Source organism: Brevibacillus sp. SYP-B805, from assembly GCF_011059135.1.
Classification (GTDB): Bacteria; Bacillota; Bacilli; order Brevibacillales; family Brevibacillaceae; genus Brevibacillus_F.
This window is the reverse complement of record NZ_JAALGD010000009.1, coordinates 1-57,226: the sequence shown is the minus strand read 5'-3', so window position 1 is coordinate 57,226 and position 57,226 is coordinate 1. Positions and strand designations below refer to the sequence as shown.

Below are 57,226 nucleotides of genomic sequence, written 5' to 3'. Positions count from 1 at the left end.
AGCGTGGAACCCAGCGCCACGATGAAGCTGTTGACGATGAAATCCATGAACGCATACTGCGTAAACACGTTGACGTAGTTGTCAAAGTTCGGCGTGAAGCTGAGCAGGGCGGACGTATTCAGAATCTGCTCCTGCGTCTTGAAAGAGGCCAGAATCATCCACAGAAACGGCATGACAAACAGAAAGAGCGACAGATAGACAAGAAGATGGGTAAAAATCGAAGCTTTTTTTTCCTCATTCACATCGATACACCTGCCTTTTTGCGAACCGCGATCACCAGCACGCTCAAGCCGAGCACGATCGCGAAGAAAATCATCAGCAGGGCGGATGCCTGCCCGATTTTGAAGTACTGGAAGCCCAGCACATAGCCGTAGATGTTGAGCGTTTGCGACGAGGTTCCCGGGCCGCCCTGGGTGGTCGCGTAAATGATGTCAAAGGTTTTCAGCGCATCGATCAGGCGCAGCAGAACGGCGGAGTAGATCGTCGGCTTCAAGAGCGGCAGGGTGATGTTCCAGAAGGTTTGCAGCCTGTTGGCCCCGTCCACGATCGCCGCCTCATACGGATCTTTCGGCAGGGAAACCAGACCTGCCAGCACGATCAGGGCGATCATCGGCGTCCACTCCCAGACATCGATGACAATCAGGGAAGGCATCACCATCTCCGGCGAAGCCAGCCATTCCTGGGGCGCGATCCCGATCGCCTGCAAAAAGATGTTGGCAATCCCGATATTCGGCTCATAGATCAAGATCCAGACAAGGCCCACCGCTACCGGGGTGGCCACCATCGGCAGCAGGAACAGCGTCTTCACCAACCCCTTGCCGACAATGTGCTGATTCATCAGCAGGGCAAGCAGGATGCCGAGCACGGTCTCGATCACGACCGCAACGATGGTAAAGTAAAAGGTAAGCCATAACGCCTGGGTAAACACCTCGTCCTGAAAAAGCGTGAGATAGTTGTCGAGTCCTACCCACAGGGGCGGCGACACGTTGGACATATCCCAATCATGAAAGCTCAGCCACAAGGTGTATCCCACCGGGAAAACCATCATGATGCCGACAAACAGCACTGCCGGCATGGTGTAAATCCACTTGATGTTGCGCTCGATCCAGTTTGTCATGATACCCTCCCTACATCAAAAACTTGGCCGGCGCGGCGACCGTAAAAGAGGAAAGACGGACTCGCCCGCTTTCTGTAGAAGAAATCGCTGCGCGAAAACCGTCTTTACCCCGTTTGTTTGTTATTCTTTGTCCAGGACCGCCTGGAAGTCCTGATTGGATTTCTCCGCCGCCGCCTTGATGTCTTGGCCTTGGATGCCGGCGATGATGGTGTCGCCGATCGCGTCGCGCGCTTTCCCTACGTTGACGATCAGCGGACGGTCATACGGCACGCCGACTGCCCCGTTGGCCTTGATCGCGTCCGCCAGGTCTTTCGGGAACTTGGCGACGCCTTCCGGAGAATCCCAAACCGACTTGAGGGCGCCAGGGATACCGTTCGCCTGCAGCTTGCCCACGATCTCCTTGCTGGTTACCCATTTGATGAACTGCCAAGCCGCATCTTTTTTCTCGGAGTTGGCCCCTACCCCAATCGCCCAGGAGGTGATGTTGTACGGCTTGGAACCGGCCGGACCTGCCGGGAACGGCGCGAACCCTACCTTGTCGGCCACGGACGATTTCGCCGGGTCGGTGGCGTTGGTGAAGAGGGAGGAAGCATCGGTCAGGAAGACGGCTTTTCCTTGCGTAAAGACCCCGAATGCTTCCGGCCAGCTCATGTTCAAGGTTCCCGGCGGGCCGTAATCTTTCAGCATGGTGCTGTAGAATTCAAACGCTTTCAACGCTTCCGGCGTGTTCAGGGTAGCCTTGCCGTCCTTCATGAAGTCGCCGCCGAAGCTGTACAGATAGCTGGAGAATTGGGTGACGGCCGGCGAACGTTTGCCGCGGGAAACGAACCCGTACAACCCTGCGTTCACATCCTGCAGCTTGGCTGCCATCTCCTTCAGCTCATCCAGGGTTTTGGGCGGCTGCAGGCCCGCTTTCTCCAGGATGTCCTTGCGGTAGTAAAGCACTTCCGTTTCGGTAACGAGCGGGATTCCGTACAGGTTGTCCCCATCTTTCACGCTGCCGAGCGCGGACGGGATGATGTCATCGGTCAATCCCTGCTCCTTGCTGACGAAATCATTGAGGCTCGCGAAGTAGCCGTTTTTCTGGAACTGCTTACCGTCCTGCAGCGGACGGAACATCACCACGTCGATGCTTTTGGAGTTGGCCGCAAACTCGACAGAGGTTTTTTGCGTCAGCTGGTCTTCAAAATAGCTGTCCACCTTTACTTTAATCCCTGTGGCCTTCTCAAAATCAGGGAGCAGCGTTTTGACCGCTTCCGTCCACGGATGGTTGGCCGCAACCAGGCGGATGGTTTGTTCCGTTTTGCCTGCCGGCTGTTGAGCGGGAGTCGGAGCCGCCTGATTGCCTCCGCCACAGCCTGCCAGCACAGCGCCGAGTCCGACGATCAGCGAGAGTGCACCGGCTGCCATCTTAAGACGACTGAAACTTTTTTTCATGACAAGGAACCCCCCTTTAAACATCTGCGTTCATCGTTTTTCATGGGTTTGTTGAGAAAATGAGAGCGTTAACAATTTCATTTTATTGCAAGTTTTTTTCAATTACAACTATTTTTGAAGAAAAATTTTTTACATGCGGGTTTGCCCGTTTGTCAGCCGCTGAAAAGAGGCCAGCGCGGCCATTTCCTGAACGGTATGCCGATAGATGAGCTGGTAAATGGCAAACAGTTCCTCGTAGACCGCCTTATGGGCCGCGACCGGCTCCTGCCTGCCGGCAAGCGTGATCAGCCGCCTTCCCTCATCCAGATCGGCAATGGCGCCCACCGCCCAGAGGGCCATGAGGGCGGCGCCGAAGCTGGAGCTCTCATGCGTTTGCGGCACCAGCACGGGGATGCCGAACATGTCGGCCATCATCTGCCGCCACTCGGCGGAACGGGCAAATCCGCCCGAGGCCCGGATCTCCACGGCTTCTCCCGCCAGCTCGCGCAGCACGGCGGCCACATCGTAGACGCCGAACAGAATCCCTTCCAGCACCGCCCGGATAAAATGCTCCCGTCGGTGATGCAGGCCGATGCCGAAAAAGCTGCCGCGCGCGTCGGCATTCCAGTGCGGCGCCCGCTCGCCTGCCAGGAAGGGAAGAAACAGCAATCCTTCCGCTCCCGCCGGCACGGCGGCCGCCTTCTGCACCATCACCTCATACGGATCGATCCCCAGGCTCTGCGCCTGCTCTCTTTCCTCCGCGCTGAATTGGTCGCGGAACCAGCGCAGCATCAAGCCCCCGTTATTCGTGGGACCGCCGATCACCCAGCGGTTATCGGTCAGCACGTAGCAGAACGTGCGTCCCTCCCTGTCGGTCAGCGGCCGGTCGACGACGGCGCGGACGGCACCGCTTGTCCCGATCGTCACGGCGATCTGGCCGGGCTCCACCGCGCCGACGCCAAGATTGGCGAGTACGCCGTCGCTTGCCCCGACGACAAACGGCGTATCGGGAGAAAGCCCGGTGCTGTCCGCCGCTTCCCTGGAGAATCCCCGCAGGATATGCGTGGTCGGCACCGGCTCGCTCAGCTGCCCGCGCCGGATGCCTGCCGTCCGCAGCGCCTCCTCCTCCCAGGCGAGACGGCGGATGTCAAACAGCCCGGTGGCAGAAGCGATGGAATAATCCACCACATAGACGCCAAACATCCGGTGCAGCACATACTCCTTGATCGAGATGAACTTGGCGGCCCGCCGGAAGATATCGGGCGCTTCCTCCCGCATCCAGATCAGCTTGGCGAGCGGGGACATCGGATGGATGGGGGTGCCTGTGCGCAGATAGATCTCTCTGCCGATGCCTTCCCGCTTCAAACGCTCCGCCTGGGCGGAGCTGCGGTTATCCGCCCAGATGATGCTGTTGGTAAGCGGCCTGCCCTCCGCATCGACGGCGATCAGGCTGTGCATCGCCGTGCTGAAGCCGATCGCCGCGATCTCCTCCCGGCGGATTCCCGCTGCTGCAACGGCGTCGCGCAGCGCCTGCAGCACGGCCGCATAGATCACCTCCGGATCCTGCTCCGCCCAGCCGGGGTGCGGTACGGTTATGGGGTAATCTACGCTCCCGCTGCCCTTTACTTCTCCCTGCACGGTGTAAACGACGGCTTTGGTGCTGGTTGTTCCAATATCAAGCCCAATGGCATACGACTGGTTCATCGTCTCTTCATTCCCTTATCCCGTTTCCATATTATGTAAATGTCTACAAACGCTTCAATGAAATCGCTTCCCGGATTTTCCTGATGTTGTTCACCGTCTCTTCCTGACGGCGGAACGACACGGCCACATACAAGAGGTCGATCAGGCTGAGCTGGGCCAGGCGGGAGGACAGCGCCTCCGTACGAAACGCGGTCTCGCGCGAGGTGGTGAACAAACAGTAGTCAGCCAGCTTGACCAGCGGGGATTTGCCGTACCCGGTGATGCCGATGACCGTTGCCCCCGCTTCCTTTGCCACTTTCAACGCTTCCAGGATATCCTTGCTCGAACCGGAATGGGAGAAAGCCACCACCACATCACCCGGCCCCAGCAGCGAGGCGGACATCACCTGGTAGTGCGAATCCGCATGGTGGACAGCGGGGATGCCGATGCGCATGAATTTGTGGTAGGCGTCCTGGGCGATGAGGGCCGATCCGCCCATCCCGTAGAACTCGATCCGCCTTGCTCCGACCAACAGATCGATGATGCGGGCAAGCGTTTCATGATTGGCCTTGGTGATTTGCAGCGTATCCTGCAGGGTCTCGATATCGGTGGTGAAAATTTTTTCCGCCAGCATCGCCATATCATCCTGCGGCTGCACTTCCTGATGGATATTTTGCAGCGGTGCCACCACTTCGCTGGCCAGCGCGATCTTTAACGCCTGATACCCTCGAAAGTTCAGCCTGCGGCAGAGCCGGAAGATGGTGGCCTCCGCGCAATCGCAGAGATCAGACAGCGCCGTGATGGACAGGTGAATGATCTCGCCGGGATGTTCCAGGATGTAATCGGCCACCTGCTGCTCTTTCGCGCTCAGCTGCGGGTACGTTGCACGGATGCGGGCAAATACGCTGATGGGTTTGTGCGATGATCGCTTGCTCATAAGGGAAACACCTGCTTTGTCTGGATACGTTATCTTCATTATAGGAAAGATTTTTACGCTAGTCACCTTAATTAGAGAAAATTTTTTTCGTATCGTCTTCATAGAAAAACTGCCCAATTTGTATGTTGGGCAGTTAGCGCTCCTAACATGGAACCCCTTAAGGGTTTAGAGAATCGAGATTCGTTTTTATTTTTTTGTCTAGTTTCTTTTCAAAATCTTCTAATGGAACAGGAGACAAGTTCGACTCTTCGTTAGACTCATTCAGATGGACGAGTTGGGGTATTACGTTGGTTCCGTTAACATTGTATCGACCGTAACCTTCGCCAGTCATGATCAAAACCTTGCCATATTTTGATCCACCATCCCGTTCTTTCAAAAATAGAATATAGGATTTATTCTCTTCAAGTAGAGGATTGTCAACTACGTCAACATCTGGACTACCTAATTGGTAGAGATATATTTCTTCGGCATCATTGTTATCCGTGTTATTTTTGTAATACTTTTTTACCTTTGCCTGAAATTTTGATATCTGTTCTCCTTCGTCTTCAAAAACATCTACTAATTTAAGTATTTTGACGTGGGCTATAATATTTGATTCAGCCACCAAATCATCAAGAGATCGTGCCTTAGTCGTACCATAAATAATTTCTTTATCTTTTTTTGCTTGTGTGAACTCCACATTAGAATTGTATACCATTGTAAGAACCAGAACGAGAATGCCTATAATTAGTAACCCTTTTTTTATTGGAATCCTCCTCCTTTATAGTGGGTACTTGTACAACAATAATGTGTTCCTAGATATTTCCAATAAGTTCCAGATGTTGTGGAAACAGTATGAGCTTTTGCCACATTTACCATGAAAACCATAAAAACAATATTTAGCAATAGACTACGGAATACTTTCATTTCTTCATCATACGCATGCAAATGACACTTTGTACCAAAACGCCGTTTTTTTTCCACTTCGTTCAACTTTCAAACACACTGTAAAAGAGCAGCAAAAAGCAGCCCCCCTGCCATCAACAGTTGGGCTGCTCCTGCCATTGTGCCGCGCCTTACAGTTTGAACTGCTTCACCAGTTCCTGCAGCTCCCTTGCCATCTCGCGCAGCGATTGGACGGATGAGGAAATCTCGCTGATGAAGCCAAGCTGTTCCTGTGAGGAAGCGACCACGCTCTGGGAGTTTTCCGAGGAGTCGCGGGCGATGCGGGCCATCTCCTCGACGGAGGCCGTCACTTCTTCCGTACCTGCCGACATCTCCTCCGACGCCGCCGATACTTCCTGGATCTGGTCGGCGACCTGCCGGACCGAGCGCATAATCTTCTGGAAAGCTTCCCCCGCTTCCCGCACGACGACGATGCCGGATTCGACGTCCGCATTTCCTTTTTCGATGGCCGATACAACCCGTTCCGTATCCGCCTGAATTTCCTGAATCAGATTGGCGATCTGGTCGGCAGACTGCCTCGACTGTTCGGCCAGCTTGCGCACTTCATCCGCCACAACCGCAAATCCCCTACCGTGCTCGCCGGCTCGTGCCGCTTCAATGGCGGCGTTCAGCGCCAGCAGGTTGGTTTGGGCCGCAATGTCGGAGATGACGCCGACGATCTGCCCGATCTCTTCGGAGCGCGCGCCCAGCTCCTTTACGGCATGGGACGTATGGCTGACCGATGTGCGGATGGAATCCATCTGCTGCACCACTTTTTGCACGATCTCATTCCCTTGGGCCGCCTGCTGGGCCGCTTCTGCCGAGGTTTCGGATACGGCAGACGACGATTCGGCTATGCGCTCGATGCCGACCGCCATCTCGCTCATCGCTTTGACGCTCTCCGCCGCCCCTACCGCCTGTGCCTCGGCGCCGGTGGCCACCTCCTGGATGGATGCGGCGATCTGGTTGGCCACGTGGACGGTTTGTTCCGCACTGGTGGCCAGTTCGCCGGCACGCGCCGACAGATTGTTAGCGCTGTCATTTACTTTCTCTACGACTTCCCGCAGACCGGTCACCATTTTGTTGAAGTCAGCCGTCAGCATGCCGATTTCGTCTTGCGACTGATAGGTGCCTTTCACCCTCAAATCTCCGGTTCCCGCACAGGTCATCTGCTCCTGGATCTCTTTCAGCGGCCTGGTGATCATGCGGGTGATCATGGTTCCGACCAGGACGGAGAAGACGACCGCCAAGAGCGTAATCCCGATCATGATCAGATTGGCGGTGTCGGAAAGGCGCGTGCTTTCCTGATTCAGCTGTTTGGAAGCTTCGATGTTATAGGCAACCAGTTCGTTTAACAGCGTCGTGACACGGGTGCGCATGGCGTACAGATAGCTGACATACTCCTCGTACGCGTCCTTCTGATGGTTTAAATCGGCTTCCTGCTCCACAATCAGCAGTTCGTCGCGATACGCTTTCAAAGCGTTTTTATATTCCGCAAATTTCCGCTGTTCCAACTCATCCAACTGGGACGCTTCGTACTGTTTGATCAGATCGTCCGTTTTCTTTGACATCTCGGTGATGCCCTTTTTGAGCGTTTCTTTCTGTGCGCTGTCTTCGGTAACGATCAGTTCCAGTACGTATGATTCGATCTCGCCGCGGTAAGAACGGATATCATTAAGCCACTGGATGGAGAGCAGCTTGTCTTGATACATCTCTTCCGAATTGGCCCTGATCTTGCTCAAGTTCACATAACCTGTGATACCCACCGCCAGCATGAATGCGACTACAACAATCTGCAACACCATGATTTTGGTTGATATCTTGCAGTTGCGCAGAAATTGCATAAACGCCCCCCCTTGGATAAGTTGCCTGCATGGATGTCTGTCTACCAATGATAAACATGCCTGTCCAAGTTCTGTCAATATCCTCCTCATTCAAGCAATTTTCGCTATTGACTGTTCGCAAAAACTCCGCCGACTTTAGCGAACGCTCCACTCACTCGGCGATAGCTATCGCTCTACCCACTCGGCGATAGCTATCGCTGTGCCGAGTGGGGTCCCTCTCTGTGCCGGGTGGGGTCCCTTGCTGGTGTCGGCGGGGGCCCCCAACCTTTCTTAGTCACTTAAGCGCTATTAAAGAGCTTTCCTAAATACCGTGGCAAAACCCGCTGCTGCCGGGTCGGCAGGAGCGGGCCGGATTTATCGCGGACCTTTACAGCGTCAATGATTCAAAAGGTTTCAGCACAACCGGCGTGATGCCGCGCAGGCGGGCTCCCTCCTCCAGGCGTCCCAGCGCATCCGGGGTCTCCATGTACTGCGGGGGAGCGTGAAAAGCGCCGAAATGAATGGGTATCAACCGTTGGGCCCCAAGCACGGCGGCGGCGGAGACGGCCTGTTCGGGGGTGAGGCAGATGGGCTGGCCGCTCGGGGTGAGGTCAGGATCGGCGATGACCGCCCCATTGATCGGCAGACAGGCGGCATCGAACGGCCCGAACGCCTTGGCGATCTGCCACCAGTAGCCATGCCACAGCGTATCTCCGCAGTGGATCATCGTTTTCCCGTTCCCCTGTACAACCCACGCGACCTGCGGATCCCCCAGGCCATCCACCGAATGGGTGGCGGTGATGGCAAAGGGACCGACGGTAAAGGTCTGATGAAGCGCAGCACCGATCAGCCGGGGCAATTGCGACTGCTCCTTCGCTGTGGGCAGCGCTTCGAGCGGCACGTAGACCGGAACGTCCTTCCCCCAAAACGCAGCGATCGCCCGATGATCAAAATGATCGCTGTGCGTATGGGTAACCAGCACAGCGTCAACCGTTCCCAGCCTCCCCAGCGGCACGAACGACTCGTGCGCCTTGCCGAAAAACGCTTCATTGTAGTAATAGAGCGGATCGATCAGCAGCTTGTGCCCATCCGCTTCCACCATGATCCCTGCCCAGGGCAAGCGGTGAATAATCATATCCTCATTTCTCCCGTTATAACCTTTTATTATTTTTTAATGGTTATATCTTACAAAGTCGCCAGGAAGTTGTAAATAAAACATCGTCATTCCAGCCAAACCGCCTGCCCGGACAGTTCCCGCCATGAGACGAAGGCAGCGCTGGCAGGAAATGATTCGACATCCTGTGAAATTGGTGTATAGTGAAAGGAAAATTGATGCAACGGAGGTATCCATGAACGAGGTATCAAACAGACGGCAGGTGACGATCATCGCCTTGATCACCGCCGTCTGTCTCCTGGGCGACTCTTTTCTCTACATCGCCCTTCCCACGCACTGGCGGGAGCTTGGCCTGCAGTCTCCGCTCCAGGTCGGCATCCTGCTGTCGGCCAATCGCTTTGTCCGCCTGCCGCTGAACCCGCTGATCGGCTGGCTGTACCAAAAAATCAGCCGGCGGAGCGGCATTGTCATGGCGGTGGTCCTTGCCATCGCCACAACCGCATCCTATGGGCTGCTGCAGGGCTTTTGGCCGCTGCTTGCGATGCGCTGCCTGTGGGGGGCGGCCTGGACGTTTTTGCGCCTGGGCGCATTTTTTACCATTCTGGATGTGACCCATGATCAGAACCGGGGGGTTTACCTGGGCAGATACAACGGGCTGTATCGATTGGGCAGTCTGGTCGGCATGCTGGCCGGGGGATTGTTGGCCGATCAGGTCGGGTTTTCCGCTGCTGCCGTCCTGTTCGCGGCGATGGCTGTTCCGGCGCTTCCCGTCGTGCTGCGCATCGTGCCGGCCAACAAGACGGAGAAGACAATAGGGTCAGCGGCGGACACCCCCGCTGTCTGGAGAGAGCCGAGCGTGCTGTGGTCCCTTTTGGCCGGTCTGCTTGTCGCCATGCTGTACCAGGGGGTTTTTACATCGACGCTCAGTTATGTGATCGACAGCCGGGAGATCGTGCTTACTGCGGCAGGTACGGCGATCGGGGCGGCGACGCTGGCGGGCATCCTGCAGGCGATCCGGTGGGGCTGGGAACCGTGGCTTGCTCCCCTGTTCGGCAAGCTGTCGGACGGCAGGCACGGGCGCCGTTCGATCTTCGTCCTGTCGCTTCTGCTCGCCTGCTGCCTGTTCGCCCTGATCCCGATGCCGCTTCCGACCGGGGTCTGGCTGGCGGTCCTGCTTGCCGTCCAGGTCACCTCCACCGCCCTGACCACCGTGACGGATGCCCTGGCATCCGATGCCGCCGTCCGCTCCTCCAAGGCCAAGGTGATGACCGCTTACTCGGTCGCCACGGACCTGGGGGCAGCCCTCGGTCCGCTATTGGCGTATTTCATCGCCGGCAAGTGGGGGCTGGCCGACCTGTACTGGGGCAGCGCCTTCCTGCTGCTGCTTCTGGCGCTGCGGTGGGGAATGGTGAAGATGGAAAAGGCGGAATGTCCCAGCGTTCAGCGGGACGCCGGCGGAAGCTCCGGATTGTAGCCCACGCGGCCAAAATTGCGCAGCGCCAGGTGATAGCCCAGGTTGCGGATGATATTCCACCACAGGCCTGTGCGCGACTTCCACATCCGCTCCACAATCGAGGGGATGGCATAAAATTGCCGGGCCGCCCACTCCATTCCCATCAGCAGCTCCTCCGGGGACATCAGGGCGGGTTGAAAAACGACATCCTTCTTGCCGTTATACTTGGACCAATCGCGTGTCAGGATGCGCCCCTCCGCATCCAGCTTGCGAAACAGCGGCGTATTGGGAAACGGGATCAAGACGCTGATGGTGGCCGAATCCAGGCCGATCTCCCGATAAAACTCCACCGTCCGCCGAAAAATGGAGCGGTCGTCATGGTCAAAGCCGAAGACCGTTCCGGCTTGCACCGCGATGCCGTAATAATGGAAGCGGCGGATGATCTCTCGATACTGCTCCGTCTGATTGTGCTGCTTGTTGGCGGCGTTCAGGCTGTTTTGCGAAATCGTTTCCAATCCCAGAAACAAGGCTTTGCAACCGCTGCGGGCGGCCAGTTCCATAAACTCGTCGTCAAAGGCCACGTCAGCGGTGGCCTGGCTGGTCCACCACCGTTTGAAGGGGGCGATGGCCCGAAACAGCTCCTTGGCGTACGCCCGGTTCGCTCCGATGTTGTCGTCCCAGAAGATCAGCGCTTTACCCGGCATATGGCGCAGCTCCTCCACGATCTGCGGGATGGGCCGATAGCGCATCCGCCGCTGGTACATCTGGGGGATCGTACAGTACTCACAGGCAAACGGACAGCCGCGCGTGGCGATCGTCACCCCTTTGCCGTATACTCTCCCCTTGATCAGATCCCAGCGCGGATGCGGCATGTTCTGCAGGTCGGGCAGCTCGCAGGAACGGTAAACCGGCTGCAGTTCTCCCGCCTCAAAATCGGCGAGAAGCTTGGGCCAAACCAACTCTCCCTCCCCTACCACGACGGCGTCGGCATGCTGCCGCACTTCTTCGGGGAGCAGGGTGGCATGCGGGCCGCCGATGACGACTTTGACGCCCCGTTTCCGGAATTCGGCTGCCAGTTGATAGGCATGTGGCGCTGCCGGGGTGTTGGCGGTAATCCCCACCAGGTCCACTTTCTTGTTGAAATCAACCTTCTGCACGATCTCGTCGGTATGGGACACCTCCCAATGAGCGGGGGTATACGCAGCCAGAAGCGGCATGGTCAGCTGCGGGAAACGGATGATGCGCCGGTAGCGCACGTAGCGGGAAGCGGCCGATTCTGCCGTGATCAATTCGACTTTGTACCTTTTCTCCACGGTATCCTCCATCATCCAAATCAGAAAAAAGTTAGCATCCCTATTATTGCATGTTCCCTCCGAAAAATTCTATAATTCACTTGATTCCAACTGTTTTGTACGCAACCGACACCTTTTCTTTTTTTCATTCGGACAAGGAGGAGATCGTATGACAATCACCAAGGAGAACACGGTCATCGGCTTTATCGGCACGGGTGTCATGGGGAAAAGCATGGCCGGCCATCTGTTGAAGGCGGGGTATCCCGTGCTGGTGTATAACCGGACGAAATCCCGGGCCGACGAACTCATACGGGACGGGGCCGTCTGGAAAGAGACCGTGGCCGAGCTGGCCGCCGGGGCCCATGTGATCATCACCATGGTCGGCTATCCGCATGATGTGGAGGAAGTGTATCTGGGGCCGCAGGGAATCCTGGCTCATGCCCAGGCCGGCAGCTATGTGATCGACATGACCACGTCCACTCCGTCCTTGGCCCGACGCATCCACGAAACCGCTCGCGCAAAAGGAATCCATGCGCTCGACGCGCCCGTCTCCGGCGGCGACATCGGCGCAAGGGAGGCCCGCCTGGCGATCATGGTCGGCGGGGATCAGGAAGCTTTTGAAGCGGTCAAACCGATTCTGGAAATCATGGGCAAAAATATCGTCCTGCAGGGAGGCCCGGGGGCCGGCCAGCATACCAAGATGTGCAACCAGATCGCCATCGCCTCCAATATGATCGGGGTATGCGAAGCGATGGTGTATGCCAAGCACGCGGGGCTTGATCCCGCAACGGTCCTGAAAAGCATCGAAACGGGAGCGGCAGGCAGCTGGTCGCTGAGCAATCTGGCTCCGCGCATGATCGCGGGCAACTTCGAGCCGGGTTTCTATGTCAAACACTTTATCAAAGACATGGGCATCGCACTGGAAGCGGCCGAAGAGATGGGCTTGATGACCCCCGGCCTGAAACTGGCGAAATCCCTGTACGACGAGCTGGCGGCCATGGGGGAAGAAAACAGCGGCACGCATGTGCTCTACAAGCTGTTGGACGGAAAAGTGCGCGCATAGACGGCGCTCACGATCACGCCTGCCATCTTTCACCCCGGTCCCGCCCCATCCACAGGAACGCGGCGATCAGGAGGAACGCGATCAAGGCCAACAGCGGGATGGTGACAAAGCCCAGCCAGTTGAGGTAATCCTGGCTGCAGGGCACACCTGCGGTGCACGGCAGCAGGCTGGCGAATCCCGGAATCTTCTGCTCCGCATAATGATAGAGTGAGATGCTCCCTCCGACGATGTTGATCGGCAGCAGATAGGGAATGATGCCCCTGTCGTTACGATAGCTTGCGATGCCGAGGAGAATGGCCTGCGGATACATGAAGATCCGCTGAAACCAGCAGAGCTTGCAGGGGATGAAGCCCAGAACTTCGCTGAAATAGAGGCTGCCCGCAACGGCCGCGAGCGACACCACCCAGGCGAAATACAGGGCATACTGATTGCAAAATGCGAGGAACCGCCTGCCCGCCATGGCTACTGTTCACCCTTCCGCGCGGCTTCAATCGCTTCTTTCAGCGCCTCGTAATCAAAGACATTTTCAAACTTGCTGCCGTTGATAAACAGCGCGGGCGTCCCCGCCACACCGTTGTTCTCGGCGGATGCATACTGCCCTTTTACCTCGTCTTGATAGGTTTTTGCCACGATATCCTGATGCAATTTGTCGAGATCCACCGGCAGTTGTATCTTCCGGGCCAGCTCTGTCAGGAATTCGGGAGTGGCCCACTCCTCATTTTCGTTTCCCTGATGCTGATAGAGGGCGTCATAAAACTGCCAAAACGCTTCATTGCTTTGATGGAAGACGGCTTGGCCCGCCAATGCGGCCGTCACCGAGTCAGGCCCGATAATGGTGTAATTCATGTAGTAGAAAGAGACGATGCCTTTGTCGATGTACTCTTTCATCAGCCGCGGTTTGATTTCCTGGCTGAAATATTGGCAGGAAGGACATTTAAAATCGCCGAACTCCACGATTTTCACGGGAGCCTTCGGATCTCCGAGTACCGGGAGCTTGTCGTAGGCGAATGGGGCCGGAGACGATGATGGCTGAAGCAGCAGCACGAGTGCAATCAGCACGACAAGAGCGGCTGCCGTGATCCACACCAGCCGCTGCATCTGTTTCTGCTGCCTTTCCTGCTTGGTTTTGCCCTGGTTCTTCCCTTTGGTTTTTGGCGCGTTTTTCCCCACCGCTTCTTCCCCTCTCTCCATTCAACTTTCTTGCAGTGTACAGCCAAACTGCCCGAAGATCAACTCTCCCGCTTCCGCATCCGCCTTGTCCACTCCCGGTAGACATAGAAAACGAGCGCCAGAAAGAGCAGGTAGATCACAATCACCACAGGGAGGCTGCCCCGATCGACAAACAGCTTCTCCCCGATGATGGCGAAAACGATCATCACCGGAATTTTGCCCAAAATCGTCGCCATGATGTAGGGAAACGCCCTGATCCGGCTGAAGGCGGAGTAGAGGTTGAGCGCCACGGCCGGAATGATGGGGATCAACCGGCCGATCAGCACGGAAAAAAACGGGTGGCGTTCAAACAGCCGGGTAAATTGATCGAGGCGCCGATAGCGGCTGAGGTAGGCCCTCCCCTGCTCGGCAAACACATACCGCACCAGGAAAAAGACGAGGATGGAGGCCACGGCGGAACCGGTGACATTAATCAATCCCCCGATCAGGGGACCGTACTTGGACCCCATCGCCCCGGCCACCACCCCGTAGGGAACAACGGGAAACAGCGCCAGAAAGACCGCCAGCAGCATCATCACGGGGATTTGAGAAGTCTCGCCGCGCTGCAGCCATGCCAGCAGAGGCTCTTTGTAAAGTATGGCAAGGATCGTGACGATCACGTACGCGACGAGCAGCGCCCACTTCCGCATGCTTATCCTTTTCCTTCCTTTCCTTCCAATTGAAGAAAAACTCCCCGCGTTCCTCTACGGGGAGTTCTCTGCCAGTCAGCCTCTCACCACATCCAGGAAATGATTCAGAATCCGCGCCGTCAACCCCCAGATCACCCGCCCGTCAATCTCATAAAAGTATTGCGGGAGCGTCCCGATCCGCCAGGCATATTCCCGGCCGTTCGGAATGAGATGAAAAGGGAAATCCGGGAGCGGCTCCACTTTCACCAGCGTCTCGTAACAGTCCGGATCAATGGCCAGGAGCCGTTCCAGCTCGATGCAGAAATACTCCTCCACCTCATCCGGATTGGGGTGAATCCGCTCGGGCATCGCCAGCTGGCCGACGAACGGATAGACGATCATCTGGGACGGCGCCACCAGAATGTCCAGATCGCCCAGATAGCGGATCGACTCCGGCGGCACCTGCAGTTCTTCCGTGGTTTCACGCAGGGCCGTGTGCCATTCCGTCTCGTCCGAGGTCTCCCAGTGGCCGCCGGGAAAACAGATTTCCCCCGCCTGCCTACGCAGGACGGCTGCCCGTTTGGTAAACAGGACAGCCGTATGGCCCTGGGGGGTCTCGACGAGAGGAACCAGCACCGCATGTTTCTTCAAGCGCTGTTCTCCCAGCAGCCCGCGCTTGTACGCTTTCATCTTTTCGCCGATCTGAGGGAGCGTCCGGCTCTCTCCTGGTTTTCGTCTTTCCGCCATAGAAGCAACATCACGTCCCTTGCGTCCGCCGGTTTACAGCGTAATGGTCTCTCCCGGTTTCATCACGATGCCGCCGATGCCTTTCTCCGCCAGCTTGGCCGCAAAGGCTTCCCCGTCCTGTTTGATCGGCGGGAATGTATTGTAGTGGATCGGCACCACCTGCTTGGCTCCCAGCCACTCGGCCGCCACCAGCGCATCCTCCGGACCCATGGTGAAGTGATCGCCAATCGGCAGGAAAGCAAGGTCGATCCGGTTGCGTTCGCCGATCAACTTCATATCGCCGAAAAGGCCCGTGTCTCCGGCATGGTAAAGGGTTTTGCCCCCCGTCTCGATCAGAAAACCGCCCGGCATGCCCAGATAGACGATTTTCTGTTGATCGCTGAAATCAATGGAAGAGCTGTGAAACGCATGGGTCATCTTGACCCGTCCGAATTCCAGGGCAACGGAGCCGCCCAGATTGATGCCCACGGCCTTGGCCCCCTGCCACTCCATATACGTGGCCAGTTCGTACGTCGCGATGATGGTCGCGTCATTGCGCTTGGCAATCTCCGCGGCATCGGCGATATGGTCACCGTGACCATGCGTCAACAGCACGTATTGGACGCGGACATCCTCCGCCTTCGTGACCGCGACGGGATTGCCGCTGAGAAACGGATCGATAATGAACGAGATGCCATTGTTGGTAATCTGCACGCAGGAGTGACCATGATAAAGAATTTCCATACGCCAAGCTCCTTTCCGTTTGGGATCGCTATCTTCTCTATCCATTATAGGTGGAAAATCCCCCCATGTCATCTCGGGGAGCCCATTGGGGCGAGCGTTGTCGGGAGAGCGTTCGATTGTCAGCAAGGGAGGCGCACATTTTCTTGTTCCAGCAGCGAAACAGCCCGTTCGATCACCTGCGGAAAATGGTTGCTCAGCCATAAAGCGGGTTGCGCCTGTCTGACATATGCTGTACAGGAAACGGAATACATCCAGAAAGGCGTGATGACAAATGACCCAGACCTCGACCCTTGGCTACTTACACCCGACCGCTTACAACCTGCGCAATCATGTCTGCGTACTTCCCTGCGGCGGTTTTACGGATGGCGCTCCTTCCGTATGGTCGATGCGGGATTTGCGCCCCTATGTCTCCTATCTTCTCGACGGCAGGGAAACCGATTCGCTGTTCAACGGGTTCGTTTTTACCTGTATCAGCACCACACAGCATCAGTACCTCTATCCGTATTACGAGCATTTTGGCCAACCTGCCACGAGCCTGGCTTGGCTCCAATGGATCGACGATTTGTTTACCCCCAACTGCAACCTGGCCGCCTTGTACTGGCTGACGAATTGGAATCAGCCGGTGGATGTCTGGGTGTCGCTCCCCTATCCCAACCCGTCCCAGAGCGATTTTGGCCTCGTCAACGGCATGGCGCTGACATTCAAGAGGGATGAGGATCGGTACCAGGCGGTGGCCTGGTGGATCGACCGGTTCGTGGAGCGGTGGGAAAAAGAGAAATGGCTGGCAGGCCGGCTCACGTTCCGGGGGTTTCTATGGCAGCCGGAAGGAATAAAAGGTGACGATACAGAGCTTGTGAAACGGATCACCCGCCATATCAGGGAGAAAGGCTTTCTCAGCATCTGGCTCCCCAACTACGGAGCAAACGGCGTGCCGGATTATCAAGCGTTGGGCTTCGACGTCACGGCGATCAATCCCAACTATTACGGCAACACCCCCTATGGCGTTGATTGGATCCAACACGCTTCCACCTTTGCAAAGGTGGTGCATACGGGCATGCAGATTATTTTTGGCAAAGGGATGATTTACAACGACACCCACCATCTGGATTATTTCAATTTCGGCCTGCCGGAGCGATGCGGCTATATGACGGAATCGTTTCTCGTCTACCAGTTTCCCAACCAGTCGCTGCACACCATCTATGAAACAAGGCCGTTGGAGTATCAGCGCCTCTATACCTTTACCAAGGGGCTCCATACGATGGTCGCCTATGCGGGAATGTCATACTGACCGAGGGGAACGGCATGACGCGTTTTGGGCCGGCATGAGAAAAAGGAGGGAACCTCCTTTTTTTCGTTATTGGCCCTGCAGCATCTGCTGCATCAATTCCTGAAACGCATCCAGGCCAAAGTCGGTTGACGCCGGCTCGATCATGCTGCGCATCCGAAACCCATACGTGATCAGGACAAAGAGTTCGGCAGCACGGCGCGCATCCAGCCCGGCGGAAATGACGCCTTCCCGCTGCCCGGTGCGGATCCAGTTGACCGCCATCTCGACCGCTTGGGCATACAGGTCCTGCAGCATCTGTTTGATCGCAGGCAGTTCTTGCTGACTTAACAAATAAACGAAAATCTGGTTGCTGACGTCTTTCTTGTCCAGTATACGCACGAGCCCGTCGGAAATGGTTTGCAAGGGGGGCAGCAGCGCTTTGCCCCCTGCCTCGGCCGCTTGAAAAAAGCGGCGGTTAGCTTCTTCCATCTTCGTTTTCAAGATGAGGCCATACAATTCATCCTTGCTTTTCACATAATGATAAATGGCTCCCTTGGAGAGGCCGGTACGGTCCATGATGTCCTGCAGGGTCGTACGGCGGCAGCCTTTCTCACGCACCAATTCTTCGGTAGCGGCTATCATCGCCTGAAAAGTGGGGGAATGCTCTTGCGGCATCGTCTACTCACCTCATCCAGCACCGACTGATGGTCGATTTTCTTTTTTCATCATACAGACCGCCAGTCGGTTTGTCAACAAAACAGAGGCGAAGCATGGACGCTTCGTTCTGCCGGTTATCTTTTTATCTGCTTTTGACAAGAAGCTCGACCGCTTCCTTGATGACCTGCTCCGGATTATTTCCTTTGGAGAGCTCTTCCCGGATGCAGTTTTCCAGATTGATGCCGACCACCAGGCCCGTGACACGGTCGACGGCGCTTCGGATCGCCGCCAGCTGTGTGACCACTTCCCGACACTCTTTCTTCTCCTCCATCATGGCAAGCACGCCCCGGATCTGCCCTTCGATGCGGCGGAGCCGGTTTTTCATATCAGCCGTGTATTCCATCGGATACCCCTTCCCAGACAAACAGATTGAGCCCCGCTCCGTCGGCATGGCCCAGGCAAACGGCCGCGCTGCCCGGTTGGACGCCAGCGATCATTCTTCCCGCGAATCGGACCGTGGCTCTGTTCTTCCCTCTCCATAGACGCTGGCGTATGTTTTGTATCCGCCATCCACGTTTTTTACGCGGAAGCCGTGTTGGCTCAGGATGCGCGCCGCTATATAGCCGCGCAGCCCTACCTGGCAGGAGACATAAACCGTCCGATCCTTTGGAATGTCAGCCAACCGGCTGCGGAGTTCGCCCAGCGGGATATTGATGGACCCCGGGATATAACCCTTCTCACGTTCAACCGGTTCGCGCACGTCAATAAGCAGACCGCCGTCCGCAACAAGGCGGTCAATCTCATGCCACTGCACGATCTCCACCAGGCCCTCCGCGATGTTGGAAGCTACGTAACCCGCCAGATTGACCGGGTCTTTGGCGGAAGAGTACGGCGGCGCATAGGCGAGTTCCAGATCGGCCAGGTCGAATACGGTCAAGCCACCCTTGATGGCTGTGGCAATCACGTCGATCCGTTTGTCCGCTCCTTCCGCCGAGACGGCCTGCGCGCCCAGGATGCGCCCCGTTTTGGGCTCAAACAACAGCTTCAGCGACAGCTGCGCCGCTCCCGGATAATACCCGGCATGGGAGGCGGGGTGGATGTGAATCGCTTCATAGGGCATCCCCAGCTTCTTCAGTGTTTTCTCATTGTTTCCCGTGATCGCGACGGTCAGGTCGAATACCTTGACGATCGCGGTACCCAACGCCCCTTTGTATGCGGCCCGGCGTCCGTTGATATGATCGGCCACCAGCCGCCCCTGCCGATTGGCTCCCCATGCCAGCGGCACCATCGTCGGCTGGCCGTTGATCCAGTCCTTCACCTCGATGGCATCCCCGATGGCATAGATAGAAGGGTCGCTTGTCTGCAGCGACTCGTTTACCCTGATGGTTCCACGAACCCCCAACTCCAGGCCCGCTTCCTTCGCGAGGTTGCTCTCCGGCTGCACGCCGATGGCAAGAATGATCATGTCGGTGGCGATTTCCCGTCCGCTGGCCAGCTTCACCCGCTTGCCCTTGTCCGCAAGCGCCTGCACCCCGTCTGCCAGAATCAGCTCGACGCCTTTGCTGCGCAGATGATCATGCACCAGAGCCGCCATCTCAAGGTCGAGCGGCGGCAGCACCTGATCGGCCATCTCTACCAGCGTGACACCAAGGCCGCGTTCACGCAGGTTCTCCGCCATTTCCACGCCGATAAAACCGCCGCCGATCACCACCGCGTGACCGGGACGGCGGGAATCGACATACTCCTTGATGGCGTCCGTATCCGGTATATTGCGCAGGGTGAAGAGCGCTTCCGCCTCCTCGATCCCCGACAGCGGCGGCTTGATCGGTTTGGCACCCGGCGAAAGGATCAGGATGTCATACCCTTCTTCGTAGATCTCCCCGCTCCTCAGATCGCGGACCGACACCGTTTGGCGGTCCCGATTGATACGGATGACCTCGCTCAGATTGCGGATATCGAGATGGAAACGGGCGGACATCCCTTCCACCGTCTGCACAAGCAGCTTCTGCCGCTGCGTGATCTTCTCCCCGATGTAATAGGGCAGCCCGCAATTGGCAAACGAGATATGCTCTCCCCGTTCAAACAGAATGATATGATCGTGTTCGTTTAACCGACGTAGCCGGGCAGCCGCTGTGGCCCCGCCTGCGACACCGCCGACAATGACGATTTTCCTGCTCATGGTTATCCCTCCCATATACCGGCTGGGGTATTCATGTAAATAAAAAAGAGACGTTCCTTATACCCCCGTGGGTATTTTAGAACGCCTTGGCGAAGCTGTCAACGCCTGCCCTTGCCTTGATTCCTCAATCCAAAAGCGCTTTTCTGATCTGTGCCGCCTGGGCAATCGCCTGCTCATCCCGCTGCACGTCGCCCGGCTTGTTTCCTTTTCCGATCAGATAATGGGCAAATTCCATCCCGAAATACCGGAAGATGTGGGTAAACTGTCCCACCAACGGCAGCGCCTCGATGCGGGGATTATCGCCCCCCACGATCACTACGTACGCTTTTTTCGTGCGCATCTGCGCCTTGAAGTCCAAATCGGGATCCCGCAGGCTCTGGGACCAGCGATCGATGAAATTCTTCATCAGCCCGGACATGCCGTACCAATACAGCGGTGTGGCAAACACGATCGCGTCGTGGCGCAGCATCTCCTGAACCACTTCGTCGTAGTCGTCATCCACCGGCGAGAAGCCTTCCGCCGTATGACGCATGTCCTGAATGGGGCGAATCTGTTTCTCCCTCAGATAGATACGGGTGGCAGGCAGCCCCTCCACCATGCGTTCGGTCAACCATTCGGTATTGCCTCCCCGGCGTGTGCTTCCATACAGAATGAGCAGTTTCACGATCAATCACTCCTTGTTACCGTATTGTCAGCTCGCCCGCAAACACCCGCTGCAGAAGCCCCCGGAGGTTCTCCTCCAGTCTGGCGAGCTGCCGGTGCATCAGCTGTTTCTGGTGCTGGATCTGTTCATAAGTTCGGGCAAAGGCTTGCTGCTCGGACAGCGGCGGCAGCGGGACCGGGAAGGAACGAAGATCCCCCAGTCCGATGAACCGCTGGGTGCCGCCCCTTTTTGTGGCGTGCATCCATTCGGCAAAGTACGGCGAATCGAGCAGAGTTTTCAGATAGACGTTGGATACCCGGTCGGCCCCGGCGAACTTGATCAGGGCGACGTTTTTGATGGCAAAGGGGCGCTCGGTATCCACGATGACCGGACGGCCGATCGTGCCGATCATCGGCAGCAGGATATCGCCCTTGTCCACCTTGGAGCGCTTGTTGATCGCCTGAAAATCGGCCTCCGCGATCAACTTGGCGGCGTCAAAGTCGATCGTGCCGTTTGCCAGATGTCTGGAGGTGATCAGCGGGTATCCCGCCGAGACATAGGCGGGAGATTCATGCGTCCCGTCCCGCACGTCGCAAATCTCCCCCAGCGGGACCAGGACATATCGCCGAGGGTTGTCCACCGGATCGCCAAACCTCTCGATAAAGAAGGCCTCCACCAGCTCGTCCAGCTTGGCCAGCGCCTGCTGCCGCTTTGCCACCAGCGCTTCCGCCGTATCCAGCAGGCGCACCAGTTTCTCCTGCACGGAAACGGCCGGCAGCGGCACGACGATCTGGTCCAGCGCCGCCTTGGTCAGCTTGCCCCGCGTCGTGCCGGTGATGAAGCCGGACAAATCCGCGTAGTTCAGATAATGCTTCAGATAGTCGAGCCGGACCCGCTCCGTCTCCTGCAGCACATGGGCATGATTGCTGACCCAGCACTTCCCTTCATACACAAAGGCGCACCGCTGCCAGGCCCCCCAGCTTCCCCCGTCTTCGGCGACGCAGAGGATTTTCCCGTCAAACAGATAATCGTCGATGTAACCGATGATGCGGTTGGCGCCGATATAGGGATAGAGCCTGTCACGACTGATCCGCCGGCGCTCCGTTTTGTTCAGCGGCCTGCGCAGATGGTCCAGATTGATGGTGACGTCACGAATGCGTACGTGCTCAACGGCGCTCACCCGATCATCTCCTTCAACTGTCTCAGCGCATCGGCAATCTCATCCTCCAGCTGGGCGATCTCCTGCAGGATTTGGCCCGGCGGCGGATACTCCTTTTTGGCGGGCATCCGCTGCTTGTACCGGTTGATGCTGAGATCATAGCGGTTTGCCCTGATCTCCCCGACCTCCACCAGGAAGGACTGCTCGGTGCGGGCACGGGATCGCTCCGCCTCCAGGTTGGCAAAGCGGGCCAGGATATCCGGGATGTTGTTCTCCTCATGCTTGTCCGGGTCCAGCTGGCGGCGGTGGTCATCGAGGGAGTAGCCGTCCGCCAGCATGTCGTAAAACCACACCCGCTCCGTGCCGCCGCAGTTGGTTTTCGTAAAGATCAGGATCGCAGTGGAGACGCCCGCATACGGTCGAAACACCCCGGCAGGCAGGGAGATCACCGCCTCCAGCCTGTGCCGGTCGACGATCAGCTGGCGGATCGCCACATGCGCCTTGGAGGAGCCGAACAGCACACCATCCGGCACGATCACCGCGCAGCGGCCGCCGGTCTTTAACACGCGGAGGATGAGCGCCAGGAAGAGCAGCTCCGTCTTTTTGGTTTTGACCGCAGCCAGCAGACTTGCGGATACCCGGCTGCCGTCTATCGAGCCCTTGAACGGCGGGTTGGCCAGCACCAGCGAATACTTCTCCTCTTCCGTATACGCTTCCGCCAATACGTCCCGATAGAAAATATTGGGGTCCTCCATGCCATGAAGCAGCAGATTCATCGAGGCGATCCGCAGCATGGTCGGATCGGTATCGAAACCGTAAAACATGGTCTGCCGGAAATGCTGCTGCAGCGCGGGGGTACCGCTCTCTGCCGACAGTTGGTCCCGGTACGTCCCGGCAACGTAATCCGCCGCTTCCACGAGAAACCCGGCGGTGCCTGCCGCCGGATCGAGGATGGTATCCTGGAGTGTCGGCTTCATGAGCTGGACCATCATCCGGATGATATGGCGCGGCGTGCGGAATTGGCCGTTGGTGCCCGATGTGGACAGCTTGGCCAGCAGGTATTCGTACAAATCGCCGAGCGCATCCTGATTCTTGGCCGGCAGGTCTCCCACCAGCCGATCGATGGCCGTCACGATCCGCTGCAGCATGACCGGCGAGGGAATAAGAAAGACGGCATTCTCCAGATGGCGGGCAAACCGGGAGTTCTTCCCGCCCAGCCGCTTCAAGCGCGGAAAAACCTCATCCTTGACGATCCGGAACATGTCGTCGGCTTCCTTGTGGGCGAAGCCGGACCAGCGGATGCCCGGTTCCAGTACGCCCTCTTTCTCATCCAGCCGTTTGAGAAACAGCAGATAGGTAAACTGCTCGATGACCGTCAGCGGATTGGTGATCCCGCCTGTCCAGAAGATTTCCCAGATGGCATCCACGCGATGCCGAATCTCTCCCGTCAACATGCCGATCCCTGTGGTTTCGCCAAACCGCCCGCCACGATCGCTTGCATCCCGTTTTCTTGGGACGGATCGATGTTTTTCCGGCTGGCGGCAATCGTGATCCATGTCATCATCGTCTTCCTCCCTCGAATGCGTCCTTACCTGTCATGTTATCAAAGAGCAGGATATCCCAAAAGCCGCCGCACCACGCAGCATCGTTTCCGGCCGGCTCATTCGGCGGCTTACGGCAGCGCGTCATCCGGGGTGCGGAAAAAGACAGGGCAGCCGTTTCAACCGTCTCCCCCTGTTTGATCCGCAGCCAACGTCCGTTTGCAAGATATCTGATACGATACGTTGTACAGCCGCCGTTTGTCAATCACCGCACGCGCCACCAATACGCTCTGCTCTGCACCGATCAATCCCGCTTGCTCCCCCAGGCTGGCATTGACGCAAACAAGAGGCTGTCCCAAAGGCATTTTCCGATGCTGCCGCCCCGCTTTAAGGGCAAGATCACATCAAAAACAAACATCCCGCCCCACTTGTGATCGTGAAACGGGATGTTGTTCATTTGTGGGCTTCCGTCATCTGGAACTACCCTTTGGGACAGCCTCGTCTCTCTCAACCGCCCCCAAACATAAACGATCGTTTAACAGAAAAAAAGAGCATCATTTTTCCCGCTGCGTTGCCGGGCAGAACGCGGTCAACCGAGAAAAGCATGAACAATCATCGAAAAAATGACCACCAGGCTGATGACAAACCCCGCCATCAGCACGATACCCGAACGAATCCGCTTCTGCAGCAACCGCATCAAGCCCAAGCTGAACAAGGTGCCGCAGAGCATGAAATATAATACGCCCATCCAAAACTGATCCCAGGTCAGGCTGGTCAGATCCACAATCCCCAACAGTCCTTCACATCCTTTGCGAGACTTCACCAGATTCATTATATCAGGAATGGGCGCTCATCGCCGCTTTCCGTCTCCGGCTGCAACAAAACTGTCATGCGGATGGCTCGCGCACCGGCAGCAGTCCCTCTTCTATTCGCCCGTATCCCCCCGGCGAAACGATGCTTTCCGGCTGCGGAAAAACCGTACCGCGAACCAGATAAGCAGGATGCCGATCGCTGCAGCCATGACAGACTGGGAAAACGTCTCTTCCAGATCGGCTGCATTGCTGCCCAACAGATGGCCTGCGAGAAAAAAGAGCAGCGTCCAGACAAACCCCGTCGTATAGGAAAACATGGCGTATCGGCGAAAGCGCATATGACCGATTCCTACCAGATAAGGCACGACATGTCTGACTACCGGAAGAAAGTAGCTGATGCACAGCGCGTAATGGCCGTAACGATCCAACAGTCTCTCCGCCCGCAGGATGTGGGGAGCCAGCCCCCTCCGCTTGCGCAAGCGGTCAAGAATACCTGCACCCATCGTTCTTCCCAGCACATAGCCCAGGGATAAGCCGGATACAACCCCCAGGTACGTAATCAAAAATGCCGGAATCACCCGCAAATACCCAAGCGAGGTTGTGACTCCGGCTGTCATCACAATCACTTCGTCCGGGATCGGCATGCCGACTATCCCAAGCCACAGCGCAAAAAACAGGGCGGGATATCCCCATTGAACCACCATGTCAATGACCGCTTGATTTTCCATGTCTCCCCGTCCTTTATTTATGGATAGCAGTGATAAAAAGGCTGGATTTCCCTGTCGCTATAAATACGTATCAACTCCCTTCTTCGTTTCGGACCGCCGTTCCCCACCGTTCGTGATGCACATGATCGCGGATGCTGCGGGAGCAAGGGCGTAGGTCATTATGCCCGTTTTTGTCAATTTGTGAATTAACTAACATTTTTTGCTATTCCATGTGCTAAAATATTCCGGTAGCGATGCCCGACATCGGCACAGCTTCAACCATAAACAAACCAGGAGGAACCCATGGAAACCAATCTTCATATGGAACCGCATACTTCCCCGAAAAAAAGCAGGAAATCATGGATCATCGGGGGAGCCATTCTGTTGGTGCTGCTGGGAGGGCTTGCCACGGCATATGCCGGGCTGGACCTGTTGAAAAGCACCAAAACCATCTATCTGGAGGCAGAAGCCGCCAACCTGCAGGAATGGGAAACGAGATACAACGAGGCCCTCTCCGACTTCGACAAGGAGGTGCGGCCTTATCTCGAAAACCCGGTCCATACCTCGATGGAGCTGTCCGATTTCTCCATTGACGCCGCGATTCCGGACCCGCAGGCCCAACTGGTGGTAGACCTGGTGAAACAAGCCAGGCTGAAAATCGACAGCGACCTTGACCAGCAGAAGAAGCTGCAGCATTCCACGTTAACGCTGCAGTTGAAGGAAAAAGATGTTGTCAGTGCGGAAATGCTGATGTTGGATCAGACGAAACTGGCGATCAAGCTGCCCGATTTTTATCAAAAATTCGCGGTCATCGACCTGAACGATCAGGAAGCCCTGAAACAAAAACATATCGAGAATCTGCCGAAGCGCTTCCTCGACTACAACGACCTCCTCAACGCGGTCAAAATCAGCAGGGAGGATGTCGTTCCGGTCGTGGAACCGTACATCAGGCTGTATGTGGATTCCCTTTCCGACAAGCAGATTACCGTAAACAACGACGCCACCTTCGAGCGTGACGGCTTCAAAACCTCCGCCCGCGAAATCACGGTAACCTTCAGCCATGAGGAAATGAAGGCGCTGCTCGGCAAGATGCTGGAGAAGGCTGCCGCCGACGACAAACTGTTCGACCTGTTTTACACCCGCTACCAAAACGTCACAAAGCTCCTGACCGACAGCGGCTATCCGGATGCGGAAGCGAAGCCGCGGGAAGAACTGAAAGGCGATTTCCTGCAGTGGCTTGACGACAGGAAGAAGGAACTGGACGACAACAAACTGGATTACAGCGCCAAAATGGTCCTGCTCGTCGACGGGGAGAACCACCTTCTCTCCCGCAAGCTCATCTCCACCGCTCCGGGAGATGAAGGAGACGTCTTGGAGGCAGCGTCCTGGAAGAACAACCGGGAGGAAAACGTCTTCCTGAAACTGGCCGGCACGCCGAAGAGCGACGAAAACGGCGAGCTCACCTACGCCTACAAGGCCGCCGGAACAGAAGCCGACAAAAAAGGAACCGTCAGCCTTCAGTTGAAAGGGACCAAAGACGGCAAGCTTGAGACCCGGTTCGACTTCCGCACGGCGTTTGCCGTCACCAAAGAGAGCGGCAAAGAAACGGGCAAATATGACTTCACGTTAAACGTGGAGGATCAATCAGGAGACCCGTTGGCCCTCTCCGGGACCATCGATTCGACGCTGGTGAAAAGCGGCAGCAAGCGGGAGACGGAAACCGGCGTGAAGCTGAGCTTTGACCAGGCAGCCCCGGATCTGCCGAGAAGCATCGGGTTTCATCTGAAGGGCACGGAAGAGCAGATCGCCGAAGTCAAACTGCCCGATCTGACCCCGGAAAACTCGTTCAACCTGGCCACCATGACCGACAGCGAAATGGCCCAAGTCCAGCAGGAAGTGATGCAATCCGCCCAACAATTCATGTTGAAGAACATGCAGCTCTTCCAGGAGCTTGGCCTTATTCCGCAGCCATAACAGGCGTTTCTCAGCCCGCTCCCCCTCCTTTCGTCTGCCAGACAGGAGGGGGATTTATTTTATCGACAGAAACGCCATCGGGAAAAGAAGCGCGATCTATTGCTGTCGACTGTTGTTGAAACATGAAGTGTTTTGTCAAAAATATAAGAAAACTATTTTTTGTTAATAAAAGGAATACTCCGGCTCTCCGCGAAATTTGATCTTCGATGTTCATTGTTGTGAAAAGGAGGCAGACATGATGAAGAAGACCAGGCGTTTCACTTCTCTCACGCTGGCAGCATTGCTCATCACCGGCGGATTGCCCTACCATGCTTTTGCATCCGAGAACCTGAGCGCCCGCGATCTGGAAAAGGTGAACAAGGTTACCAAGGCCATCGCAGAATTTGAGACGGCACAGGTCAAAATCGCTTCGAGCCTGAACACCCGTTCCAGCAAAACGGTCAGCGTCATCGTCCAGTTGGCGAGCGACCCGGCCATCGTCTCCAAGCATCAGGGCAGACGCACGCTTTCGGCACAGGCGCTGGAAGCAAAAGTGGAAAAAGAACAGGCGTCCTTCCTCCGGGAGGCCAAGAGCAAAACGGACAAGTTGCGGGTGGGCCGCCAGTTTACCCAGGTGTTCAACGGGATCGAACTCTCGCTGCCTGCCAACCAGATTCCGGATTTGGCCAAGCTGCCGAACGTCAAGGCCATTTACGAAAACAAGCAGTTCTCCATTCCCGAAGTCGAGGTGGAGAAAAGCGGAGACACCAAGTATGACACGGCGCCGCTGAAACAGATCGGCGTCCTGGACATGTGGAAGCTGGGCCTGAACGGCAAAGGGCTGAAGGTGGGCGTCATCGACACGGGTGTCGACTACCTGCACCCTGACTTGAAAGATGCCTACAAAGGCGGCTACGACTCTTACGACAACGACAAGGATCCGTATGAAGAAGCACCGATTGCCCCTGAAGACGACCGGGAAGGCGGAGGATATCAAGGCTCCAGCCACGGGACACACGTCTCCGGGACGATCGTCGGCCGCGCGAAAAACACACAGTCCGACGTCAATGTGAAAGGGATCGCCTACGCGGCCGATCTGTACGTCTACCGCGTGCTGGGACGCTATGGCGGCAGCACCGCCCAGGTGATCGACGGCATCGAAAAAGCCGTGAAGGACGGCATGGATGTCATCAACCTGTCGCTGGGGTCCGATTACGAGAAAAACGCCGATTCGCCCGATTCCATCGCGGTCAACAACGCCATGTTGGCAGGCGTGATCACCGTGGTAGCCAGCGGCAACGCCGCCCAGAACGAGCCCGGCAGGCACTACTACACCGCCGGTTCGCCAGCGGGTGCCAAGCTGCCGATTACCGTAGGGGCCGTCACTTCGCCGAGCACCCTCTACGATGGTTCCGCCAGCTCGTCTTTCGGCAAGGATTACCGTTTCCATGTCATGGCGTGGCAGATCAAGAAGGAGAATTTCGCCCAATTGATCGGAACCAATCCGCTCCCGGTGGTCTACGCCAACCTCGGCTCCGAGACAGATTTCCAAAAGGTGGATGTCAAAGGAAAGGTCGCGTTGATCTCGCGCGGCGTCCTTACGTTTGATGCCAAAATCAAGAATGCCGTCAATGCGGGTGCCAAAGCCATCGTGATCTTTAACGGCAACGACCTGGACGGCGACGGGGTGGCAGATCTGGATCTGGATCAGCGAACCGACTATATCGGAACGATCCTGGGCGACCAGATGGAAGCCGTACCTACCTTTGACATGAGGGGGGATGAGGGGCGCGCGCTGGCCAAGGAAATCCTGGCTGACCCGGACAAGGCCAAAACGCTCACCTTTACCTTCTCCGCCGATTATCCGAAAACGGAAGACCAGGGTGACAAAATGGCCGGCTTCAGCTCGCGCGGACCGGTACTGGGCGACGATTACAGCATCAAGCCGGATGTGTCGGCACCGGGCGTCTCCATCCTCTCCAGCATCCCGGCCTGGAAGAAACTGATTCCGAAAGCCAAATATGATCTGGCCTATTCCCGATTCAACGGCACCAGCATGGCGACCCCGCATGTCGCCGGGCTTGCGCTCCTGCTGAAGCAGGCGCATCCGGAATGGACGCCGTTTGATGTGAAAGCCGCGCTTTCCAACACGGCGAAGCGCATCTCCGATGAGGAAGGCACCCCCTACGATGTCTATTCGCAAGGGGCCGGCCGGGTCGACGGCTACGCGGCGGCGAAGACTCCCGCCGTGCTGGAAACGGTCGAAAACATTACGATCCTGAACCAGGATCTGGAGCCGCAAACGATCACGTATAACGGCAACAGCATCTCTTTCGGCCTGCTGAAAGCGGGCAGCGATCCCGTCACCCGCAAGCTGCAGCTGAAGAACACCTCCAAGGAAGATGTTCATTATACGGCCAAAGTCGTCATGCACAAGGCTGTCACCACCGACCCATACGATCCGCAGGAGACACCGGATGTGAATGACATCGATGTCTCCCTGTCCAAAACGACCATCAACGCAGACGGCAGGGATACGACGGAATTCACGCTGCAGTTGGCGCCGGAAGCCGATGCGGAAGAAGGGGTCTACGAGGGCGAAGTCCTGCTGAAGAGCAAAGACGGCAATCCCGATCTTCATCTCCCCTTCGTCGTTCACGTCGGCGACCAGCGGGAAGATACGCATTTCGGGTTCGACGATCTGAAACTGTCGGATACCAACATTACGCCTGATGGAGACGGCAAGGAAGATTCCTTCACCCTGGAAGCCCTGCTGCAGGCGGAAGATGTCAATGTGATCGAACTGCAGGCTTGGACGTACGATGACACCTACATTGGGACCATGGCCACGATGTTCGACGATTACCGGATGTTCGCTCCAGGCCCGATCACGTTCTCCAATCTGGACGGCACCTATTATGACGGCTCGACCGTTGCCAAGAAGCTGGATCCGGGCAAATACAAGCTTCGTCTGGTTGGATACACCGTCGATCCCACCCTGCCAAAAGGGGAGCAGATCGTGAATACCTACGAAGCATGGAAAGCCTTCGCGATCTCGGAAGGAGACGGTGAATCCGCATCCGCCGCCGCTGCCAAAGCCGTGAAAAAGGCCGAAGACGCCTTTAAGGCCAAAATCGTCAATACGAGCGAACTGGACAAAGCGGTGCTGGAGCTGCCGGAAGATACGGACGATGTCACGTATCGGGTAACGAGAAGCTCCAACGACAAGTACATCGACGACAACGGCGTTCTCAAGGCGCTGCCCGACGACAAAACCACCGTCACGCTGTATGTCACGATCGCTTCGGCAGCCGACCCGTCCGTGAAGGCAACGGCAAGGGTGCGCGTCACCTTGGAGCCGTAAGAAAACCCCGCCCGGCTTGAGCGAACGCGCCACCCACCCGGCGGCAGCTGCCGCGCTGCCGAGCGGGGCACTCGCCGCGCCGGACAGGGCACCCAACCTTTTCGCCGTCACTTTAAACCGTCAGGGAGATCTCCCTGGCGGTTTCGTTCTTTCCAGACAGACGGTAAAAACCGTACCTTGCTGTATGTCACTGGAGACGTGAATGGTGCCCTGATGCTCCTGCACGATCTGGCGGGCGATGGAAAGCCCGAGACCGCTTCCGCCGGTGCTGCGGGATCTGGCTTTATCCGCCCGGTAGAAGCGCTTGAACACATGAGGGAGATCTTCCTGCGCAATCCCGCACCCGTTGTCGGCGACGGTCAGCGCGATCTTCTGCCGGGACGTTCTCTCCAGGCTCACCCTGACGTATCCGCCCGACTCCGTGTACTTGATGCCGTTATCAATCAAAATGTAAAGCAGCTGCAACATCTTGTCCCGATCCCCGTGATAAACGGCTGCTTCCTCCGGCAGGCCATTGTGAAAGGACAGCGCAACACCCTTTTGTTCTGCGGCGAGTTGCATGCGGCTGACGGCTTCCTGTACGGTTTGGGGGAAGTGGAAAGGGGTGCGGGTGAGGGGGGAGCCGCTTTGCTTTTGCGTATCCTGGCGGGCAAGCGCAAGAAGATTTTCGCTCAGCCGGATCAAGCGTCTGATCTCATCCAGCATGCTGTCCAGGACAGACTGGTGGAAGGACGGGAGCGCCCCTTTGCACTCCATCAGAATCTCGGCAGAGGACAGCATCACGCTCAAAGGGGTACGCAGTTCATGGGAGGCATCGGCCGTAAAATCCAGCTGCCGTTGATAAGCCCGATTGATCGGAATCATGGCACGCCCCGCAAAGAAGTATCCGGCCGCCGTCCCGATCCCCAACATGAGGATCGCCGCGAAGCTCAAGCCCCATCTCATTTGGCGCAGCAGTTCGTTCATTCCGGTAATATCCTCTCCCAGATAAACGGTGAAGGAACCTCCTTCCGGCGCAAGCAACAGCTTGCTGACCGCAAACGTCCGGCTGCCCTCCTGTACGGCCTGCTGGATGATGACCATTTTGTCCGGCTCCAGCGCAAGAGCTTGCCAATCATGCACAAGCGCTTGTGCCATCGCCGGATCTTTTTTTTGCAGGGAACTCACAATCCTGCCCGTATCCTGTTCAACAAAGATGACATACTGGTTGGGAAGCACGAAATCCCAATCCATCTCCTCCATCTTTCCGGCAAGCTCATGCCCGCGGTGCGGCTTTTCTTCCCGTTCGACGTGCTCCTTCCACTCATGGAGGGCCTTGTCCGCCAGCGAACGGAGCTGTGCGCGCTCATTGCCGTGTATCACCATCGACAGGATGAAATAGAAGGAAAACACCATGATCAGCAGGATGAGCCCGATCATGCCGCTGTAAATCAACGTCAGCCTTCTTCTCGTTTTTTCAAACATGATCGTTCTCCTCCTGGCAGCTCAGCCGGTACCCGAACCCCCTTACATTGTGGATCAGCTTCTGCGCAAAACCGTCGTCCACTTTTTTGCGCAGGAGCTTGATGGCGGCATCAACCGCATTGGGCGTGATTGCCGCATCCACCCCCCACACGTGATCCAGCAGTTGTTCCCGCGATATGGTCCGGCCGGCATGGCGCATCATGAAGGCCAGGAGCTGGAATTCCTTTTTGGTCAGGGCGATGGGCACGCCTTCCCGCGTGACCTCGTGGGTCAGCGTATTGAGCGTTATCCCCCCCACCGTGTACACATCCTCGTGATAATCCGGCAGACGGTTCCGCCGCCCCAGCGCATGGATGCGGGCAAACAATTCTTCAAAAGCAAAAGGTTTGACCAAATAGTCGTCCGCCCCGCTGTTCAAGCCCAGGACGCGATCCGGGACCGCATCCCTCGCCGTCAGCATCAGAATGGGCGTCGCATCGTTCCGGCTCCTTAGCTCTTTGCAAATCTCCAAGCCGCTTTTACGGGGCATCATCCAATCCAGAATATAGAGATCATAACGGCTCTTCTTCAAATAATCGTCAACCAGTTCGGGGTCTGACACCCAGTCTACGGTATGGTACTCCCGGGACAGCTTGTATTGCACCAGAGCCCCGAGTTTGCTGTCATCCTCGATGAGCAAGATATGCACGGTCCCGCTTCCTTCCGAAGAACAAACGTACAATCAGCAGCAACACCATTATCCCAAAGCTCAGCACATACATCAAATAGACCGCCGGATGCTTCGTATCGCTTCCCACCCCCAGACCGTGGATCAAGGCGGCCAGAAAGACGGGATAGGAACCGATATGAATCATGCGCCACAGCTTATGCGGCATCCTGTTTCTCAGATCGGTCGTCAGGATCAGGATCAGGGTGCCATAGGCGGCCAGTGTGCCAATGCCGTTCCAAAGCGGTTTATACGCCGCTCGGAAGGGAATCAGGATTTCCAGCCAGGAAAACGGCATATATGTATCGATCACCAGGATCATGGCGTGCAGGATGCCGCAAAAAGTGCCCGCGACGGTAACCGTCGAATGGCATTTGTAGAGAGCGGCCTTGCCCTTCCCTTTCCATACCGGCATGCTGTACAACATCCCCAGGCTTACCCCCGCAAACAGCAGAAGATATGCCAGCAGCCCCAGGAAGCGAATCAGCTCCCAGGTGGGTAAACTTGTGAGAAACGCTACCATACTGTGTCCTCCTTTCCCCGCGAGTCTTACCGGCCGATGTGTGCGACATCAATCCACACCGCGGGCCATTGTTCCCTGTCCACGCTCTTCCCGCCCACATAATGCACCTCCCCCGTGCCGGTCACAAACAGCGCTTCCGCATGGGGAAGATGGGCTTTCAGCAGCGGAACCGCCTCCTTGCTGCCCAGGATGCACACCACCTTGGCCCAGATCTCGCATTCGACCACACTGCTGCCGATGACGGTGCACTGCACCACATCGCTTTGCGCAGGCCGCATCGTGCGGGGATCCACCAGATGATGCATCTCGCCGCAATCAGTCCGCCAGCGTCTCCCCAGCACGCTGGATGTCGCGACCGCTCCATCGAAGGCGGCGTATTGGGCCAGCTCCCCCTCTTCATTCCAGGGGTCCGCAATGCCGATCAGCCATGGTTCGTCCTTTTGAAAGCCTCCCCACACCTGCAAATCCCCTCCTGCGTTCAGCACCCCCCGCGGGATGCGGTGGCGGCGTTTCAACCGGCTGACCATCCGCTCCACCGCCCACCCTTTCACGATGCCGCCAAGATCGATGGCCGCTCCCTCGCTGAGAGAGACGGATTTCATCCCCACATCGAGCACCATCTCATGGCACCGTTTGTCCGGGGGCGGCGCGGTAACCGCAATCCGGTACCGCAGGCGTTCAAATGAACAGGAGTAGCCCGCATGCTGCAAAGCTTCCCCGACAAAATAATCGAAAATCCCCCTGGTTTGCTGCCGGTACATCTCGGCAAGCGACAGCACTTCCGCCATCGCGGCGGAGACGAGCGTGAGCTTCCCGCTGTTTTGATTGAGACGGGACAGTTCGCTGCCCGGCAAAAAGCGGCTAAAGCGCTGCTCCGTGCTGAAAAACCATCTCCTGACAGACTCCTCCAGAGCGATCGCGCATTTGTCATCGCCATTTTCCGTTTCCACCGTCAACTCGATCGTCGTGTTCATGGCGCGGCACTCCATCTGCCGGATCACTGCGGTGTCGGGCATCGTTTTTCTCCCCTCCGTATTGTTTACATCTCAGGAGCGGCGGCTTTTGGTATGGGATTTTTTCCGCTTTTCAGGCCGGGAATCCGACGAACGGTGTGCGCTGCTTCCGGAATCCTGCTCTTCGGCCGGCTGCGTCTCCGCCACCTGGCTGTTTCCATCGTTTGTCTCCGTGACCGTGGGGGGAGCGGGCACGGTTGACGGAACGGCCGGAGCGGGCGATGGCTGCGCAGGGATATCCGGAGGAGCGGGCAGTGGCTGCGACGGAATATCCGGTGGGACGGGCGCTTGCGGGCCAACGGCGGAACCCGCGATATCGGGAGGGATGGGCGACGGCTGCGGGCTTGGACTGCCGCTGTTCGGCTTTTTCACCGGTAGGCTCGGATGCGCCGCTTTCCCCTTTGGCGATGCGGCCCTTGAGCTGCCGCTCGCCTGTTTCCGGGCGCTGTTGGTTGAAGCGGCGGGGGCGGCAGACATCTGCTGCTTTCCTTCCATGGCGGCAGCAGGGCTCTCCGCTGCTGGCGACCGCCCCTGCGACAAATTTGTTGCCGCTTCCACCGTATGGGTATCCGTGACGCCGATCCTCTCCGCATCCTCGGGCAGATTCCCTTGTTCCCCCTCATTCATCACCTGATCGTCATCGGCGGCGTCCTCCGGCTCATCGGAATCAATCTGCGCCTGCAGCGCCCGCTCATGCGCTGCTTCAAATGCCGGATCGGCCTTGGCCGATTGAAAAAGCATGGCAAGGGCAAACACCACCCCTCCTCCCATCTTCCATTTCAACCATTTGGAACGCTTCATTCCCGAATCCTCCTGCTCGGTAAGGTAAGACCATCTTACCGGGCTTTTCTGAAAAAACCATGAAAAAAATCCTCAGCCGCTCTATGTGGCTAAGGATTTTTTTGCAAAGGCAGCTTGATGCGAAAAGTGGCGCCGGCAATCACCCCGTTGTGAGCCTCAATCGTCCCCCCGGACCGCTCAATGATGGCACGGGAGATAGCCAACCCCAGGCCGGTCTCCCCGTTTTTTCCTTTGACGAAACGGTGAAACAGATGAGGGAGCAGCGCTTCCGGAATGCCTTCCCCATCGTCCACGATGTCGATCCATAGCTGGTTTTTCCGCTCTTCCAGCTTCACGTCGATATGTTCCCTGGCATGGCGCAGGGCGTTCCCGAGAATGTTGATCAGCGCCTGCAGGAATTTCTCCCGGTCTACGAACACGCACGGTTCCGCATCTTCCTTCCGCACCGCAATGGTGATCCCCTGCTTCAGCCGGATCGGGTCCAACCGCTCGATCGCCTGGTTGACCAGTTCCACTGCCGAGACCGCTTCCGGATGGAAGAGATGCTCCTCGCTTTCCAGCTTTCCCAACAGAATCATTTCGGTCACAATCTTTTTCAGCCGCGTCGTCTCCTGGACAATCACATCCAGGCCTTGGCGGGCGGCATCCCCGGTAAATACCCCGTCGCGGATCCCCTCCGCGTACCCCTGAATGGACATCAGCGGGGTTTTTAATTCATGGGAGGCATTTTGAAAAAACTGCTTCTGGATGTCGTGGAAACGATCCAGCTCCTGCGCCATAAAATAGACGCTTTCCGACACCTCGGCGATCTCGCCGGTCGCCGGGACGTACTGAACCTCGGCAAACTTTCGGAGCTGGACTTTCTTGATTTCCCTGACCAGCTTGCTCAAGGGCTCCACCAGGCTTCGGGTGATGAGGAAACTCAGGAGAATGGCGAAAATCACGCCCACAAGCAGGGTGCCCATGATATTCCGGGTCAGTTCGACGCGGATCTCCTTCACCCCCCGAACGGGCACGGCCAGCAGCAGCCTCCGGCTCTCTCCGTTCTGCATGGGAAGGGTGACGACGATATAATCATCGCTGCCAATCAGCCACGTCCTGCGCTCTTTTCGCTTTTCCGCCCTGCGCTCCAGATCGTTGAGCCAATCTTTCAAGCTGGAGGAAGGAAGCGTCGTGTAGAGAACCTTTCTCTTATCCCCTACCAACAGGATCTCCACCTTGCGATTGGGGACGAAAAGCCGCTGCAGTTCCTCCACCGACTCGGGTGATATGGCGCTGCGGGAATTTTTCATCCTCTCGATCCAAATCTGGCCCTTGAGCATCAGCTCGTTGCGCTGCTGTTCAATCAGGTTGTCCAGCAGGAGCGAATAAAACATGTGGGCGGACGCTCCCGTGACGACGATAAGCAGCAGGCCGAACGCGATCGTAATCCGGTATTGCAGTTTCATCCTACCTTCTCTCCTCTTGTCCCCGCAGCCGGTACCCGAAGCCCCAGACCGTTTCAAGGGGGATGCCATCCAGTTTTTTGCGAATCCGGCGGATCAGGTCATCGACGACACGGTCGCTGCCGTAGTAATCGTCCCCCCATACCAGGGTAAGCAGTTCATCCCGCGAAAACGCCCGATTGGGGTGATCGGCGAGCAAACGGAGCAGTTGGAACTCTTTGGCCGTGACCTCCACCTCTTTGCCCTTCCAGAAGATCTGCCGTTTTTCCATATCCAGCACCAGCGCTGGAGCGCTCGCTGTCGGCTGCAGATGCCCTTCTGCCGCTTCCCCGGCGGCGCCCGACAACCGCTGCTTCATCTGCTCCCACCGGCGGAGCGCCCGATTGACCCGCGCCACCAATTCGCGGGGGCTGAACGGCTTGGTGAGGTAATCGTCGCTGCCCAATTCCAGGCCGAGAATCTTGTCCACTTCTTCGTCCCGGGCCGAAATCATGATAATCGGCGCTTCCGTCTCCATGCGAATGCGGCGGCAGAATTCGTACCCGTTCATCCCGGGCAGCATGATGTCCAGCACCCATAGATCCGGCGGATTCTCCTGCCACAGGCGCAGTGCCTCCTCCGCAGTATCCAGTCCGACGGTGGTGTATCCTTCCTTCTGCAGATAGGCCTCGACAATCTGGCGAATATTGGAATCATCATCCACGATGGCAATGCGGTATGCGTTCATGCGTTTCCTCCGCAACGTGCGTTTTCTCTCATTTTACAACACATTTGGGCCTGCTGTTTTCCCACACTTTTCCCAACATTGACACACGGCAGCATGGAAAAGGAAGTAAGAAAGCAGCCATTGGGAAAACCAACGACTGCTTTCTTGGGTGACGCAAAAGGAATTCCGGTTACCACCCTTTGGGCAGCTTTGTCGTGCGGTTCCTGCCCGAACTACTTCAACACGTCATAGATGGCTTGCTTTTGCGTCAAAATTTCTTCCTTCACGGCGTTCAGCTGTTCCAACAGACCGGCTGCATCGTTCAGCATCTCTTTCCATTCGGTCTCCGCGCCGTTTTGGTACGCTTCCTTGGCATTTTTCAACGTTTCTCTCAGATCGCCTCGCAGCTGGATAACCTTTTCATGATTGGCCTTCTTCTCTTCCCGGATCGGCTGCACCTGCGACTTGATCGGTTTCAGGGACTGATGCAGCTCCTTCACCTGCTGCCATTCCGCTTGGATCGGGGCGAGCTTGGCTTCAATCTCCTGGTGATTGGCGGCGATCTCGGCCTTCAAAGCGCTGACCCGCTCCTCATCCTTGGCCTGCTTGGCTTCTTTCAGCTGGGCGACCAGTTGTTTGTTTTCTTCCCGCAGCGGCTTGATGGCCTCCAGCACGCTTTTCACCTGCTCGTGCACTTCCGGGGACACATCCCCCTTCAGCGCTTCCCAGGCCGCCTTGTTCTGTTCCCCCTGAGCCTTAAGCTGTTCGTTCAGCTGCTTCCGCTGTTCCTGCAGCGTTTGCAGCGCCTGGTATTCCGGGGTTTGCTTCCACTTTGCCTGCTGTTGGGCCCCCTCCTCCGCATGAATGGTGCCCACTCCGCCGACCAGCAGAGCTGCGGCAAGCAGCGAGACCGATACCATTTTTTTCATGGACCATCACTCCTTGTCTAAGATTTGGCCTACACGTTTGATTCTAGAAAGAGAATGTTGGAAAAGTATCGCAGAAACATCGCAAAAACGTAAAAAAAGTGTGGGAACAAGACGCAAAAAAGCCACCTCGGATAAGGTAGCTTCATTGTGCAGACAACGTCGGTCGATCATGGGTAATGGTTCCTGCTCGCTCTCTTGACGCCCCGCGAGGAAGTGGGCTTTTGTCCGCTCCGAAACGCGACGCGGGCAGGGGTTCAACATCTTGGTATTTCACAGATGTGAGACTATCGCCCCCTGTGACCCCGCATCTTTGTTTCTCCGCTGAGTCGGTCGTCAAAGGAGCTCGCCTGGCCCCATTCCTCCATGCCCCAAACAGAAGTTTGTCATCAGCCTGAAGCCACCTCGAACAAGGTGGCTTTCCGAAAACTTTCGTTCGTCACGTCCGTATATATAGCAAAGGGATCATGAAGTGGGGACGGTGTGATCATGAACGGGAAAACGGTTGTCTTCTTATTGATCACCGCGTTGGCATTGGGAATTGCGGCCATTCTTGTTTCAAACGGACCAATTCGCCTGGTAACCATCATTGCCCTATTCCTGATCAGCTTTGTCCTCCAGGGCACGATTATCCGCGGGGACAGCTTGAACTGGATCAGCAAAAGAAAAGAGCGCTAAAACCGCAGGTAGCCGGATATCCAATCCCGCATGAAAGCCGCCTGGGGTTTTTTCGTGGCCTCCCACCTGAATCCCGGGCATTACCACGAATGTGCCCCCACACCTGCACCCCGCTGAACCGTTTTCTCCTTACTTCACATCGTAGCCTTGTTCCTCAATCGCTTCCTTGACAGCCTCGAGGCTCACCTTCTCTTCATCAAAGGTGACCGAAACCGTTTTTCCCGCCAGGTCCACTTTGCCCGAAGCGCCAATTTCCCTTAACGCGCCTTCGATGGTAGCGACGCAGTGATTGCAGGACATCCCTTCTACTTGCAAGGTAACGTTTTTCATCATGAATTCTCCCTTTCTCTCCAACATTTCCTTTCGCTTTATATACTATACCCCCCTATCCTACATGTCAAGGATTTGCATGAAAAAAGCCCGGGGTGGCCGCAACCGATTCCAATCAAAGCACGGACGGGATCATGCCTCCCGTCCGTACGCTTACACCCCCATCCGGGCGTATTCCTTTTCCCCAACCCGTCTGCTGCCCATTCCTTTGATGTGCTGGACCGCCGTTTCATCCAGCCGCTTGATGAGCGCGACGAGCAGCCTGACGGCGTTGTCCAGATCATCGCGGTGGACAACGGAGACATGGCTGTGGATATAGCGGGCCGCAACGCCGATGACCATGGAGGGGATCCCGCGGTTCACCGTATGGAATTTACCCGCATCGGTTCCGCCGCCCGGCATGATCTCGATTTGATAGGGGATCCCGTTCTCCCGCGCCGTTTCGATGACGAAATCGCGCAGGTGCAGGTGAGGAATCATGCTGCGGTCATAAAACCCCAACAGCGGCCCCGCTCCCAGCCTGATATGCTCCTCTTTCCCGCTCATGCCGGGGGTATCCTCCGCGACGCCCACATCCAGGGCAAAGGCGATGTCGGGCGCAATAGTGTGGGCCAACGTTTCCGCACCGCGCAGCCCCACTTCCTCCTGGACGGTTGCTCCCGCATAGACGATATTGGGATGGCTCTCTTGCTGAAGGCTCTCCAGCGCCTTCAGGGCCATATAGCAGCCGGCTCGGTTGTCCCAGGCTTTCGCGAGCAGCATCTTGGGATTGGGGAGAATCTCAAACGGGCAGACCGGAACCACCGGATCGCCCACATCCACGCCAAACCGCTCCGCTTCCTCCCTGCTTGCCGCCCCGATATCGACAAACATGGTTTCCGGTTCCAGCACATTCCGTCTCTCTTCGATGGACAGCACATGGGGCGCCTTCGATCCGATCACCCCGGTCAGCGCTCCTTTTTTGGTCAAGACGGTAACCCGTTGAGCCAGCATGACATGGCCCCACCACCCGCCAAGCGGCTGGAACCGCAAAAAGCCGTCCTTGGTTACCTGCGTCACCATAAACGCCACTTCATCCATATGAGCCGCCAGCATGATTTTGGGCCCGTGGGTGCCTCGCCTGCCCGCGATGCCGCCCAGGTTATCCGACAGCACCTCCGTGGACAAGCGGGTGAGATGCTGCTTCATCACCTCATGAATCTGCACCTCAAATCCGGCCGGCCCCGCTGCTTCGGTCAGTTCTTTCATTAACGCCAAGTCTTTGTCCATCATCATCCCTCCACCGATAGGGTTCCCAAGCGGAGGGAAGAGAATGCCATTCCTTTAATTTTCAAACAGCAGGAACGCTCCCGGGTTGTTCCGGAGATGCGCGCCAATCCGCCTGTTTGATTAGGAAACTTCATGATCGGTCTCCAGCTGTCGAACCCTGGCCGCAGCTTTCTTCACATAGGCTCGAATCAAAAAGGAGAAGACGGTAACGATAAACAAAACGCGGAACAGTTGAAAAGCCGTCACCAGCAGCGGGTCCGCCCCCGTGGCAAGCGCCGTCAGGCTCATCTCTGCAATACCCCCCGGCGCCGTTGACAAGATGCTGGTGATTCTCTCCATGTCGGCCGCGTAGGAAAGAAGGAGTGCCAGCGAAAGGCTCATTCCAAACAGAAACAGGGATTGGACGAGCCCCAGGAGAAAGAAGGGGCGATGTTTCCCCAGATCTTCCCGTTTGAATTCCACCCCGATGCTGATGCCGATAAGAACCTGGGCGCCCTTGACCAGGAAATCGGCAAGAACCGGCGGCCCCTCTGCAAACGACACGCTTGCCGACAAAACGGCCGCCATCAGCAGAGGACCTAGCAAAAACGGGGCAGGAATTCTTAACCGTGAAGCCACCAGCGCGATCAGAGCCCCGCCGGCGAGGAGACTGACGGTTTCCACGGCTCCCAGCAGGTGGCCGCCGGACAGGATGGCCGCCGCTGTCATTTGATGCGGAAGCAATGTGGCGACATACGGGGTCACACAGACAATGATGACGACCCGTATCGAGTGAAAGATGGAAATGATCTGCAGGTTGCCCCCCAGATTCTGCCCGATGGTGACCATCTCGGACAGCCCGCCCGGGATGTTGCTGAAGAGGGACGTGACCAGATCCACATTGCGCCACTTATGCAGGATCCAGGCATTCAGCATTCCGAAACATACCGTAACGATCGTGGCAAGCAGCATCAGCCCCAGATGATCGGACATGGTTTGCCAGATCTGCGGCGTAATCCGCAGCCCCAGGGTAATCCCGACCACGATCAGCCCTGCTTTCCGAAACCACGCGGGAGCCTGGAGTCCGGTTACCCCAAGGAACACGGCGGCCACGATGGTAACCAACGGCCCCAGCAGCCATGGCAGCGGAGAATGAACCCAGGCAAACAGCCCTCCCCCCGCGCATGCAAGCAGCAGTGTAAAAAAGATTCGTGACTGCATAGACATACCCTCTGACTTTGATTGATCCGTTGTATGTCATAAGTGTAGATCAATGGTGAGTATAGAGAAAATACCAAATCGCTATCATGGATGATGCCAAAACGGAATACCTACAAGGGTGTCGACATATCCGTCTCCTCGATAAAGCGCACAAAGGCGTTCACCATCTTTAACGCAAGGGATTCCTCATGATAAAACATCCACGTTCTGCGTAATATCGGATCGCCGTTGTGGTCTGTAAGATTGAGGGTAAACAATTCTTCCTTGCCGCTGAGGACCAACCGGGGCAAAATCGCGTAGCCCAAACCGTTGGCCACCATTTCCCGGCAGGTGTCCGCCTTGTCCACCTCCATGCCGATCAAGGGGGGCTGCGTATAATTTTCCGCCCACCAATTCTCGATCAGCGCTTTTAACAGATCATCCGTTTCATAGTCGATGCGGGGAAGGCGGGGAAGATCCTCGAGGTTGATTTTCTCCTGCGACACGATACAGATCGGCTCCTCAAACAACAGATGCTTCCGGCCCCGCCAGTGATAGTTGCCGCGCACAAACCCGACATGAACATCCTGATTGTACACCATCTTGAACACATCTTTGCTCCAACCGGTAATCACCTGAAACTCGACGTCCGGATATTTCGTTTTAAATCGCTTTAACAGGCCAGGCAGTTGATAGCGCGTAAAATAGTTGGAAACCCCCAGACGGATGGTCCCGGCAACCCTGTTGTCCATATTGGCCAAATGTTCAGTGATTTGCCGCAGCCTCAAAAGCATTTCCTCGGCACATTTCACCAGATACTCTCCCTGCGGCGTAAAATGAACGCCTCTTCTCCCGCGATGAACGATCTGAACCCCGAACTCCTTTTCAATCTGCCGGATGCGTTTGGTCAAGGCAGGCTGGGAAAGAAACAGGCTTTCTGCCGCTTTGGTGATATTTTTCTGCCGATACAGTTCCCGCAAAATCAACCAGTCGCGATTTTCCATCATGCACCTCCGAGTCAGCCCGACAGCGGCGAAACGCCTCTTTCTCTTTCAGCAATACTATAGCACGAAAGCCAACACCGCCGATCTTACTGATCACGCACCCGTGTTTCCGGATCACCCCAGCCTTTAGCGATACAGAAAAAAGCTGCCAGACCCGGAAGGCCTGGCAGCCGATTTTCTTATGCTTCCACTTCTTTCTTCAACAGGTTTACCATCAATGCCGTGACAACGGTGCCAATCAGGATTGACAGGAGGTACAGTCCCGCGTGGCCCACCACCGGCAGGACGAACAATCCGCCGTGAGGGGCCGGCAGCGTGCACCCGAAAAACATCGACAAACCGCCCGCCACCGCAGAGCCCACCATGATCGACGGAATCACGCGGGTAGGGTCAGCCGCAGCAAAGGGAATCGCCCCTTCGGTAATGAAAGATGCCCCCAGCACGTATGCCGTTTTGCCCGCCTGCCGTTCATCTTCGGTAAATTTCTTTTTAAACAGCGTCGTAGCCAACGCCAGCCCCAAAGGCGGCGTCATCCCCGCTGCCATGATGGCTGCATGGGGTGCATAGTTGCCTGCCGCAATCATCGCAATCCCGAACGTATATGCCGCTTTGTTGACCGGGCCGCCCATGTCGAAGGCCATCATCGCCCCCAACACCAGTCCAAGCAGAATGGCGTTCCCCTGGTTCATGTTCTTTAACCAGCCGCCCAGCGCGGCATTGGCCGCAGCCACCGGATCGGAGACGACGTACACCATGATAAAACCGGTAAGCAGCATCCCAAACAACGGATAGAGCAGCATCGGCTTGATGCCTTCCAGCGACTCCGGCAGACCCGCAAACAGTTTTTTCAATCCGGCCACGATGTACCCGGCCAGGAAACCGGCGATAATCCCACCCAGGAACCCGGCGCCGGAGGAAGAGGCCAGCATGCCGCCCACCATGCCGGGAGCGAAAGCGGGGCGATCCGCGATACTCTTGGCAATAAAGCCTGCCAGGACGGGGATCATCAGGCCAAATGCGGTTCCGCCGCCGATATCCATCAGCGCCTTGGCCAGCGGATGGAAGGAGGGATCTTTCGGATCGAACGCTTTGATCCCGAACATGAAGCTGATCGCAATGATAATTCCGCCGCCCACGACAAACGGCAGCATGTTGGAAACCCCGTTCATCAAGTGTTTGTATACGGCAGAGCGGTTCCGATTGCTTTCGGCCTTCGCCGCCTGGATTTTCTCCTGATAGCTGGCCGCACCGCCTCGGAAGACGGGCCCATCCTGTTTCACCGCACGCTCCAGCAACGCTTCGGCATGACGGATGCCTTCCGCTACCGGCACTTCAATCACCACCTTGCCGACAAAACGTTCCATCTCCACCTGCTTGTCGGCAGCCACGATCACGGCGGCGGCCTCGGCGATCTCTTCCGCTGTCAGCCTGTTTTTCACGCCGCCGGATCCGTTTGTCTCCACCTTGATGGCAATGCCCATTTCCTCCGCTTTCTTTTTCAACGCATCCGCAGCCATGTACGTGTGGGCAATCCCCGTCGGGCACGCGGTTACCGCCACCACCTTCACGCCGGCTTTCGACTGCGCTTGGGAAACGGTTTCCTGTTCGCCATGAACCTCTTTTTCCTTGCGGGCGATGATGGCGATCACCTCTTCCTTCGTAACCGCTTTCATCAGTTCGCGACGAAACGACTCATCCATCAGCATCTGGGCCAGCATCGCCAGTGTTTCCAAATGGGCCTCGCTGGCGTCTTCGGTCGCCGCGATCATGAAGAAGAGATGGGCTTTTTGGTTGTCCAGCGACTGATAATCGATCCCCGCTTGGGAAATGCCGAACGCGATGCTGGGCGTTTTCACCGCAGCCGTCTTCGCGTGGGGGATGGCGATCCCATCCCCGATCCCGGTCGAGCCCTGCGCCTCCCGCGCCAGGATCGCCTGCTTCATTTCTTCTTTGCTGTGCAGCCGCCCCGCCTCGTCCAGCTTGTCGATCAGCTCATCCAGCACCTCCTCTTTCGTGGTGGCTGACAACTGAAGCACAATCGTGTCTGTCTTCAACAGATCAGCAATGCGAATCTGACGATCCATACTCGGTTCCTCCTCTTTATTCCACTTTTATCATGGTGATTTCAGGCAAATACGCCTTGATTTTTTCATGGGTACAAAATCCTTCCGACAAGGCGGTTGTGCTTCCCGCTGCCACAGCGAAGCGAAACGCTTCCTCCAGCCTCCACCCTTGCTTGTGGCCGTACAAGAATCCCGCCACCATCGAGTCTCCCGCGCCGATCGTATTCACCGGTTGGCTCGGCGGGATCTGGGCGACATACGCCTCCTTCCCGCTGACCAATACGGCTCCCTGGCCGGCCATGGAAACGATCACGTTTTCCGCGCCCAGTTCCACCGCTTGGCGCCCATAACGGATTGCTTCTGCCGGTGTCGCAATCGTCACGCCGAACAGTTCCCCCAGTTCGTGGTGGTTGGGCTTGATCAGAAACGGCTTCTCCGCCAACCCATTGCGCAGCACCTGCCCCTTCGCGTCCAAAAAGACGGAGATGTTTTTGCCGCGAAGCCGCTTCATGATGGTCTGGTAGATATCAGGCGGCACGCTTGGAGGCACGCTTCCCGCCAGGACCAGGTAATCCCCGCTGCCCAAGCGATCGATCTCTTCAAGCAGCTGCTGCAGCGCTTCCTCCGGGATGACCGGGGCCACCCCGCTGATGTCCGTTTCCGTGTGTGCCTTGATCTTGAGGTTGATGCGCGAATCCGAATCGATCTGGATAAACTTATGAAAAATTCCCAACCGCTCCACTTCATGCCGAATATACGCTCCCGTAAAACCGCCGACAAACCCGAGAGCCGTGCTTTCCATGCCGAGAATGCGCAAGACCTTGGAGACGTTGATGCCTTTTCCCCCGGCATCCTTCCACTCTTTTTGCGCTTCCTGAATGGTACCTTCCGCGAGAGTCGGCACCCAAACGTGGTAGTCAATGGAAGGATTGAAGGTAACCGTGTAAATCATGCTTTCACCACTTTAAGATTGGTTAGTTGGCCGTATGCTGCTTGATCTTCTTCCGACAACCCGTCATCGGTGATCACCGTGATCCCCGACAAATCCGCCACTTTGGCAAACGTCACCCGGGAGAACTTGCTGGAGTCGCACAGCACAAACCGTTCATCCGAGAACTGAAGGGCCAACTGCTTGACAAAGGCTTCGTCCGGGTCGGGCGTTGTCAGCCCGTGATGCTTGTCGATCCCGTTCATGCCCAAAAAGCATTTGTCAAACCGATACTGGCTGATGCTTTTCAAGGCATCCCGTCCGATCAGCGACAATGTAGCCGCTTTCAATTCTCCGCCGAGCAGGATCGTCTTGATGTTTCGTTTGGTCAGCTGCATGGCGATATCCACGCCATTGGTCACCACGATGATCTTCTCGGGAAGAAAAGGAAGCATCTGATACGTGGTCGTCCCGGCATCGAGATAGATCGAATCCCGTTCCTTCACCAAACCGGCGGCAGCCTTGGCGATCGCAATTTTCTCCTTCTCATGCTTGACCGCTTTTTCCATGATGGTTGGCTCTTCAATTTTGCTTTGCAGGACTGTCGCTCCGCCATGAACACGATTCAGCAGCCGCTGTTCTTCCAGCTCGCTCAGATCGCGCCGAATGGTTGACTCGGACGCTCCCGTCGCTTCCACCAGCTCGTGGATGCGGACAACCTCCTTCTCCCTGAGTAAAGCCAGAATCAATTGATGCCGTTCGGGAGTTAACATCGTATCCACCTTTCCAGAGAACATCTGCAGCGTTATTCTGATTGTTTTTGATTATACGCTTTCATTCGTTCAATATCAATCATAAACATTCAAAATCAGCCAAATATTTTCCCTGTTTGCTCAAAAACGGTCATGCAGACGAGCAAAAAGGCACCGGGAATATATCCCGATGCCCCTGTTACTCTTCATTCACACCTCCGTCATGAGGATCTTCTCCATCGCCATCACATCGACAAATTTTCCATCCAAGATACCCTGGTTGTGAAACACGCCAACTTCACGATACCCGCATTTTTTATAAAGTCCTTGCCCAAGAGCGTTAAATGGAAAGGTGAACAGCACAATTTTGTAAAATCCATGGGAGCGTGCCACCTCCTCCAGCTTCTCCAAAAGTGCCTTCCCGACGCCCTTTCCTCGGTGAGAACGTTCCATGTAGATGGATAAATCGGCAACCCCATCATACGCACATCGATTGGCGTAACGGTTAAGGGAAGCCCATCCAATGACGTCATCATCCAGCTCTGCGACAAGTACCGCGTATCGCCCCTGATGCTCATCAAACCATCTGCGCATGTAAGCGTAGTCCTTCTCCTCGGACTCCAAGGTCGCAATTCGGTCAGCTATCCCTTGATTGTAAATCGTCAGGATGGCTTCCAAATCTGCTTCATTCGCTTTTCGAATGGCAAGGCTCATGACAAGCTCCCCTTTGGTAAGTTACTTGCAGCAAGAATCGCTGCTTTGACCTGCTTTTTTCTTCACCGGCTCAGCTGCACTGCAGCATGCATCCTTTGTTTCTTTCACCTCTTCGATCTTGACGTTGCAGCAATTGCCCTCTTTTTTCCCAAACAGACTCTTCAAAATTCCCATGTGAAACCCTCCTCAGATCATATAGAATAACAACCCAGCAATCGTGGACATGGTGAAGACGGATACAACAAAAGCCCCAACCAGCCGCTTCTTGAAAATGGAGTTAAGCAGCGCTAACTCCGGCAAACTTGCTCCAGCAGAGCTGATCATTAACGCCATGGCTGGACCAAGAGCCATTCCTTTTGCAATCATGATTTGCGAAATGGGGATCATCGTCGACAGTCGAATGTAAAGCGGAATACCGATGATAGCTGCGACCGGCACCATCCACCACTTGTCTGCACCCATGTATGTCGTAATCCATCCGGCAGGTACTGCACCATGAATGAGAGATCCGATCGCGGCTCCAATGATGATGTATGGATAAACGGATTTCATTAACCCAAGCGTTTCGGCCAACGCCGCTTTAAGGCTGAAGGTTTTCGTTGTTTCATTGTACCCGGTCATCACAACTTGCTTGACTTGTGTTTCAAACCCAAGCCGTTCCAGGGTAAATCCGATCATGACCGATAACACGGAAGTGATGACGGTGTATGCAATTGCTACTTTTACTCCAAGCATTGCTCCCATCAGGGTAATGATGGTTGGGTCCAACACCGGCGAGGCGAACAGGAACACCATCACGATGCCGAACCGAATTTTTTTGTGTAACAGATTGACGACAACCGGAATGGTTGAGCAAGAGCAGAAGGGTGTTACGAATGCAAACACCAATGCCATCAATGCCCCCAAAGCACTGTTTTTCCCTGTCAAAAATTTTTCCACCTTTTCGTACGGGATAAAGCTTTGGAGCAAACTGATGGCAAATGAGATCACAATGAACAATCCCGTTAACTCCAAGGCGATCCACAAAAAGCTGTGTAGAACTTCAAGCCACATACTTACCACCCCTTTTAGTTGCAATTTGCAAATGTTTATTGAAGGAAAAATGGGCTTAATCACCCATGGGATTGCAGCATTGCTTGGTTTTTGCCATTGCTTGATTCAACAATTTCAGGGAACGAATCACTGTGTCTTTCTCGAATTCGGTCATATGGGAGAAGATCTCGTCATAAAACGCATTCATGATCTGTTCGATATAATCGTTAATGCGTTTCCCTTTCTCCGTTAAGGAAAGAATCTGTACCCTGCGGTCCTCTGGATATGGAGTCTTTTTTACGAGTTCCGCTTCTACCAATGCTTGAACCTGGCGGCTGAACGTTGTGACATCCATCCCTAAAGTCTCAGCAATTTGCTGAATGGACGGCTGATGCTGCCGATGTATTTCATATAAAATGTGGCTTTGCGCGACCGATATGTCAATGCCATCCACGGAGCAACAGTTCTTGTTTAAAAGGCCAATGCGCCGAGTCATCGTCTGTAAAATTTCACGTATATTTTCCATCTCCTCACCTCTTACCCCATTTATACACCTGTTATTTGCAAAACGCAATTATTTTTTATCAAAAATTTTTGATGTTACCTATTGCCTTTTGGCAAAATGAGGAGTATAGTAGCATCATCAAGAAAAATTGATGAAGGTGACACGTTTGATTAAAGAGCTACCGATCCTACATGCCAACCATGATGCTTTCTTTGAACGGTACGAAGCAAAGTTTAAAGCTCTTGCAGATAAAAAGCGGCTTCAAATCATGTATGAGCTAACCCAGAAAGGCAAGGTTTGCGTTTGCGATTTGACGGAGATTGTAGGTATGGCACAGTCGAAACTGTCCTATCATCTCAAGATCCTTCTGGATGCCAACCTGATCATCAAGGAAACAGAAGGCACCATGAACTACTACTCCTTAAATCCGGACGAAGTGAATCATCTTCTCTCTGAAGAGCTTTGCTGCATCTTCCGCCGCAACAACTGCTGCTAATTCTTTTTTCATCATTTCATCAATTTTTTTTGATATATTCATCAAATTATATTGATAAAGGAGTGAGTTTTTATGATTTACCATGATGTACTGGCTCAAATGCTTTATGAAGATCAAAAAAGAAAACTGAACTTCATCACATGGAAGGGATGGCAGCTGCTTCGAGAAGAGCATACGCAAGCGGCAGCACCACGAAAAATCGATACTGGAATACAAGCTCAGCAGCACACATGCGCAGCTTGCTGATGGCGATGGATTGCCGGCGGAGATGATTCGGCAGCGCTTATACAAAGAGGGATTCCCTCAATCGGATTACATTGTTAATCAGCTTGTTGATTCCCCCATCCTTTCGGGGATCAAATAAAAACATGTAGGAGGAATTGATGATGACAAACTTTATGAAAAATCTTTCAGATGGGAGCTCCAAGAAGGAAGGGAATTGCTGCGAAGTAGAAATCAAAGCAGCAGCTCCTGAAAACAAAGAAGGGGCAACCGAAGCCTGCTGTGAATCCTGCTGCAGCACCGAAACAACCAGCGATAGCTCTTCTTGCTGCGGGTAAATGATTGGTTTCAGGTGTCAAAGATTGACCGGCCAGAGTACTCTCTGCCCGGTCAATACTTGTTTTTTTGATACGGCTGGATAAGTAACGTATGGCCTTGGGTTGCTAGATCTTCCTCGGAGTTGTCTTACGCAATTTGAATCCAGCGATCACTCCTTTTTACTTTCCTTCTTTCAGGAATTGTTCAATGCGATTCTTAATGGCATCGCGCACGGTACGGAAGCTTGCCAGTATTTCTTCCTCCGTGCCGGTGGCTTTCGCCGGATCATCAAACCCCCAATGCCACTTCACGACATTTTTGTTCGGAATGAGCGGGCAGTGCTCATCCGCATGACCGCAAAGTGTAATCACATAATCCGCACGATTCAGCGTCTCAGGATCAATGACATCGGACGTGTGTTGGCTGATATCTACTCCTGCTTCCTGCATGACCTGAACAGCGCGAGGGTTTAGGCCATGGGCTTTCAGGCCTGCGCTCTTTACTTCATAACGGTCGCTCCCCAACTTTTTTAGGAAGCCTTCTGCCATCTGACTGCGGCAAGAGTTTCCCGTGCAAAGAAAGTAGACGAGCGGTTTTTTGTCCATATTTGTCTTCTCCTTTATTCGTGTAGTGTTTGATAAACAAGGGTTGCCGCCACTGCTCCGAGGATCGTTGCGACAATGTAAATCCACAGGTGTTGAAGAGTTCCAGAAACCAAAGCAGGTCCCAATGAACGAACAGGATTCATGGAAGCGCCACAGATTGGTCCTGCAAACATCGCCATCAGTCCGACCGTGCCGCCGATTGCCACTCCTGCGAACTGTTTAACCGCCTTCCCGTGAACCGCAGAGCCAAGAATCACCATCATCAGGATAAACGTCAGAATGAACTCCAGAATGAACGATTGTTCCCATGAATTTCTCGGAAGGGTGGCTCCCAGGTTGGCCACATTGCCGAAAAGCCAAAGCAATGTTGAGCTGGCAGCCACTCCAGCTATCGCTTGCGTCATGATATACAGCAATGCTTCTTTGGGATTCATATCCCGATGGACCAGAAACCCGATCGTAACGGCTGGATTAAAGTGTGCACCCGAGATGTGACCGAATGTGTAGATCAGCGCCATGACAACAAGGCCAAATGTGATGGCGATTCCAACATGTGTGAGGGATTTGGTCAGCTCATTAATGACGACGGCTCCAGTGCCGGCAAAAACAAGAAAATACGTCCCGATAAATTCTGCGATAAGCTTTCTTTTCATGATCAATCCTCTTTACAGCTAACGAGCAAGCCTTGTTCTTCCAGTTTCTTGAACTCTGCGGAGCAATCCGGCAAGTTGACGAGTCCAAGACCAATTTCGTGCAGTTGTTTTCGATTTAACGAATAAAACACCCATTGTCCTTTTCGGTTTTCTGTTACCAGGTCCGCATTTTTCAAACGGCTCAAGTGTTTGGAAATGGCCGGCTGCGAGATCCCAAAAATGGGCACCAGTTCGCATACACAGCAATCACGCATGTTCAGCAATGCGATGATTTTTAGCCGCGTTGGGTCTCCCAGTGCCTTTAAAGCATCGGCTAATTTCTTAAGTTCCATGCCTGATCGTCCCTCCTCGCTACAATACTAATATGACCATATGGTTATATCAATATGTTTAATCGTTAATTTTTTGTAAAGAAAACAAGAAAAAGCCTGATTTTTACAGGCTTCTCAGCTCAACCATAGTATGAAATCTTTTAAGGGTTCGACGGATCATCAACTTTCCCTAATCTCCCCCTTGCCGTTTCCCTGTTTCCTGTAGCAGGGACATGATTCCCTGCTCTGGCTAAACCGTACACTGGCATATTGACATACATACATTCGTACTGGCCTTCCTGAACAAGAAATGTTTCGTGATAAAATCCGACTTCACCTGTGCTGGCTACCTTCTTGTTGAAGTTTCTCCAAGCCTCCAAGTGTTTGGCTCCATGTCTTGCATAGTGCTCAAGATGTTCAAATGAACGCCAATATTGAAGCAATGTAATTCCCCGCCAACTGATGAAAAACTTCATGTCCAAAAAACCCAGATCCCTATTTTTATATAATTCTGTAATCATCGCTTGCATGGCCGTGATAATAGGAACCCATTTCCAAAAATAAAGCAGTTTATTAATTCTCATACCGATGACAAAAACCACAAATGAACCTTCGATATCTGCGGTATATCGCCCTGGTACAATCTTCCCCATAAACCGAACCTCACCTTTTGTTTATTCTTTCTTTCACGCTAGTTGAGATTATCTTAATCTCATTTTGGCGATTCGTAAAGAATGTTCAAAAAATTTCACGCCGATCGCCACAATCGGGGTATTCTCCGTGATGGGATTTCGATTGCTGGGAAGCGTCATGGATACGATAATGGAAACAATGGGGCAAATACAAATCCCCTTTCATCTTCTGAGAAAGAGAAAGGGCAATGCTTGATCCCTGAACACTTTCCTGTAATGTGCTGGGGCCCCTTGTGGATAGCGGCCAGCGGTACCAGCCTCCACAAAGCGACTTAACTTCTCTTTTACAGCATGGCATATGGTGGCGTCCCGGTCGCTTCCATCGCCTCACTTGCAGCCAAGGTTTCAAATAAAAGAGCAGTAAATTCTTTCATAAAAATGCTTTTCTGCTTCAAGTTCATAGAAAAAACCGAGCGGATATCAGGCTGGGTACCTGAGTCCAACTCGGCTTTTGCACAGATTATTTTGCCCTTGGAAAACACCCCGTTGGTATTGGGAGCCGAACATCTAGCTGATTCAGTTGACGCATCTTGTTCCCCAGACGGGCTTCGTTTATTTCTTTTCCTTACGCATGATATCGTACGGTTTCACTGGCTGTGTGACGCGCATTTTTACTTTTTGCATGGCGCGGTTTGCTTCTGTTAGCGAGTTGCCTTCTTCGTCCCACAGCTCTTCCACCTTCTGGATGAAATTGTCACGTTTGGGCCCGAAGAATTCCACCTCTGATCCGACAGCAAAGTGGTTTCGCTGTTCAATGGTGGCGATGCCGGTCTTCTCATCATAATCAAGCACCAGTCCGGCAAAATCATATTTGGCCATTTTGGGCGGCACACCGAAGATCTGGTCTTGTTCAGTCGGGCTTCCGTAATAGAATGCCGTGGTAACCGGACGGTTGGCCGCTTTCAGGATTTCATCCATCCATTCCGGTTTGAAGACAAAGCCTTCCGGATCCTCGCAGTAGGCATCGATCACTTTCCGGTAGGTGTTGACCACTGTTGCCACATAGTGAACCGTCTTCATCCGCCCCTCGATCTTTAAGCTGTCGACTCCGGCCTCAATCATTTCCGGGATATGCTCGATCATGCACAGATCTTTGGAGCTCATGGTAAAAGAGTCATCCTCTTCGCTGAACATCGGCAATTCTGTCTTGCCGATCTGCGGGGTTTCGGTATCTTCTTCCTCCGCTTCCTCAAACAAATCATATTTCCAACGGCAGGACTGGGCGCATCCCCCGCGATTGGCATCCCGGTTGGTCATGTGATTGGAAAGCACACATCGACCCGAATAGGAGATACACATGGCCCCGTGAATGAATGCCTCAATCTCTACGTCAGTATACTTCTTGATCTGACGAATTTCCTCCATGGATACTTCGCGCGCCAGGACGACTCGTGAAATCCCTTCATTTGCCCAAAAGCTGACGGCTTGCCAGTTTGTTGTTGACGCTTGTGTGCTGAGATGGATCTCCAAATGGGGGGCTGCCTGTTTGCACACTTCGACGATGGCAGGATCCGCAATGATCACCGCATCAATCCCGATGTCGTACAATGTGCGAAAATATTCTTCCATTCCCTCAAAGTCTTCATTGTGGGCAATAATGTTGGCGGCGACGAATACCTTGGCGCCATGGGCATGGGCAAATGCCACGCCTTCCTTCATGTCTTCATAGGTAAAATTGCCCGCTTTGGAGCGAAGTCCAAATTTTTGTCCACCGATGTATACGGCATCCGCACCGTACAGTACGGCGAATTTCAGTTTTTCCAGATTGCCCGCCGGAGCAAGCAGCTCCGGTTTCTTTCGCTTTGTCGGGCTTGCGATCGTCGATTGGACGGTCTGTGTTAACATACGTCGGTTACCTCCTTGCACAGTTGAATCGTTCACATATGGAAAGATGTTCAATAAATTTGCTGTTTGAAGTAGAAGCCCGTTCCGAGCGGTCTGGCCGGATCCTGGATGCTTTTGAGCTCGTCCAACCAGCCGGAATCGATGTCCGCATGCGGGTTTTCAGCCAAACGGTCGATGGCCTTGCGATAGATGGAGACGACCGTCTGAATATATTCCAACGGCTTGAGGATGCCCTCAATCTTGAGCGCATCGATGCCTCCCGTGATGAACGACGACAAATGCTCGAGCATGCAGATATCCTCTGCACTCATGATGTGGGTGCCATGACGGTCTTCAAAGATCGGATACCGCTGATCTTCACGGTTGTCTTCCTTTAAAAACATGCGGCGCTGCGCTGCGCGGATTTCCTGCTCCGGGTCTTTTCCCTGGTGACGCACATAGTTGCTGACCAATTCCCGTTTGGAATGAAAAATACAGGTCATCCCGTGCACCTGCACCTGAATCTCAATCCTTGTGTTACGTTTGACTTCCAATACGGCTTCCAACGAAAGCTCACGTGCGAGAATCGCCCGGCTTGCACCTTTCCCAGCCCAAAAGTTAACGGTTCGGTAGTTGGTTGATGTGGTCTCCGTATTCCAGTGCAGCGGCAATTCGGGTGCCACCTGACGTGCTGTCATCAGTACGGATGGATCACCAAACACAACCGCATCGACGTGGGGCGCCAGTTGTTCCAGATAACCTGCCAGCTCTCCAACCTCATCATGATGCATGAGGGCGTTCATCACTGCATATACTCGGCCGCCATGCTTGCGGGCGATTTGTTGCGCTTCTTTGATTTGTTCCAATTCAAAGTGTCCCGGCTGACGCAGGGCATATCGTTCATGGCCAAGCGTAACCGCATCCGCACCTGCCTCAAATACGCGCTCCACTTCCTCCAATGTTGCTGCTGTGGTTACCAGTTCCGGTTTTTTGTTCTTCATGTTTTGCCAACCTCAGTTCTCGTCAAAAATCATTCCAACATACTATCATATACTTATTCCATTTTATCATGACCATTTCTCATGCATAAAAACGGACAATGTTATGACATTTTGATTCATTCGCCAGCGCATTCGACGCTTGCATGAGAAAGCAAGTTATCTGGATTTTCCATGTTCTTCCCTTCATTCAGGCAAGATTGGACCGGTTTTTCTGTTTTCGCGATCCCCACGGTTTAAAGACCGAAATCACGAACATCATGGCAAGGGAAAGGATCTGGAGAATGATCCCGGTCCATAGTTGAGCGCTGTTCACGGTGAACGCCGGATCTTGAAGAGCGCCTAACCCTTCCGCCGTTGTCAGCGTTACCGCCTTGAGCGTCCAGAAATACATGCCGATTGGTCCCAATATGATGGAGAGGATCGTCAACCCTTCCTTGACGATAATCCAGTAATATTTAAAGAGCCCCCACTGGGTTAACACAGATAGCAAAATGCCGGTTACCAGAGTGCCGATTGTCGATGCCCGAACAGACGTCTTGGCAAGCAGATGCATACTGGTATAACACGCTTTAAGCACGCCTTCATCGTTCGTGTTTGCCGCAGTGATGCTGAGAATCAGAAAGACGATCGCCACGCCGAACATGATCGCGGCAAACAACAGATGGAGCGCGAGCAGCCACCTTCTCTGGGTTACGTTCAGTTTTCCCAAAACATTCACCTCCTGCCTGCAAAACCGCTTCCCTTATTCATAATAGCCAGTATGTCTAAATGTCCCCTAAACGAAATCTAAAAAAAGTATAAAAACGACCGGTTTGTTGGCTGGAATCATGCAAGCGCACACAAAAAAACGACCCTCACGCGCATGTGAACAGATCGCTTCAAACCCGTCATGATTTTTCTCTTCGCTGTAACTATAAATTCAAGCGATACCCGACGCCCCAAATCGTCTCGATATATTGCGGCTTGGACGGATCCGCTTCGATTTTTTCCCTCAGTTTGCTGATATGGACGGTCACCGTGGCGTTGTCGCCCAAAGCGTCCAGCCCCCAGATTTTTTCGAACAACTCGTCCTTGCTGAACACCCGGTTCGGATGCAAAGCCAGAAACAGCAGCAGGTCATATTCCTTGGATGTTAACGGTACCTCCGTTTCATTCACGAACACTTTTCGGGACATCTTATCGATGCGAATGCCCCGTATTCGGATCTCGTCTTGCTGCCTCATCCGGTTATCTGTCGTTAAGCGGTTGTAACGGGCAAGATGGGCTTTCACCCGAGCGACCAGTTCAGCAACACTGAACGGTTTGGTCATATAATCGTCCGCACCAAGTCCCAGCCCTCTAATTTTATCGACGTCTTCCTTTTTGGCTGAAATCATCAGGATCGGAATGTTTTTCACCTGACGGACTTGCCGGCATATTTCAAACCCGTCCGTTTTCGGCAGCATGAGATCGAGAATGATCAGATCATATTCCTCTTCAAGCGCCTTTTTGAGACCGATGTCACCGCTCGCCGCGGTCTCCACCGCGAAGCCGCTTGCTTCCAGATAATCTTTTTCCACTTCCACAATAACCTGCTCGTCTTCGATAATCAAAATGCGCTTCACGACTGCTCACCGCCATGTTTTGACTTTGGCAATGTAAAAGAAATGCTGGTGCCTTCCCCCATGCGGCTTTCCGCCCACACGCGCCCGCCTTGCCCTTCAACGATCTGTTTCACAATCGCAAGACCCAGGCCGCTGCCTCCCGTAGCTGTGCTTCTCGAAGGATCCGCCCGGTAAAAGCGGTCGAAAATTTGCGGCAGCGCCGCGCTTTCGATCCCCGGTCCGTTGTCCTGGATGCGTACCGTTGCTTCCGATTCGTCGTCGAACAATTCCACCCGAATTTCTTTTTGGTCCTTGTCCATATATTTCAAGCTGTTGTCCATGATATTCATGATGACTCTGCGCAGCTTTTCGCGGTCGGCCATCACGGGAACCGGCCGGTCGTGGGCACCAGTAAACGTTATCGTGATCCCTTCCATTCGCGGATCGAGGCGCAATTCTTCGACACAATCGCGCAAATAAGCCGCAAGATCCAGCGGTTCCAAATGAAACGGCAGCCGTTTCAAATCAAGTTTGGAAAACAGCAGCAATTCGTCGATCAACCGATCCATTTCTTCCGTTTTTTTCGCGATCATGCGCATATACTTTTCCCGCTTGGCATCGGTATCCGCGATGCCGTCCCGAATGCCTTCGATGCATGCTTTTATGCCGGTAATCGGCGTTTTCAGGTCGTGTGAAATGTTGGAGATCAGTTCTTTGCGGTTTTCCTCATATTGCAGCTGAAGTCGGATCGATTGGCTCAGCCGATGGCGCATTTCTTCAAATGCCGCGCCCAACTCGCCGATTTCATCTTTTCGTTTCAAATCTACCTGAACCAGCTAATATCTTGTCAAGCCAATTAATTAAATAGCATCATTATTTGTGGTATACTTTAAAAAGGGTATAACAAACCAGCCTTCCAACTTCTTTTGGAAGGATTTGGTTATCAGTCCTATCCGTTATCGTTATACGGTCTGTTCTCGATAAGGAACCCCCTTCTTCAGAATTGCGTAGATGAGATGGAGAAGTTTATTGGCACATGCAATTACGGCTACTCTGTAAGGCTTGGTCTCA

Annotated in this window: 59 protein-coding genes and 1 pseudogene (1 of these 60 cut by a window edge); 9 read left to right on the top strand and 51 right to left on the bottom strand. The window is 54.9% G+C overall.

Features of this window, described 5'->3' with window-relative positions:
• The 8 genes from G3578_RS12320 to G3578_RS12285 form a co-directional block, all read right to left on the bottom strand.
• On the bottom strand, positions 1 to 242 hold the start of the coding sequence (locus G3578_RS12320) for a carbohydrate ABC transporter permease (RefSeq protein WP_346774005.1). It extends 574 nt beyond the left edge of the window; 242 of the gene's 816 nt are visible here — the first part of the coding sequence; it begins with the start codon at positions 240 to 242; the stop codon falls past the left edge of the window.
• Entirely contained in the window at positions 239 to 1,117 is an 879-nt protein-coding gene (locus tag G3578_RS12315; protein ID WP_165213090.1) for a carbohydrate ABC transporter permease, read from the bottom strand. Before G3578_RS12315 ends, G3578_RS12320 begins: the two co-directional genes overlap by 4 nt.
• 120 nt (positions 1,118 to 1,237) lie before the next feature.
• Positions 1,238 to 2,554 carry an ABC transporter substrate-binding protein gene (locus G3578_RS12310; protein ID WP_165213089.1) on the bottom strand — a complete coding sequence of 439 codons (1,317 nt, stop codon included), beginning with the start codon at positions 2,552 to 2,554 and terminating at the stop codon, positions 1,238 to 1,240.
• 129 nt (positions 2,555 to 2,683) lie between these two features.
• Entirely contained in the window at positions 2,684 to 4,237 is a 1,554-nt protein-coding gene (locus G3578_RS12305) for a gluconokinase (RefSeq protein WP_165213088.1), read from the bottom strand.
• Positions 4,238 to 4,280: 43 nt separating this feature from the next.
• On the bottom strand, positions 4,281 to 5,153 hold the full coding sequence (locus tag G3578_RS12300; protein ID WP_165213087.1) for a MurR/RpiR family transcriptional regulator: 873 nt from the start codon (positions 5,151 to 5,153) through the stop codon (positions 4,281 to 4,283).
• A 157-nt stretch (positions 5,154 to 5,310) separates the two neighbouring features.
• Complete coding sequence (locus G3578_RS12295; protein WP_165213086.1) at positions 5,311 to 5,832, bottom strand: hypothetical protein; 522 nt, start codon at positions 5,830 to 5,832, stop codon at positions 5,311 to 5,313.
• Positions 5,833 to 6,208: 376 nt separating this feature from the next.
• Positions 6,209 to 7,921, bottom strand: a complete 1,713-nt coding sequence (locus G3578_RS12290) for a methyl-accepting chemotaxis protein (protein WP_165213085.1) — start codon at positions 7,919 to 7,921, stop codon at positions 6,209 to 6,211.
• 367 nt (positions 7,922 to 8,288) lie between these two features.
• Positions 8,289 to 9,035, bottom strand: a complete 747-nt coding sequence (locus tag G3578_RS12285; RefSeq protein ID WP_165213084.1) for an MBL fold metallo-hydrolase — start codon at positions 9,033 to 9,035, stop codon at positions 8,289 to 8,291.
• A gap of 214 nt (positions 9,036 to 9,249) precedes the next feature.
• Here G3578_RS12285 and G3578_RS12280 point away from each other — a divergent pair, with 214 nt between their 5' ends.
• Positions 9,250 to 10,488, top strand: coding sequence for an MFS transporter (locus G3578_RS12280; protein WP_241254600.1), 1,239 nt, complete (start codon positions 9,250 to 9,252; stop codon positions 10,486 to 10,488).
• Here G3578_RS12280 and G3578_RS12275 read toward each other — a convergent pair.
• Positions 10,455 to 11,780, bottom strand: coding sequence for a B12-binding domain-containing radical SAM protein (locus G3578_RS12275; protein WP_206529659.1), 1,326 nt, complete (start codon positions 11,778 to 11,780; stop codon positions 10,455 to 10,457). The two genes, G3578_RS12280 and G3578_RS12275, sit on opposite strands and share 34 nt — an antisense overlap.
• A 148-nt stretch (positions 11,781 to 11,928) precedes the next feature.
• On the opposite strand from G3578_RS12275, the gene G3578_RS12270 reads away from it, so the two are divergent.
• Positions 11,929 to 12,822, top strand: coding sequence for an NAD(P)-dependent oxidoreductase (locus tag G3578_RS12270; protein ID WP_165213079.1), 894 nt, complete (start codon positions 11,929 to 11,931; stop codon positions 12,820 to 12,822).
• Between the two features lie 13 nt (positions 12,823 to 12,835).
• Here the strand turns inward: G3578_RS12270 and G3578_RS12265 are convergent, their stop codons facing one another.
• The 5 genes from G3578_RS12265 to G3578_RS12245 all read right to left on the bottom strand — a co-directional run bounded on the left by G3578_RS12265 (position 12,836) and on the right by G3578_RS12245 (position 16,130).
• A complete protein-coding gene (locus tag G3578_RS12265) occupies positions 12,836 to 13,282 on the bottom strand; it encodes a disulfide oxidoreductase (protein WP_165213077.1) in 447 nt (148 codons plus the stop codon).
• 2 nt (positions 13,283 to 13,284) lie between these two features.
• A complete protein-coding gene (locus tag G3578_RS12260; RefSeq protein WP_346774004.1) occupies positions 13,285 to 13,992 on the bottom strand; it encodes a DsbA family protein in 708 nt (235 codons plus the stop codon).
• A 59-nt stretch (positions 13,993 to 14,051) separates the two neighbouring features.
• Complete coding sequence (locus G3578_RS12255; protein WP_165213073.1) at positions 14,052 to 14,681, bottom strand: TVP38/TMEM64 family protein; 630 nt, start codon at positions 14,679 to 14,681, stop codon at positions 14,052 to 14,054.
• Between the two features lie 75 nt (positions 14,682 to 14,756).
• Complete coding sequence (locus tag G3578_RS12250) at positions 14,757 to 15,407, bottom strand: NUDIX hydrolase (protein WP_206529658.1); 651 nt, start codon at positions 15,405 to 15,407, stop codon at positions 14,757 to 14,759.
• Positions 15,408 to 15,440: 33 nt separating this feature from the next.
• Positions 15,441 to 16,130, bottom strand: a complete 690-nt coding sequence (locus G3578_RS12245) for a metal-dependent hydrolase (RefSeq protein WP_165213071.1) — start codon at positions 16,128 to 16,130, stop codon at positions 15,441 to 15,443.
• Positions 16,131 to 16,401: 271 nt separating this feature from the next.
• Here G3578_RS12245 and G3578_RS12240 point away from each other — a divergent pair, with 271 nt between their 5' ends.
• Positions 16,402 to 17,418, top strand: a complete 1,017-nt coding sequence (locus G3578_RS12240; RefSeq protein ID WP_165213069.1) for a DUF4855 domain-containing protein — start codon at positions 16,402 to 16,404, stop codon at positions 17,416 to 17,418.
• Positions 17,419 to 17,484: 66 nt separating this feature from the next.
• Here the strand turns inward: G3578_RS12240 and G3578_RS12235 are convergent, their stop codons facing one another.
• The 9 genes from G3578_RS12235 to G3578_RS12195 form a co-directional block, all read right to left on the bottom strand.
• The gene (locus G3578_RS12235; protein WP_165213067.1) at positions 17,485 to 18,072 is read right to left on the bottom strand and encodes a TetR/AcrR family transcriptional regulator; all 588 of its coding nucleotides are present in this window, start codon (positions 18,070 to 18,072) and stop codon (positions 17,485 to 17,487) included.
• A gap of 124 nt (positions 18,073 to 18,196) precedes the next feature.
• Positions 18,197 to 18,457 (bottom strand): metal-sensitive transcriptional regulator, encoded by a 261-nt coding sequence (locus tag G3578_RS12230; protein WP_165213065.1) that lies wholly within the window; start codon positions 18,455 to 18,457, stop codon positions 18,197 to 18,199.
• A 90-nt stretch (positions 18,458 to 18,547) separates the two neighbouring features.
• Complete coding sequence (locus G3578_RS12225) at positions 18,548 to 20,233, bottom strand: CoA-disulfide reductase (protein WP_165213063.1); 1,686 nt, start codon at positions 20,231 to 20,233, stop codon at positions 18,548 to 18,550.
• A gap of 124 nt (positions 20,234 to 20,357) precedes the next feature.
• The gene (locus G3578_RS12220) at positions 20,358 to 20,891 is read right to left on the bottom strand and encodes a flavodoxin family protein (protein ID WP_165213314.1); all 534 of its coding nucleotides are present in this window, start codon (positions 20,889 to 20,891) and stop codon (positions 20,358 to 20,360) included.
• A gap of 22 nt (positions 20,892 to 20,913) precedes the next feature.
• On the bottom strand, positions 20,914 to 22,056 hold the full coding sequence (locus tag G3578_RS12215; protein ID WP_165213061.1) for a restriction endonuclease subunit S: 1,143 nt from the start codon (positions 22,054 to 22,056) through the stop codon (positions 20,914 to 20,916).
• Positions 22,053 to 23,489, bottom strand: coding sequence for a class I SAM-dependent DNA methyltransferase (locus G3578_RS12210; protein ID WP_165213059.1), 1,437 nt, complete (start codon positions 23,487 to 23,489; stop codon positions 22,053 to 22,055). Before G3578_RS12210 ends, G3578_RS12215 begins: the two co-directional genes overlap by 4 nt.
• Positions 23,490 to 23,755: 266 nt before the next feature.
• Entirely contained in the window at positions 23,756 to 23,941 is a 186-nt protein-coding gene (locus G3578_RS12205) for a hypothetical protein (protein ID WP_165213057.1), read from the bottom strand.
• A gap of 224 nt (positions 23,942 to 24,165) precedes the next feature.
• Positions 24,166 to 24,360, bottom strand: a complete 195-nt coding sequence (locus tag G3578_RS12200; protein WP_346774008.1) for a hypothetical protein — start codon at positions 24,358 to 24,360, stop codon at positions 24,166 to 24,168.
• A gap of 141 nt (positions 24,361 to 24,501) precedes the next feature.
• The gene (locus G3578_RS12195; RefSeq protein WP_165213053.1) at positions 24,502 to 25,116 is read right to left on the bottom strand and encodes a DedA family protein; all 615 of its coding nucleotides are present in this window, start codon (positions 25,114 to 25,116) and stop codon (positions 24,502 to 24,504) included.
• Between the two features lie 282 nt (positions 25,117 to 25,398).
• Here G3578_RS12195 and G3578_RS12190 point away from each other — a divergent pair, with 282 nt between their 5' ends.
• Positions 25,399 to 27,069, top strand: a complete 1,671-nt coding sequence (locus tag G3578_RS12190) for a DUF6583 family protein (protein ID WP_165213051.1) — start codon at positions 25,399 to 25,401, stop codon at positions 27,067 to 27,069.
• Between the two features lie 238 nt (positions 27,070 to 27,307).
• The gene (locus G3578_RS12185; RefSeq protein ID WP_165213049.1) at positions 27,308 to 30,412 is read left to right on the top strand and encodes a S8 family serine peptidase; all 3,105 of its coding nucleotides are present in this window, start codon (positions 27,308 to 27,310) and stop codon (positions 30,410 to 30,412) included.
• Between the two features lie 120 nt (positions 30,413 to 30,532).
• Here the strand turns inward: G3578_RS12185 and G3578_RS12180 are convergent, their stop codons facing one another.
• The 8 genes from G3578_RS12180 to G3578_RS12145 all read right to left on the bottom strand — a co-directional run bounded on the left by G3578_RS12180 (position 30,533) and on the right by G3578_RS12145 (position 37,999).
• Complete coding sequence (locus G3578_RS12180; RefSeq protein WP_165213047.1) at positions 30,533 to 31,876, bottom strand: sensor histidine kinase; 1,344 nt, start codon at positions 31,874 to 31,876, stop codon at positions 30,533 to 30,535.
• Positions 31,869 to 32,564 (bottom strand): response regulator, encoded by a 696-nt coding sequence (locus G3578_RS12175; protein ID WP_165213045.1) that lies wholly within the window; start codon positions 32,562 to 32,564, stop codon positions 31,869 to 31,871. Before G3578_RS12175 ends, G3578_RS12180 begins: the two co-directional genes overlap by 8 nt.
• Entirely contained in the window at positions 32,539 to 33,105 is a 567-nt protein-coding gene (locus G3578_RS12170; RefSeq protein ID WP_165213043.1) for a ferric reductase-like transmembrane domain-containing protein, read from the bottom strand. Before G3578_RS12170 ends, G3578_RS12175 begins: the two co-directional genes overlap by 26 nt.
• Before the next feature lie 26 nt (positions 33,106 to 33,131).
• Positions 33,132 to 34,121, bottom strand: a complete 990-nt coding sequence (locus tag G3578_RS12165; protein ID WP_165213041.1) for an FAD:protein FMN transferase — start codon at positions 34,119 to 34,121, stop codon at positions 33,132 to 33,134.
• A gap of 30 nt (positions 34,122 to 34,151) precedes the next feature.
• The gene (locus tag G3578_RS12160) at positions 34,152 to 34,919 is read right to left on the bottom strand and encodes a hypothetical protein (protein WP_165213039.1); all 768 of its coding nucleotides are present in this window, start codon (positions 34,917 to 34,919) and stop codon (positions 34,152 to 34,154) included.
• Positions 34,920 to 35,008: 89 nt separating this feature from the next.
• Complete coding sequence (locus G3578_RS12155; RefSeq protein ID WP_165213037.1) at positions 35,009 to 36,367, bottom strand: sensor histidine kinase; 1,359 nt, start codon at positions 36,365 to 36,367, stop codon at positions 35,009 to 35,011.
• 1 nt (position 36,368) lies between these two features.
• On the bottom strand, positions 36,369 to 37,091 hold the full coding sequence (locus G3578_RS12150; protein WP_165213035.1) for a response regulator transcription factor: 723 nt from the start codon (positions 37,089 to 37,091) through the stop codon (positions 36,369 to 36,371).
• 212 nt (positions 37,092 to 37,303) lie between these two features.
• The gene (locus G3578_RS12145) at positions 37,304 to 37,999 is read right to left on the bottom strand and encodes a hypothetical protein (protein WP_165213033.1); all 696 of its coding nucleotides are present in this window, start codon (positions 37,997 to 37,999) and stop codon (positions 37,304 to 37,306) included.
• A 486-nt stretch (positions 38,000 to 38,485) separates the two neighbouring features.
• On the opposite strand from G3578_RS12145, the gene G3578_RS12140 reads away from it, so the two are divergent.
• Positions 38,486 to 38,674, top strand: a complete 189-nt coding sequence (locus G3578_RS12140; RefSeq protein WP_165213031.1) for a hypothetical protein — start codon at positions 38,486 to 38,488, stop codon at positions 38,672 to 38,674.
• A 129-nt stretch (positions 38,675 to 38,803) separates the two neighbouring features.
• Here G3578_RS12140 and G3578_RS12135 read toward each other — a convergent pair whose 3' ends face one another.
• The 11 genes from G3578_RS12135 to G3578_RS12085 form a co-directional block, all read right to left on the bottom strand.
• Positions 38,804 to 39,004 (bottom strand): copper ion binding protein, encoded by a 201-nt coding sequence (locus tag G3578_RS12135; protein WP_165213029.1) that lies wholly within the window; start codon positions 39,002 to 39,004, stop codon positions 38,804 to 38,806.
• A gap of 153 nt (positions 39,005 to 39,157) precedes the next feature.
• Positions 39,158 to 40,273 (bottom strand): M42 family metallopeptidase, encoded by a 1,116-nt coding sequence (locus G3578_RS12130; protein ID WP_165213027.1) that lies wholly within the window; start codon positions 40,271 to 40,273, stop codon positions 39,158 to 39,160.
• A 120-nt stretch (positions 40,274 to 40,393) separates the two neighbouring features.
• Positions 40,394 to 41,473 carry an AbrB family transcriptional regulator gene (locus tag G3578_RS12125; protein WP_165213025.1) on the bottom strand — a complete coding sequence of 360 codons (1,080 nt, stop codon included), beginning with the start codon at positions 41,471 to 41,473 and terminating at the stop codon, positions 40,394 to 40,396.
• Positions 41,474 to 41,583: 110 nt separating this feature from the next.
• Positions 41,584 to 42,456, bottom strand: a complete 873-nt coding sequence (locus G3578_RS12120; RefSeq protein WP_165213023.1) for a LysR family transcriptional regulator — start codon at positions 42,454 to 42,456, stop codon at positions 41,584 to 41,586.
• 179 nt (positions 42,457 to 42,635) lie between these two features.
• The gene (locus G3578_RS12115) at positions 42,636 to 44,540 is read right to left on the bottom strand and encodes a PTS fructose transporter subunit IIABC (protein ID WP_165213021.1); all 1,905 of its coding nucleotides are present in this window, start codon (positions 44,538 to 44,540) and stop codon (positions 42,636 to 42,638) included.
• Between the two features lie 16 nt (positions 44,541 to 44,556).
• The gene (pfkB, locus tag G3578_RS12110; protein WP_165213019.1) at positions 44,557 to 45,471 is read right to left on the bottom strand and encodes a 1-phosphofructokinase; all 915 of its coding nucleotides are present in this window, start codon (positions 45,469 to 45,471) and stop codon (positions 44,557 to 44,559) included.
• Entirely contained in the window at positions 45,468 to 46,220 is a 753-nt protein-coding gene (locus G3578_RS12105) for a DeoR/GlpR family DNA-binding transcription regulator (RefSeq protein ID WP_165213017.1), read from the bottom strand. Before G3578_RS12105 ends, pfkB begins: the two co-directional genes overlap by 4 nt.
• 189 nt (positions 46,221 to 46,409) lie before the next feature.
• A complete protein-coding gene (locus G3578_RS12100) occupies positions 46,410 to 46,913 on the bottom strand; it encodes an arsinothricin resistance N-acetyltransferase ArsN1 family A (protein ID WP_165213015.1) in 504 nt (167 codons plus the stop codon).
• A gap of 21 nt (positions 46,914 to 46,934) precedes the next feature.
• On the bottom strand, positions 46,935 to 47,087 hold the full coding sequence (locus G3578_RS12095; RefSeq protein ID WP_165213013.1) for a hypothetical protein: 153 nt from the start codon (positions 47,085 to 47,087) through the stop codon (positions 46,935 to 46,937).
• Between the two features lie 12 nt (positions 47,088 to 47,099).
• Positions 47,100 to 47,966, bottom strand: a complete 867-nt coding sequence (locus G3578_RS12090) for a permease (RefSeq protein ID WP_165213011.1) — start codon at positions 47,964 to 47,966, stop codon at positions 47,100 to 47,102.
• 55 nt (positions 47,967 to 48,021) lie between these two features.
• Positions 48,022 to 48,471, bottom strand: coding sequence for a MarR family winged helix-turn-helix transcriptional regulator (locus G3578_RS12085; protein WP_165213009.1), 450 nt, complete (start codon positions 48,469 to 48,471; stop codon positions 48,022 to 48,024).
• 130 nt (positions 48,472 to 48,601) lie between these two features.
• Here G3578_RS12085 and G3578_RS12080 point away from each other — a divergent pair, with 130 nt between their 5' ends.
• The 3 genes from G3578_RS12080 to G3578_RS12070 all read left to right on the top strand — a co-directional run bounded on the left by G3578_RS12080 (position 48,602) and on the right by G3578_RS12070 (position 49,506).
• Complete coding sequence (locus G3578_RS12080; RefSeq protein WP_165213007.1) at positions 48,602 to 48,946, top strand: ArsR/SmtB family transcription factor; 345 nt, start codon at positions 48,602 to 48,604, stop codon at positions 48,944 to 48,946.
• A 72-nt stretch (positions 48,947 to 49,018) separates the two neighbouring features.
• The gene (locus G3578_RS12075; protein ID WP_165213005.1) at positions 49,019 to 49,192 is read left to right on the top strand and encodes a hypothetical protein; all 174 of its coding nucleotides are present in this window, start codon (positions 49,019 to 49,021) and stop codon (positions 49,190 to 49,192) included.
• A 137-nt stretch (positions 49,193 to 49,329) separates the two neighbouring features.
• Entirely contained in the window at positions 49,330 to 49,506 is a 177-nt protein-coding gene (locus G3578_RS12070) for a hypothetical protein (RefSeq protein ID WP_165213003.1), read from the top strand.
• Between the two features lie 159 nt (positions 49,507 to 49,665).
• Here the strand turns inward: G3578_RS12070 and arsC are convergent, their stop codons facing one another.
• The 9 genes and pseudogenes from arsC to G3578_RS12025 all read right to left on the bottom strand — a co-directional run.
• Positions 49,666 to 50,091: an arsenate reductase (thioredoxin) gene (arsC, locus tag G3578_RS12065; protein WP_165213001.1), complete on the bottom strand. Its 426-nt coding sequence runs from the start codon at positions 50,089 to 50,091 to the stop codon at positions 49,666 to 49,668.
• A gap of 14 nt (positions 50,092 to 50,105) precedes the next feature.
• Positions 50,106 to 50,744, bottom strand: a complete 639-nt coding sequence (locus G3578_RS12060) for an aquaporin (RefSeq protein WP_165212999.1) — start codon at positions 50,742 to 50,744, stop codon at positions 50,106 to 50,108.
• Positions 50,745 to 50,746: 2 nt separating this feature from the next.
• Complete coding sequence (locus tag G3578_RS12055) at positions 50,747 to 51,076, bottom strand: ArsR/SmtB family transcription factor (protein WP_165212997.1); 330 nt, start codon at positions 51,074 to 51,076, stop codon at positions 50,747 to 50,749.
• Positions 51,077 to 51,216: 140 nt separating this feature from the next.
• Positions 51,217 to 51,708 carry a DUF4188 domain-containing protein gene (locus G3578_RS12050; RefSeq protein ID WP_165212995.1) on the bottom strand — a complete coding sequence of 164 codons (492 nt, stop codon included), beginning with the start codon at positions 51,706 to 51,708 and terminating at the stop codon, positions 51,217 to 51,219.
• 591 nt (positions 51,709 to 52,299) lie between these two features.
• Positions 52,300 to 53,592 (bottom strand): peptidase U32 family protein, encoded by a 1,293-nt coding sequence (locus G3578_RS12045; protein ID WP_165212993.1) that lies wholly within the window; start codon positions 53,590 to 53,592, stop codon positions 52,300 to 52,302.
• Positions 53,593 to 53,642: 50 nt separating this feature from the next.
• The gene (locus tag G3578_RS12040; RefSeq protein WP_165212991.1) at positions 53,643 to 54,572 is read right to left on the bottom strand and encodes a peptidase U32 family protein; all 930 of its coding nucleotides are present in this window, start codon (positions 54,570 to 54,572) and stop codon (positions 53,643 to 53,645) included.
• 187 nt (positions 54,573 to 54,759) lie between these two features.
• Entirely contained in the window at positions 54,760 to 55,281 is a 522-nt protein-coding gene (locus G3578_RS12035) for a hypothetical protein (RefSeq protein ID WP_165212989.1), read from the bottom strand.
• A 202-nt stretch (positions 55,282 to 55,483) separates the two neighbouring features.
• Positions 55,484 to 56,176 carry a response regulator gene (locus G3578_RS12030; RefSeq protein ID WP_165212987.1) on the bottom strand — a complete coding sequence of 231 codons (693 nt, stop codon included), beginning with the start codon at positions 56,174 to 56,176 and terminating at the stop codon, positions 55,484 to 55,486.
• A 26-nt stretch (positions 56,177 to 56,202) separates the two neighbouring features.
• Positions 56,203 to 56,976, bottom strand: a pseudogene (locus G3578_RS12025) (sensor histidine kinase); the annotation flags it as partial.
• Positions 56,977 to 57,226: the final 250 nt, after the last annotated feature.

Coding starts and splice junctions, on each gene's coding strand:
- G3578_RS12090 (WP_165213011.1), bottom strand. CDS start 47,966: ATGTGGCTTGAAGTTCTACACAGCTTTTTGTGGATCGCCTTGGAGTTA.
- G3578_RS12235 (WP_165213067.1), bottom strand. CDS start 18,072: ATGCCGCAAGAGCATTCCCCCACTTTTCAGGCGATGATAGCCGCTACC.
- G3578_RS12240 (WP_165213069.1), top strand. CDS start 16,402: ATGACCCAGACCTCGACCCTTGGCTACTTACACCCGACCGCTTACAAC.
- G3578_RS12185 (WP_165213049.1), top strand. CDS start 27,308: ATGAAGAAGACCAGGCGTTTCACTTCTCTCACGCTGGCAGCATTGCTC.
- G3578_RS12085 (WP_165213009.1), bottom strand. CDS start 48,471: ATGGAAAATATACGTGAAATTTTACAGACGATGACTCGGCGCATTGGC.
- G3578_RS12315 (WP_165213090.1), bottom strand. CDS start 1,117: ATGACAAACTGGATCGAGCGCAACATCAAGTGGATTTACACCATGCCG.
- G3578_RS12280 (WP_241254600.1), top strand. CDS start 9,250: ATGAACGAGGTATCAAACAGACGGCAGGTGACGATCATCGCCTTGATC.
- G3578_RS12245 (WP_165213071.1), bottom strand. CDS start 16,130: ATGGAAATTCTTTATCATGGTCACTCCTGCGTGCAGATTACCAACAAT.
- G3578_RS12050 (WP_165212995.1), bottom strand. CDS start 51,708: ATGGGGAAGATTGTACCAGGGCGATATACCGCAGATATCGAAGGTTCA.
- G3578_RS12225 (WP_165213063.1), bottom strand. CDS start 20,233: ATGAGCAGGAAAATCGTCATTGTCGGCGGTGTCGCAGGCGGGGCCACA.
- G3578_RS12255 (WP_165213073.1), bottom strand. CDS start 14,681: ATGCGGAAGTGGGCGCTGCTCGTCGCGTACGTGATCGTCACGATCCTT.
- G3578_RS12125 (WP_165213025.1), bottom strand. CDS start 41,473: ATGCAGTCACGAATCTTTTTTACACTGCTGCTTGCATGCGCGGGGGGA.
- G3578_RS12145 (WP_165213033.1), bottom strand. CDS start 37,999: ATGAAAAAAATGGTATCGGTCTCGCTGCTTGCCGCAGCTCTGCTGGTC.
- G3578_RS12190 (WP_165213051.1), top strand. CDS start 25,399: ATGGAAACCAATCTTCATATGGAACCGCATACTTCCCCGAAAAAAAGC.
- G3578_RS12130 (WP_165213027.1), bottom strand. CDS start 40,273: ATGGACAAAGACTTGGCGTTAATGAAAGAACTGACCGAAGCAGCGGGG.
- G3578_RS12070 (WP_165213003.1), top strand. CDS start 49,330: ATGATGACAAACTTTATGAAAAATCTTTCAGATGGGAGCTCCAAGAAG.
- G3578_RS12305 (WP_165213088.1), bottom strand. CDS start 4,237: ATGAACCAGTCGTATGCCATTGGGCTTGATATTGGAACAACCAGCACC.
- G3578_RS12290 (WP_165213085.1), bottom strand. CDS start 7,921: ATGCAATTTCTGCGCAACTGCAAGATATCAACCAAAATCATGGTGTTG.
- arsC (WP_165213001.1), bottom strand. CDS start 50,091: ATGGACAAAAAACCGCTCGTCTACTTTCTTTGCACGGGAAACTCTTGC.
- G3578_RS12120 (WP_165213023.1), bottom strand. CDS start 42,456: ATGGAAAATCGCGACTGGTTGATTTTGCGGGAACTGTATCGGCAGAAA.
- G3578_RS12310 (WP_165213089.1), bottom strand. CDS start 2,554: ATGAAAAAAAGTTTCAGTCGTCTTAAGATGGCAGCCGGTGCACTCTCG.
- G3578_RS12040 (WP_165212991.1), bottom strand. CDS start 54,572: ATGAAGAACAAAAAACCGGAACTGGTAACCACAGCAGCAACATTGGAG.
- G3578_RS12160 (WP_165213039.1), bottom strand. CDS start 34,919: ATGAAGCGTTCCAAATGGTTGAAATGGAAGATGGGAGGAGGGGTGGTG.
- G3578_RS12230 (WP_165213065.1), bottom strand. CDS start 18,457: ATGGAATACACGGCTGATATGAAAAACCGGCTCCGCCGCATCGAAGGG.
- G3578_RS12075 (WP_165213005.1), top strand. CDS start 49,019: ATGATTTACCATGATGTACTGGCTCAAATGCTTTATGAAGATCAAAAA.
- G3578_RS12140 (WP_165213031.1), top strand. CDS start 38,486: ATGAACGGGAAAACGGTTGTCTTCTTATTGATCACCGCGTTGGCATTG.
- G3578_RS12205 (WP_165213057.1), bottom strand. CDS start 23,941: ATGCCTTTGGGACAGCCTCTTGTTTGCGTCAATGCCAGCCTGGGGGAG.
- G3578_RS12195 (WP_165213053.1), bottom strand. CDS start 25,116: ATGGAAAATCAAGCGGTCATTGACATGGTGGTTCAATGGGGATATCCC.
- G3578_RS12045 (WP_165212993.1), bottom strand. CDS start 53,592: ATGTTAACACAGACCGTCCAATCGACGATCGCAAGCCCGACAAAGCGA.
- G3578_RS12210 (WP_165213059.1), bottom strand. CDS start 23,489: ATGTTGACGGGAGAGATTCGGCATCGCGTGGATGCCATCTGGGAAATC.
- G3578_RS12250 (WP_206529658.1), bottom strand. CDS start 15,407: ATGGCGGAAAGACGAAAACCAGGAGAGAGCCGGACGCTCCCTCAGATC.
- G3578_RS12170 (WP_165213043.1), bottom strand. CDS start 33,105: ATGGTAGCGTTTCTCACAAGTTTACCCACCTGGGAGCTGATTCGCTTC.
- G3578_RS12270 (WP_165213079.1), top strand. CDS start 11,929: ATGACAATCACCAAGGAGAACACGGTCATCGGCTTTATCGGCACGGGT.
- G3578_RS12080 (WP_165213007.1), top strand. CDS start 48,602: ATGAAGGTGACACGTTTGATTAAAGAGCTACCGATCCTACATGCCAAC.
- G3578_RS12055 (WP_165212997.1), bottom strand. CDS start 51,076: ATGGAACTTAAGAAATTAGCCGATGCTTTAAAGGCACTGGGAGACCCA.
- G3578_RS12155 (WP_165213037.1), bottom strand. CDS start 36,367: ATGAAACTGCAATACCGGATTACGATCGCGTTCGGCCTGCTGCTTATC.
- G3578_RS12095 (WP_165213013.1), bottom strand. CDS start 47,087: ATGGGAATTTTGAAGAGTCTGTTTGGGAAAAAAGAGGGCAATTGCTGC.
- G3578_RS12285 (WP_165213084.1), bottom strand. CDS start 9,035: ATGATTATTCACCGCTTGCCCTGGGCAGGGATCATGGTGGAAGCGGAT.
- G3578_RS12135 (WP_165213029.1), bottom strand. CDS start 39,004: ATGAAAAACGTTACCTTGCAAGTAGAAGGGATGTCCTGCAATCACTGC.
- G3578_RS12180 (WP_165213047.1), bottom strand. CDS start 31,876: ATGTTTGAAAAAACGAGAAGAAGGCTGACGTTGATTTACAGCGGCATG.
- pfkB (WP_165213019.1), bottom strand. CDS start 45,471: ATGATTTACACGGTTACCTTCAATCCTTCCATTGACTACCACGTTTGG.
- G3578_RS12300 (WP_165213087.1), bottom strand. CDS start 5,153: ATGAGCAAGCGATCATCGCACAAACCCATCAGCGTATTTGCCCGCATC.
- G3578_RS12165 (WP_165213041.1), bottom strand. CDS start 34,121: ATGCCCGACACCGCAGTGATCCGGCAGATGGAGTGCCGCGCCATGAAC.
- G3578_RS12105 (WP_165213017.1), bottom strand. CDS start 46,220: ATGTTAACTCCCGAACGGCATCAATTGATTCTGGCTTTACTCAGGGAG.
- G3578_RS12100 (WP_165213015.1), bottom strand. CDS start 46,913: ATGAGCCTTGCCATTCGAAAAGCGAATGAAGCAGATTTGGAAGCCATC.
- G3578_RS12150 (WP_165213035.1), bottom strand. CDS start 37,091: ATGAACGCATACCGCATTGCCATCGTGGATGATGATTCCAATATTCGC.
- G3578_RS12115 (WP_165213021.1), bottom strand. CDS start 44,540: ATGGATCGTCAGATTCGCATTGCTGATCTGTTGAAGACAGACACGATT.
- G3578_RS12060 (WP_165212999.1), bottom strand. CDS start 50,744: ATGAAAAGAAAGCTTATCGCAGAATTTATCGGGACGTATTTTCTTGTT.
- G3578_RS12265 (WP_165213077.1), bottom strand. CDS start 13,282: ATGGCGGGCAGGCGGTTCCTCGCATTTTGCAATCAGTATGCCCTGTAT.